Below are 54,574 nucleotides of genomic sequence, written 5' to 3' on the forward strand. Positions count from 1 at the left end.
ATGTTGGCGGGGTAAACCAGCAGCTTGTCGATCAGGCCGGCGAGGCGCACCAGCGCGAAGTCGAGCGTCACAGTGGCGTCAGGGCCCATCATGCGCTCGGCAGAAGAGTGCGAGATGTCGCGCTCGTGCCAGAGCACGACGTTTTCCAGCGCCGGCGTCACATAGGCGCGGACCATGCGCGACAGACCCGTGAGGTTCTCCGACAGCACCGGGTTGCGCTTGTGCGGCATCGCGGAGGAGCCTTTCTGGCCCTCCGAGAAGAACTCCTCGGCTTCCAGCACTTCCGTACGCTGAAGGTGGCGGATTTCCACGGCGAGGCGCTCCACGGAGGAGGCGATCACGCCGAGCGTGGCGAAATACATCGCGTGACGATCGCGCGGGATCACCTGCGTCGAGATCGGCTCCGGCACCAGTCCCATGGCTTTCGCAACATGCTCTTCGACGCGCGGATCGATCTGCGCGAAGGTGCCGACGGCGCCGGAGATTGCACAGGTCGCGACTTCCTTCCGTGCCGCGATCAGGCGCTCCTTGGCGCGCGAGAATTCGGCATAGGCAAAGGCGAGCTTGAGGCCGAACGTCACCGGCTCGGCATGGATGCCGTGGCTGCGGCCGATGGTCGGCGTCATCTTGTGCTCGAGGGCGCGCTTCTTCAGCGCTGCAAGCACCTTGTCGAGATCGGCGAGCAACAGATCGGCGGCGCGGGAGAGTTGGACGTTGAGGCAGGTATCGAGCACGTCGGAGGAGGTCATGCCCTGGTGGACGAAGCGTGCCTCGGGGCCGACGATCTCGGCGAGGTGGGTGAGGAAGGCGATGACGTCGTGCTTGGTCTCGCGTTCGATCTCGTCGATGCGAGCGACGTCGAAGGTGGCGTTGCGAGCCTTGTCCCACACCGTCTTGGCGGCTTCTTTCGGGATCGTCCCGAGCTCGGCGAGAGCGTCCGCCGCATGCGCCTCGATCTCGAACCAGATCTTGAACCGCGTCTGCGGCTCCCAGATCGAGGCCATTTCCGGGCGGGTATAACGGGGGATCATCGCTAGGCTCCAGGTGGGGCGGGCGCGCCCGAGGGCGCGGACACCGGCCAGAATGTTTTTTACGCCGCGATTTAGCAGAGCGGGCAGGGCGAAACAAACGTCCAGGTCTCCAGGTCTGGCAAACCGGGGGATAGCCGGCCCTTTTCGGACGGACTGTCAATCACGAAAAGCTGACTGACAGATATTGAAATCTGTTATCGAAAGGTGTATATCCGTTATCCGACGCTCCGATTGGGCGTCCCGCGGCTCCATCCCGGGGCCCGGGTCCGAAACAAAGGGACCTATGGGCCGTAACGAAGAGGGTGGGTCGGGACGAAGTGGAGACTTACGACAATGACGACCGAAATCATCAGTATCGCCGGGCAGATCGGGCACTGGCTCAATGTCCTGGTGGCGCGCCAGATCGCGGCGCAGGCTGCAAAACTGCCTCATTAAGGCGAGAGCTTTCCGAAACGACCGGCGAGGGGCTTCGGAAGAGGACTTTCGCCGGATAAATAAACCCAGGGCGGAAATTTGGTGCTGGCATGAACGAAGCGGTTGTCTTGACGCCGGAGCGCATCCTCGAAGTCACCGAGGACGTGCTCAGGCGCTATGGGCTTGCCAAGGCCACCGTGGTCGACGTTGCCCGCGCGCTCGATGTGAGCCATGGCAGCGTCTATCGCCATTTTCCGAGCAAGGCCTCGCTGCGCGAGGCAGTGGCCAAGCGCTGGCTCGAGCGCATGGATGCGCCGCTGCGCAAGATCGCCCAGGATACGGGGCCCGCGCCGGCGCGGCTCGAGGCCTGGCTACGGACGTTGTTCGCCGCCAAGCGCGAGCGCGTCTGCGACGATCCCGAGATGTTCCAGACTTATCTGACGCTCGCGCGCGAGGCCTGCGCGGCGGTGAAATGCCACAAGGACGGACTCGTCGAGCAGATGTCGGCGATCTTGGCCGACGGCGTGAAGCAAGGCGTGTTCGACGTAGCCGACACCAATGTCACCGCGCGCGCGATTTTTGATGCGACCAGCCGCTATCACCATCCCGCCCACGCCGACGAGTGGAAGGACGCTGATCTGCCCGCGCGCGTCGATACGCTGCTCGCACTAGTGCTGCGCGGACTGAAGTCGTAAGGGGCAACGCTCCGTCATCTCGTTCTGGCGCACCAGAGACCAATCTACCGGTGTGCCTCTCACCCTCTGGCCTTGTGGGCGAGGGGGCCGTCGTGAAGCGCAACCGGATGAACGGGCTTTTTGCGCGCGTGGATGGTGTCGGCGGTCGATGGCACAACTGGCGGGCTTTCGGGATAGGCATTGACCTCGATTTCGACGATTCCCTTTGCGCGCTTTCGAAGGCGGTAGAAAGTCAGCTCCTGTTCGAGCATGGGGCAGCGGAAGCTGACTGCAGCCGTATCCGGCAGGCGGCAGAGCTCGTCGATGAGTTCGCCTACGGTAATGATCGGGGGATGGGCTGTCTTATGATTAGCCTTGCTCATGGCGTTACTCCTCCACTGCGTTACTAACTGGAGCCGAGTGGCCTCAGTTCCGATGGAGCGACGCTCGACGATCCCTATGCGTCAGCATTGCTGCTAGATCCGCATCAGCCCGCAACTCGCCGCAAGCCGCACCAGTTGCGCATCCGTACGCGCCCCGGTCTTGGTCTTGATCAGATAGTGATAGTTCTGCACGGTCTTCACACTGAGATTGAGGTGCGAGGCGATCTGCTCGGTGGTGGCGCCGCTGACGAACTGCCGCAAGATCTCGATTTCGCGCTCGCCGAGCTGATCGAGCACTGAGCCCGTCGGTGACAGGCTCTCCTCGGCCAGAATATGGGCGATGTCGTCGCTCATGGCGCGCTCGCCGCGGGCAACCACGCGGACGGCTGCAACGACTGCGGCGGGCTCGCTGCTCTTGGTGACGAAACCGCTGGCGCCGGCATTGAAGGCAGCCTTCACCAGAACGGCCTCGTTGTGCATGGTGAAGACGAGAATGCGCGCGCGGGGATTGCGCGCGCGGATGTTGCGGATGGCTTCGAGGCCGCTCGCGCCGGGCATCGAGATATCGAGCACGGTGACATCAGGATCATGCGTCTTGAAGGCGCCGTATGCGTCCGCGGCATTGTCGGCTTCGGCGATGACATGCAGATCGCCCTGGCTTTCCAGGACGCGACGGTAGCCTTGCCGGACGATGGGATGATCGTCGACCAGCAGTACCGAGATGCCCTTTGCCGCCACCTCCGTCATGCCAGCCTCATGCGGCCAGAGGAATGGTCGCCGCCACGCTCAGCCCGCGATCGGCACGCGCGATCGACAGCGAGCCGCCGGCGGCCGCGACACGCTCGCGGATGCCGGTCAGCCCAAAGCCGGCCGACTGCACCACCCGATCTGCATCGCCGTCGCCGTCGTCCTCGACGCGGATCAGCAGCGCGTCGTCCGCGCCGGCGCGCCGCTCGACCCGCAAGTTGATCTCGCGCGCCGCGCTGTGGCGCAGCGCATTGGTCAGGCATTCCTGGGCGACGCGGTAGGCGGTGGTCGCCGCCGTGTCGCTGATGTCCGCAAGGTTGCCCTTGAGGTCGAGCTGGATCGTCGGCTGCGTCGCGCTTTGCGAGCGCCAGCTATCGACGAGATTGACGAGGCTCGCCTCGAGCCCCAGCTCCTCCGGCAAGGGATTGCGCAGCCGCTTCAGCGTGTCGCGGAGCGATGACATGATGCGATGCGTAGCCTGCGAGATCATGCGTGCATCCTGTGCCGCACCGCTCGCATTCGTCTCCTTCGCGCTCGCCGTCTCGATGGTGCTGGCGAAGGCGAGGATGGCGGACAGATTTTGTCCGAACTCGTCATGCAGCTCGCGGGCGAGCGCACGTCGCTCGTCGTCGCGGATCTCGAGCAGGCGCCTTGTCAGTGCCGCGCGTTGCTCGGTCGCTTCCTCCAGCCTCCCGCCGAGCTCGCCGACGGCCTTGCCGATCATCGCAAGCTCCACGGAGCGGAAGCGCGGCAGGGGCGTGCGGTACTGCCCGCGCGCCATCCGCTGCAAGGCGGTCACGATCGAGCGGGCCGGCGCGAGCGTATGCGCGATCGCGAGCGAGGCCAGCAGCGCAATCGCCGCCGACATCAATAGCGCGACGTCGATCACGTTGAGAATGTACTCCCAGGCGAGCGAGATCGCCGCAGCCTGATCAGGCGTCGCCACGACCGCGCCGGCCGCGGCCGCGCGCGGGCTCACCGGTCGCACCACCTCGGCATGGCTGCCGAGGAGGATGGGGACCAGGGACGCAAACCAGCGCGGTGGGGTCTGGCCGATCCCCTGGCTCTGGCCGCATAGCGGCCTCTCGAATGCGGCCGCCGGCTGGAACTGCACACAAACGCCCGGCGCAATCAGCTTCATCGTCTCCAGCGTGCGCCAGTCCGGAACCGGTACGAGATGCTCGCGCATCCTGTTGCTGCGCAGCAAGAGCTCGCGCCAGTACAGCGCCTCCAGTGCATGCGCGACCCGCTGGGCGGACGCGGCCGTGGCGCGATCGACGCTGCGATAGGCATCAAAAGTTGCCCACACCGTCGCGGCGGTCAGGCACAACGCGACAATGACGAGCAAACGGGCGACGAGCTGAAGCACGAGGCGCATGCGATCACCCCCAACGTTTGGTAAGGTCACGATAACAACGCCGCCGCACCTTGCCAATCGCGAGCGACATCCGGCGATGCCGCTCGGGAAAATTTCCCAAACCGATTTGGGCATGGCTCTTTGGACTGCGCGCGGCGGCTTTGATCTAATCGGGGGCGGGGCGCTAACAGAGCGGGGAGCGAGACAGCATGAGTTCGATCACCATCGGCAAGAGCGCGCCGCCTGCGGCCGATCCGTCGGAGCGGAGCGCGCTCCTGCTCTGGATGATCTTTACGGGCTTGTCGGTCTTCGCCGTCGTGCTGCTGTGGCGCTTTGGCCTGATCCATCTGATGGTGGTCTCGGACCGCACCTACATTTCCAGCCTGATCGCGGTGCTCTATGTCGTCACCTGCGGGCATTGCTTCTGGCGGACCCGCGCGATCGCGCGGGAAGCGGCGGCGGCGCGGCGCTGCCGTGCGGTGCTGTCGGCCAAGGACGGCAGCAAGGCGCTCGATGCTGCCGGCACGTCGCTGCCGCATGGCCTCGTCAGGAATCACATCGAGAGCCTGGTGACGAAAGCCGCGGCGCAGGACTATCGTCCGGTGGACCAGACGCTGCTGCTGCGGACGCTTGCCGACCGCCTGCGCGGCTCCAACGGGTTCGGCGCCTTCGTCTCCGACACGCTGATGAAGCTCGGCCTGCTCGGCACCATCATCGGCTTCATCATCATGCTGGCGCCGATTGCCGGGCTGGACGCGGCCGACAAGGTCGCGATGCGGTCCTCGATGGGGTTGATGAGCGACGGCATGGCGGTTGCGATGTACACGACGCTTGCGGGCCTCGTCGGCTCGATCCTGGTCCGCATCCAGTACTACATGCTCGACGCCGCGACCCAGCGGGTGTTCTCCGACGCCGTCGTGCTGACCGAGACCTACGTCACCCCGGCTCTGGAACGTAAGCGTCCGGGAACGCCGCCATGATGGACGATTTCGGGCTCTACCCGCGCGAGGAGCCGTTCGATCCGCTCGGCGTGATGCTGTTCAAGGCACTCCAGGTGGTGGCCTTCCTGTTCTTCCTCGCGCTTCTCGCTGTCTCGCCGGACGCCAAGGACGGCAAGATCGACTCCAAGGCCGAGTTCATGATTACGCTGGACTGGCCGGACAATCATCCTGATGATCTCGACCTGTTCGTGCAGGATCCCGCCGGCAACATCGCCTGGTACCGGCATCGCGAGGCTGGCTTTCTCACCCTCGACCGCGACGACCGCGGCGGCGCCAACGACTTCATCGTGGTCAACGGCAAGAAGATCGCATCCCCGATCCGCGAGGAGATCGTCACCGTGCGCGGCATCGTCGCCGGCGAATACACCGTCAACGTCTCGCATTTCCAGGCCACGACCGGCGAGCCGGTCGCGGCCAATGTGAAGGTGCAGAAGCTCAACCCGACCGCCCAGGTGATCTTCGACAACAAGCTGACGCTCAACCATACCGGCGACGAGAAGACCGCGGTGCGGTTCCGGCTCGATGCCGAAGGCAAGGTGATCAACGTCGATCAGCGGCCGAAATCGCTGCTGGAAACGTTCCGCAGCAGTTGGCGCAACGGCGCGGATATCGATCCGAAGACTGGCGTGAGGATGCGCCGTGACTAGCCTGCAACTCGTCATACTCACGATTTCGGTCGCTTACGCCGTGATCGGCGCTCTGCTCCTGGTCGTCCTGGTCTATGGACGCCTACACTGGTCGCTGAAGGCCATGGCCGTCGTTGTAACCAGTGTCTTCTACCTCGTCAGCTTCGGCGCGATGCGCGGGCTGCTCGGCTGGGCCACCACGGACCGGCTGCCCGTGTCATTCAAGCTGTTGGCGGCGCGCATCGTCGAGCCGCATTCGCTGGAGGGTGACCCCGGCTCGATCTATCTGTGGGTCGAGGAACTCGACGAGGACAACCGGCCGAGCGGTATCCCGAGGGCTTTCCGCGTTCCCTATAATGACACGCTGGCCGAGAAGACCCATGGAGCGGAGAACGAGATCGCGGCAGGGCGCCCGCAGGGCGGGCGCGCCGCGGATTTTGGCGGCGGTGACGGCACCGTCATCGACATGGTGCGGGAATATGTGACGCCGAAGGCCGTGATCGAGACGGCCGGCGGCGATTCATCGACCGGCGAATTCAGGGCCCCGCCGGCAGGTAGCGAGCAGGGCGCGGTGTTCACGCCGCTGCCGCCGCCCAGAATGCCCCCTAAGGACCAGCAGTAGGCTCCGCTACCGGCTGCGCCGCGGACGGCTGGCCAACAGGCGTGCGCTGACGCATCTTGTTGACGTCCCCCAAATTGGCTTTATCGGCATACGAACAGCGTTTGAGGGTGGAGGACGCGTGCGACTGGCCGTCTTTTCGGATATCCACGGCAACCGGCAGGCCTTTGACGTGTGCCTGAAGGCGGCGCGCGAGCGCGGCGCGGAGCGCTTCATCCTGCTCGGCGATTTCGTCGGCTATGGCGCCGATCCGGAATGGGTGGTCGACACCGCGATGGAACTGGTGGCTCACGGCGCCGTCGCTGTGCGCGGCAATCACGACCAAGCGGTCCAATCGTCTGCCGAGACCATGAACGCCGAAGCGCAGATCGCGATCGAATGGACCCGCGGTCGGCTCGATGCCGCGCAGCGGCGCTTCCTCGCGGAGCTGCCGATGTCCGTCGAGGATGAGGGCCGCCTCTATGTGCATTCGGAAGCCTCGCACCCGACGCGATGGCACTATGTCCGCTCGACGACGGACGCCGCAAAAAGCCTGATCGCGACGCCGTGCCACGTCACGTTCTGCGGCCACATCCATCGCCCGGCGCTCTATTCGATGTCGGTGACCGCGAAGATGACGAGCTTCGTACCCAAGACCGACGTTCCCGTGCAGCTCCTGCGCGGCCGGCAATGGCTCGCGGTCATGGGCTCGGTCGGTCAGCCACGCGACGGTGATCCCTCCGCCTGCTTTACGCTGTTCGAAACCGAGAGCTGTCAGATCACCTATTGCCGGGTACCCTATGACATCGAGGCGGCAGCGAGCCGAATCCGGGAGAACGGCCTGCCGCATTGGCTGGCCGACCGGCTGTCGCAGGGGCGTTGAGCGATGCCGAAATCCCTGGTCACGGTCGGAGCTGAGATCGACGGCTTCACTGTCGGTGAGTGCATGCATGCCGGCGGCATGGCGACGCTGTGGACGGTCACCCATCCCGGCATCGATGCTCCGTTACTGATGAAGGTCCCGCGGGTGTCCGAGGGCGAGGACCCCGCCGCCATCGTCTCCTTCGAGATGGAGCAGATGATCCTGCCGCGGCTCGCCGGCCCGCACGTGCCGCGCTGCTTCGGCACCGGCGATTTCGCCCGCCAGGCCTATGTCGTGATCGAGCAGCTTCCCGGCACCACACTCTACCCGCGGCTGCCCGACCTGCCGCTGCCCTATGAGGAGGCGCGCGGGCTGGTCGCGAAGATCGCGACCGCGCTGGCCGATCTGCACCGGCAGAACGTGATCCATCACGACATCAAGCCGAGCAGCATCATGTTCCGGGCGAGCGGCGAGGCGGTGCTGATCGACTTTGGCCTGTCGCACCACGACCATCTGCCGGATTTGTTGCAGGAGGAGTTCCGGCTGCCCTACGGCACCGCGCCCTATATGGCGCCGGAGCGGCTGTTGGGTGTGCGCAACGATCCGCGCAGCGATCTTTTTTCGCTGGGCGTGCTGCTCTATTTCTTCACCACGGGCGAGCGTCCATTCGGCGAAGGCGAGACGCTGCGCGCAATGCGACGCCGGCTGTGGCGCGATCCGCATCCGCCGCGCAAATTGCGTCCCGACTATCCGCCCTGGCTTCAGGAGATCGTGCTTCGGTGCCTGGAGATCGAGCCGGTCCGGCGCTATCCGACCGCCTCGCAGCTTGCGTTCGATCTTACCCATCCCGACAAGGTCAGGCTCACCACACGCTCGGAGCGGCTCAAGCGCGATCCGCTCTCGGTCGCCTGGCGACGGCGCTTCAATCAGGAGGTGACGCAGTCGCGGCCGAAATCGGATGTGGCGGCGCAGATTGCCTCGAGCCCGATCCTTGCGATCGCGCTCGACACCGCCGAGGGCGCGCCCGAATTGAACGAGGCGCTGCTCGTCACGACCGAGCGGATCCTGGCGACGCTACCCTCGGCGCGACTCGCCTGCGTCAACGTGCTGAAGCTCAACCGTCTCGTGATCGACCGGACGCTCGACGAAGACGGATCCAACAAGCATATCGACCGGATGGTCGCGCTCAGGCATTGGGCGACGCCGCTCAAGCTCGACGAGAGCCGCCTCACGGTTCATGTGCTGGAGGCGATCGATCCGGCCGCAGCGATCCTGGAATTCGCCGAGATCAACCAGGTCGACCACGTCATCATCGGCGCGCGGCAGAGCTCGTTCAAGCGTACCCTGCTGGGCAGCGTTTCATCGAAGGTCGCCTCCGAAGCAACCTGCACCGTCACCGTGGTGCGGCCGCCGAGGATGGCCGCGGATTCGGAAGAGGTGAGGGCGGACGAAGCCGCGGGCTAGCTGCGCATGATCCGGAAAAGTGTGTAGCGGTTTTCCCTCGCGACGAACGCGGAACGCGTTTGCGCGGAGATCATGCGCGAACAAAAAGGCAATGCGCAGGTCAGAGAGCGTGGGCGGCGTGAGCGTCGCGCTTGCGGCGGACTGGCAGCCAGAAGTCCGGACCGGCTTCGTTGCGGTCGTGACCGACGCCGAAGAACTGGATGATCTCGCGGCACGGCTCACAATTGAACAGATTGCCGGAGGAGGCTGCCTTCGACATCGCGTTCAGGCAGTTGGGGCAAAGCGGTTTCATCAGGCTATTCCAAAGAAAATGATTTCAGTGCTGACGCGGTGACCGGAACTGGTCCAGGTCCACAATCTCGGACCCGGTGTCGTCGTTGGCCTCGCACGCGGTACGCTCAAAGCGATCGAAGAAATAATCGAGGTCGGGATGCGGGCGCCGCGGGATGCAGCACCTGCGCTTCGGTTGACGCTTCACGATCATCACCTGCACGGGCGTTCAGCCGCGGTGGCGATTGAGATGGATGACGCGGGCGGAACGAGATGCCACCTTCACCGGCCGCGCTACGTAGACGCAACGCGCCGCAATTGCTGCATTCAAGCCAAGCCACAACGCCACGCCAGCCCAGACCAGGGTCGTTGTCATGATGTGCTCCCGTCAAAAAGGGGAGCGCTGTTGTGCATCGATTTGTACGAATCAGGGAAGCTGGGATGATTACGGGGTTGAAGGCAATCTCAAGTTTGTCGCGGCGCAACACCCGTAGAAACCCGCAATATATTTCGTGAGCGCGGATTCAAATCGCCTCACCGCGCGCGTTTGCGGCCGCGTTACGGATCGCATCGATGTTGGTCTTGTAGGCCTCCTGCGTGCCGCCGCGGAATACCGCCGTGCCGGCGACGAAGGCGTTGGCGCCGGCCGCCGCAAGGGCACCCGCGACGTCGGGCCCGACGCCGCCATCGACCTCGATGTCGATCGGCCTGCCCGCGGTCATCGCGCGGATGTCGCGGATCTTGCCGAGCGCGGAGGAAATGAAGGCCTGCCCGCCGAAACCGGGATTGACCGACATCACCAGCACGAGGTCGATCAGGTCGACGACGTATTCGATCGCGCTGATCGGCGTGCCCGGGTTGAGCGAGACGCCGGCCTTCTTGCCGAGCGCGCGGATCGCCTGGAGCGAGCGGTGCAGGTGAGGACCTGCCTCCGCATGCACGGTGATGTGGTCGCAGCCGGCCTTGGCGAAGGCCTCCAGATAGGGATCGCAGGGCGCGATCATCAGATGCGCGTCAAAGATCTTCCTGGTGTGCGGACGCATCGCCTTGATGACGTCGGGTCCATACGAGATGTTCGGAACAAAATGCCCGTCCATGACGTCGAGATGCATCCAGTCGGCGCCGGCCGCATCGACCGCGCGCACCTCTTCGCCGAGCCTGGAAAAATCCGACGCCAGGATCGACGGCGCGATCATCAGGGGGCGGAGTGCGAGGGCTTGGGTCATGGGCACTGTTTCCCGAAAAAGCCTATGGGCCATGTGACGATGGGCCTCGCCTAACATGGGCGATGCGGGGGAGCAATGCAGGGGGGCAGGCGCTTCCTGTGGGCGGAAAATTCTGCCGCAGCCGGCACGAATTGCCGGTGTTCCCCGACGGCGGAAAGCGAGGGATAGCCGGATTTGATTGAGGTTTTTGCGTTGGCACGACGCTTGCTCACTGGATCGGAGCATTGGCCGCGGCTTGCCGCATCGTCTGGAGTTGTCGAATGTTGTTCGCCCTTGGTGCCGTATCGGGTGCGCTCGACGCGTTGCAGTCGCTGACATCCTCGAAGACGTCCTCGACGCAGCAGACAGGCTCCACACAAGGGGTGACCAACCCGTTCTCGATCGACAGCAGCAGCACGACAAGCGGCGCGAGCTCGTCGGTCAACTCCGGCAACTGTCCGCAGATCTCGCCCGAGACGATGAGCGCGCTGATTGCGGCGCAAAGTCAATCATCAGCGAGCGCGAGCAGTTCCTCAAGCTCGACCGCGTCGAGCTCCTCAACGAGCTCATCGTCAACCTCGATGAGCCCGCAGGACGCCCTGAAGGATCTGTTTTCGCAGATCGACGCCGATGGCGACGGCTTGATCACCAAATCGGAATTCGAGAGCGCGCTCGGCGCCGGCGGCACCAATGTGGCGCAGGCCGATGACGTCTTCTCCAAGCTCGACACCAATGGCGACGGCAGCGTCAGCCTCGACGAGATGTCGAAGGCGCTGCAGGGTGGGCATCACGGTCACCACCATGCCGAAAGCGCCGGCAGCTCCAGCGGCTCCGGGGATGCCAGCGGCAATGGCTCGGACGGCAGCTCCGATCCCTTGACTGGGGCGACCACGACGTCCGCGACCAACAGTGACGGCTCGACCACGACCACCATCACCTATCCGGACGGCTCGAAGGTCTCGATGACGACACCGGCTGCGTCGAGCTCATCGAGCTCCGGCTCCAACTCCAGCAGCTCGAACTCGGCGACCTCGTCGTACAACTGGATCGAACAAATGATCCAGCGCGAGGCGCAGCAATTGTCGGCCACCGCGGCCTCGTCGCTGTCGGTGAGCGTCTAGGCTCGCGCCAATTCGACGGCGTCATGCCCCGGCTCGACCGGGGCATCCAGTACGCCGCGGCTTCTCCGCATTCGTCACAGTCTCTGGAATACTGGACCGCCCGGTCAAGCCGGGCGGTGACGAGAGTGCGAGGCTAGCCGAACCGGTCCCTCCATGCGGGCAGTGCGCCCGCGAACGGCAGTGCGGTCGCATGATAGACACCGCGCGCAATCGCGCGCGCCACGACGTTGGCTGCGACCATGCCGACCTCGGTGAGCTCGACGATCGGATCGATCGCCTTCTCGCAGGTCGCAGCGGCAAACAGCACGTCGCCGTCGGTCGGTGCATGCACCGGATAGATCGCGCGGGCAAAGCCGGTCTGCCCGATCATGGCAAGGCGCTTGGCTTGCGCCTTGGTCAGCGTCGCGTCGGTGACGACGAGACCGATCGTCGTGTTCTCGCGCGCGCTGGCGGCCGGCCCCCCCTTGATGCGCATCTTGAGCATGTCATCCGCGAAGGTATCCGGCAGGCCGCGTCCGCCGAACTCGCCGCCCACCTCGAACGGCGCGGCCCAGAACCAGGGGCCGTCGCCCACGGTGACGCTGCCGACCGCATTGACGGCGGCGATCGCCGCGACCTTGATGCCGTTGCTGGTCACGGCGGAGGCCGAGCCGAGCCCGCCCTTGCAGTTCGCCGTAGTGGCGCCGAGGCCGGCGCCGACGCTGCCGAGCGCGAAGTCCGCACCGGCCGAGGCTGCCGCGGCATAGCCGAGGTCGCGATAGGGCGGGAAGCGGCCCCAGGCCTTGTCGCCGCCATTGAGGAGATCGAACAGGATCGCGCCCGGCACGATCGGGATCAGCGCCTCACGGACCCGGAATCCGCGCCCCTGTTCGGCGAGCCAGGCCTGTACGCCGCCGCCGGTCTCGAGCCCGAAGGCGGAGCCGCCCGACAGCGCGATTGCATCGACGCGCTCGACCGTGTTGGCAAGATCGAGCAGCGCGTCCTCGCGCGTCCCGGGCCCGCCGCCGCGCACATCGATCGCCGCGACCGCCGGCTGGTCGAAGACGATCGCGGTCGCACCCGAGGCGAGCTTGTCGTCGTGGGCGTGCCCGACGCGGACACCGGCGATGTCGGTGAGGAGGTTTTTCAAGGCGGCACTCCCGGCGCTGCAAGCGGCAGTGCCTTCAGCGATAGCGCAGGCGCAAGCCGCGCTCAACTGGCGAGCGCGGTGCGGAGCATCCTGGCGAGCTCGGACTTGCGGTAGGGTTTTGCGAGCAGCAGCACGCCGGAGTCGAGCCGGCCGTGATGGACGATGGCGTTTTCGGTATAGCCAGATGTGAACAGCGTCTTCAGCGCTGGCCGACGCCGCGCCGCTTCGTCGGCGAGTTGGCGGCCGTTCATGGCGCCGGGCATGATCACGTCGGTGAAGAGCAGGTCGATGTCGGCATTGCCGTCGATCAGCGTCAGCGCTTCCGCTGCATTCGCCGCTTCCAACGCGTTGTAGCCGAGGCTCCTGATCTGGGTCACGACATATTGGCGTACCAGCGCGTCGTCCTCGACGATCAGGATCTTTTCGTCTCCGCCCTCGATCGGCACGTTTCGCATCGCCTCGAACGCGGTCTCCTGCACGCCGGTCGAGCGCGGCAAATAGATCTTCACGCTCGTGCCGTGACCTTCCTCGCTGTAGATCTTGACGTGTCCGCCGGACTGCTTGACGAAGCCGAACACCATGCTCAGCCCCAATCCGGTACCCTTGCCGACCTCTTTCGTCGTGAAGAAGGGGTCGAACACCCGCTCGATCAGCGCAGCCGGAATGCCGATGCCGGTGTCACTCACCGCGATCATCACGTAATTGCCGGCGACGATGTCGGGGTTCATGCTCGCATAGCCTTCGTCGAGGAAGACGTTGCGGGTCTCCAAGACCAGCGTGCCGCCGTCGGGCATGGCGTCGCGCGCGTTCAGGGCGAGGTTCAGGATCGCGGTGGTGAGCTGGCTCGGATCGACCAGCGCCGGCCAGGCGTCCTCGGTCAGGTGCGGCGTGATGGTGACCTGCTCGCCGAGCGTCGGACGCAGCAGCTTGGCGGCTTCCACGACCAGCGCATTGGGGTCGACCTCGCGGGGTTGCAGCGGCTGCTTGCGGGCAAAGGCGAGCAGATGCCTGGTCAATTGCGCGCCGCGTTCGGCCGCATCGTCGATCAGCCCGGTGATCGCCGCAAGGTCAGGCCGGTCGCCGACGGCATCGGACAGGATCCCGATCGTGCCCGTGATGACCGTGAGCAAGTTGTTGAAATCATGCGCGACGCCACCGGTGAGCTGGCCGATGGCGTCCATTTTCTGCGCCTGCCGGAACTGCGCCTCAGCCGCCTGCTTTTCGGTGAGGTCGCGTCCGATGAAGAAATGGCGCTTGACCGGCTCCGACCAGGTGCCCATCCAGTTCAGCGTGACGTCGTGCCCTTCACGGTGGGGGTAACGCGCCTCGAAGCTGCGCTTGGTGAGGCCGCGCCGAGCGGCGCGCATTTCATCGCGCGTCTTCTCGAGATCATCGGGATGGATGAATTCCGTCGCGTTGTGTCCGATCATGTCCTCCGGGCTGAAGCCGAGGATGTCCCTCACGCTCGGGCTGACCTGGACGAAATTGCCGTAACCGTCGGTGACCAGGATCAGGTCCTGCGACGTCTCGAAGATGCGCTCGCGCTCCTCGACCTCGCGATTGAGCGCCGCCTGCGTTCGCTTCCGTTCGGTGATGTCGCGGGCGACCTTGGAGGCGCCGATGATCTTGCCGTCTGCCGACCGCAGTGGGAACAGGCTGAGCATGACGTCGAGGAGCTGCCCGTTCTTGTTCATCCGCACGGTTTCGAGCTGCTCGATCACCTCGCCGTTGCGAGTGCGGGCGAGGATCTCCTCGATCTCCTCGCGACGACCTTGCGGCATGATGATGTCGATCGGCCGGCCGACGGCCTCCGCTGCGGAGAAGCCGAATACGCGCTCGGCGGCTCGGTTCCAGGCGGTGATGGTGCCGTCGAGCGTCTTGGTGATGATGGCGTCGTTGGAGGATTCCACGACCGCGCTGAACAGCCGCTCGCGCTCACCAAAATGACTGCGATCCGAGGCCGACTGCCGCTGCAGCGCTCCAACCATTCCAGCCGTCTGCGCCTGCAGGCGGACATTCTCGATCAAGAGCACCGCAAGGACGAAGCTTGCAGCGCAAAGACCGTAGATCCGTCCCGCGTAGAAGCCGAGATCGAAGCGGGCGCCATTGAGGATTCCCGACAGGGCGATATCGAATAGCCAGGCGCACATGACGACCATGAGCCAGACGTCGATCACCGTATGCGGCCGCCGAAACCACAGCGTGACCAGGGCGGCGGCGCTCAAGGACCATACGAACGAGATCACACCGATCTGCGTGGGTGTGAAGTGGCCGTCGCGCAAGAGGTCCGGCAGCAGGTCGTGCTTGGCCGTGACGATCCAAACGAAGGCGATGACCACCACGGCCGGCCCCAGTATGCCGCAGAGGATCGCGCGGCGCACCGTGCCCCTAATTTTGACGCCGCCGCCAGCGTCCTTGAGCCAGGCATAGGCGAGCACGGACAGCGGAAAGCCGCCATGCCAGATCATATAGAGCCAGGCGGTGGTTTGCGGGCCCGCGCCCAAGAGTCCCGTTGGCGCAAACAGCTCGGGGAAGGTCAGTGCATGGGCAATCGCCGCGGCCGCTGTGAAAAGATAGCCGGTCGAGAGCATCAACAGCGCGCGGGTCCGCAAGACCGCAAACTGCGACAACAGCAGCACCGCTGTGACGATGTCGATGACGGCAAGCGCAGACTGGTAACTCGCGACGAAGGCCGGAACGCGCGCAAGCGGCACGCGGGCGAAGGGAACGGCCAGCGCAAACAGAATCGACGAGACACCAACGATCGCCAATGCTGCAGTGCGATCGCTCCGAGCGGCAGGCAAGGTCGATAGAAAGGTGCTTCGGTCGTTCGGTGCCAGCACGTTCACCTCTTCCGGACCACCATTGAAGCTTTCAGTAAGACACTTCCTCGGGAGCATCTTAGCCCGCTACCTCTCTGCGCGGTAGCGGGGTCTGGGCACGCGCTCTGATGGGAAGACACGCGACTCAACCGAAGGTTAGAGCTTACTTAATTTTTCTCCGAACGAGGAGCCGAGACCGGGTAAGCTGGTCTTTACTGACCGGGGAAATAATACGTCTACCGCTGTGGCGGGATCCCGTTCCGGGAGGCAGATTTCTTGACCGACACCAATTTTGTGACGACGGGAGTTGTTCCATGCCCCGTATCCTCGTGATCGACGACCAGAAGGAGGTCCGGGCGATGGTATCCATCGTGCTCCGGGTCAATCGTTTCGAGGTCGTGGAGGCGGAGAGCGGCGCGGCTGGCCTGAGGGCGTTTGGCGAAGCGGCGTTCGATGCAGCGATCGTGGACATTTTCCTGGCCGACACCAGCGGCCTCGAGGTCATGACGGCGATCCGCGAGATGTCCCCGAACTTCCCGATCGTCGCCGTCTCCGGCATGACCGCCCTCGACTTCATGGAGGAGGCGCCGGGCCTTGCCAACGTCGTCTGCGTGAAGAAGCCGTTCCGGCCCAACGATCTCCTCCAGGCGCTCAAGACGGCGCAGTCGGGCAAGCTCCAGGCCGCGGTCTGACCGCCGGATGCGAAAACGCCCCGGCGTGCCGGGGCGTTTGTAAGGATGGCCGCAACGCCGAGGCGTTGGGAGCCGTTGTTAAGAGCGCTCTTTAGGAGCCCTTGGCGCCGAGTTCGGCGTAGTTGCCCTTGGCGTCCCACTTATAGACGACATAGTCGATCTGCTTGATGTCACCCTTGGCGTCATACTCGATCGGGCCGAGCACGGTGTCCCACTTGCCGGCCTTGATGGTTTCCATCACCTTCTTCGGATCGGTCGTGCCAGCCTTCTTCACGGCTTGCGACCAGACCTGCATCGCGGCGTAGGTGTAGAGCGTGTAGCCCTCCGGATCGATGCCCTTGGCCTTGAAGGCTTCGACGATCTTCTTCGCGCTCGGCTTGTTGCGCGGATCGGGGCCGAAGGTGAACAGCGTGCCTTCGCCCGCCGGGCCGGTAATGGAGGCATACTCCTTGTCGGCCAGCGCGTCGCCCGACATCAGCACCGTCTTCAGGCCCTGGTCGCGCATCTGACGCAGGATCAGGCCGGCTTCCTGATGGTAGCCGCCGATATAGACGAGGTCGATGTTGTCCTTCTTCAGGCGCGAGACGATCGCGTTGAAGTCCTTGTCGCCCTTGTTATAGGACTCATAGAGCTTCTCGGTAATGCCGGCCTTGTTGAGGGCCTTCTTCGTCTCGTCCGCAAGACCCTTGCCGTAGGTGGTCTTGTCGTTGAGGATCGCGATGTTCTTGCCCTTGAAGTTCTTGCCGATGTATTGCGCGGCAATCAGGCCCTGCTGGTCGTCACGGCCGCAGACGCGCGCCACGTTCCACAGCTTGCGCTCGGTGAAGAGCGGGTTGGTCGAAGCCGGAGTGATTTGCAGGACGTTGCCGTCAGCATAGGCTTCCGAGGCCGGGATCGAGGACGACGAGCAGAAATGCCCGGCGACGAACGGGATCTTGGCGCCGGCGATCTTTTCCGCCACCGAGCGGGCCTGCTTCGGATCGCAGGCGTCGTCTTCGGCATCGAGCGCGAGCTTCTTGCCGTTGACGCCGCCGGCGGCGTTGATGTCCGCCACCGCCAGGTCGGCGCCGTTCTTCATCTGCCGGCCGAATGCGGACTCGGTGCCAGTCATCGGGCCCGCAACTGCGATGGTGATATCCTGCGCGAACGCTGCCGTCGACAGCGCTACGGACGCGCCAAATGCCAGACCGATGAGCTTCAGTGATTTCATGAGATACCTCGCGGGTGGTCGTTTGTTGGGAGTTGCCGGGTTGACCCGGTTCTAACCGCCGCCATTCTTGAATGAATTTACGGAGAAGTCACCGGCAAAATACGGGCATAGGCAAAGATATCTAGCCGCTTCCTCGCGCAGGACGGGGCCGGTCAGGCGTGCCGGCCACCTTCCAGATAGGCGGCGCGGATTTCAGGGCGCTGCAGCAATTCGGCGCCGCTGCCCGCGAGCGTGATCAGGCCGTTGACCATGACGTAGCCGCGATGGGCGAGCTTCAGGGCATGGTTGGCGTTCTGCTCGACGATCAGCACGGTCAGGCCGTCCTGCCGGTTCAGGGTGCGGATCGCGTCGAAGATCTGCCGCGCGATGAGCGGGGCGAGCCCCAGCGAGGGTTCATCGAGCAGGAGCAGGCGAGGGCGGCTCATCAAGGCGCGCCCGATCGCCAGCATCTGCTGCTCGCCACCGGACAGGGTTCCGCCGCGCTGGGCGAAACGTTCCTTCAGGCGGGGAAACAGGGCGAATACGCGCTCGAGCGTGCCCTCCCGTTCCGCTGGCGTGCTGTCGGTGACGTCGGCCCCCATCTGGAGGTTCTCGGCGACGCTCATCCGCGGGAAGATGCGGCGGCCTTCCGGCGATTGCGCGATGCGCAAATGGGCGATCTCGTGAGTCGGGACGGCGGTGATGTCCTTACCCTCGTACAGGATCTGCCCGGCGCGGGCGCGCGGCTTGCCGAAGATCGTCATCATCAGCGTCGACTTGCCGGCGCCGTTGGCGCCGATCAGCGCGACGATCTCGCCGGAATTGATCTCGACGTCGACGCCCTTCAGCGCCTCGATCTTGCCGTAGGCCGCGCGCAGGCCCCGGATCGCGAGCAGGGGGGATGCTGCCGTCACGATCCGCTCTCCATGACGGCCATCGCCTCTTCCTCGTCGGCGCCGAGATAGGCGGCGATCACCTTGGGATCGTCGCGCACCTCGCGCGGCGTGCCCTGCGCAATCTTCACGCCGTGGTCCATCACCACGATGTGGTCGGAGATCTCCATCACGACTGACATGTCGTGCTCGATCAGGAGGATCGAAGTTCCCAGGTCGTTGCGGATCGAAAGCAGGAGCTCGCTCAAGGCCGCGCTCTCGCGCGCGTTGAGGCCGGCAGCCGGTTCGTCGAGGCACAGGAGCGCAGGCTCGGTGCACATCGCGCGCGCGATCTCGAGGCGGCGCTGGTCGCCATAGGCGAGGTTGCCGGCCGCATCGTCGGCACGATCCAGGAGGCTGACCCGCTTCAGCCAATCGGTGGCGAGAGCGATCGCCTGCGCTTCCGCACTGCGGTAGTTCGGCGCCCCAATCAGGCCGAGGAAGGTGAAACCGGAGGCGCGCATCAACATGTTGTGCTGCGCCACCATCAGGTTTTCCAGCACGGTCATCCCGGGAAACAGGCGGATGTTCTGGAAGGTCCGAGCGACCTTGGCATGCTTGGCGATGCGGAAGTCGTTGAGCCGCTCGAGCGCGATTTCCTTTCCGTCATCGTGGGTGAGGCGAATGGTGCCGCCGGTCGGCTTGTAGAAGCCGGTGATGCAGTTGAACACCGTGGTCTTGCCGGCGCCGTTCGGTCCGATCAGCGCCGTAATCTTGCGCCGGTTCGCCGAGAACGACAGATCCTGCACGGCGACGATTCCGCCGAAGCGCATGGTGAGCTGATCGACGTTGAGGATACGCTCGCCGCTCATCCGTGGCCTTCCTTGACGAGGTCGGAGGAGATGGCCTTTGCCTTCTTCAGATATACGGTCGGCGCGCGATGGCCGATCAGGCCGCGCGGTCGCCAGATCATGATCAGCACCATCGCCCAGCCGAAAACCAACATGCGGAAGATCTCGAGGCCCCGGAACAGCTCGAACCCGCCGATCATGGCGAGAGCGGCGAGCGCTACGCCAAGCTGCGAGCCCATACCGCCGAGCACCACGATCGCAAGCACCAGTGCGGATTCCTGGAAGGTGAAGGATTCCGGGCTGATGAAACCCTGGCGCGTGGCGAAGAAGGCGCCGGCGAAGCCGCCGAACAGCGCGCCCGTCGCGAATGCCGTCAGTTTCGTGGTCGTGGTGTTGATGCCAAGCGCCCGGCAGGCGACCTCGTCCTCGCGCAATGCTTCCCAGGCGCGGCCGATCGGCAGGCGCCGCAGGCGAATCGTCACCCAGTTGGTGAGCAGAGCCAGCGCCAGGATCAGGTAGAACAGGAAGACGATGCGGTGGGTCGGCGAATACTCGATGCCGAGCTTTGCGGCCAGCCCGTCGTCGCTGTTGTCGAGCGGGATGCCGAACAGGGTGGGGCGCGGAATGCCGGTGACGCCGTTGGGCCCGCCGGTCAGACTCTGCCAGTTGATGATGACGAGCCGGATGATCTCGCCGAAAGCGAGCGTGACGATCGCGAGATAGTCGCCGCGCAGCCGTAGCACCGGGAAGCCGAGCATAACGCCCCACATGGCTGCGAGGATCCCGGCGAGCGGCAGGCAGATCCAGAACGACAAGCCGAAATTGGTGGCGAGCAGCGCGTAGGAATAGGCCCCGACCGCGTAGAAAGCGACGTAGCCTAGATCGAGCAGGCCGGCGAGCCCGACCACGACGTTCAAGCCCCATCCCAGCATTACATAGGTGAGCACGAGGATCGCGAGGTCGAGGATGTAGCGCTGATTATAGAAGATGACCGGCACGAGGAGGGTGAAGATCAGCAGCGCCGGCGCCAGATAGTGGCCCACGATCGACATGCCGCGATGCACGGCGGGTGGCACCAGCTTCTCGGCGCCGACAGGGCCGATCCATTGCCGCAGCAATTCGATGAGGATCGATCCTCCGAACACGATGCCGACGATGGAGGCGAGTTCGCCGAACCGCGTCCAGTAGGTCAGTTGCCCATCGGGACCGGCCTCGGTGCGGATGCCGATCATCAGCGAAAACAGCACCAGCGCGACGAGAGCGCTCAGGAAGGCCTTTTTCAGGATGAAGGGGATACCCGCTGCGGTGCGGGTTGCGGATACCGTTTCTTGCGAAAGAGCTGTCACGCGGGCGACCCGTCAGACTTTTTCGACTTCGGGACGGCCGAGCAGGCCGGTCGGCATGAAGATTAGCACGATGATCAGGATCGAGAACGCGGCGACGTCCTTGTACTCGACCGAGAAATAGGCTGACCAGAAGGTCTCGATCAGGCCGATCGCAAGCCCGCCCAGCACCGCGCCCGGCAGTGAGCCGATGCCGCCGAGCACGGCCGCGGTGAACGCCTTGATGCCGGCGACGAAGCCCATGTTGAAATCGACCTGGCCATAGTAGAGCAGGTACATCAGGCCCGCCACTGCCGCGAGCGCCGCGCCGATCACGAAGGTCATGGAGATGGTGCGGTCGACATTGACGCCGAGCAGCGCCGCCATGGTCTGGTCCTGCTCGCAGGCGCGCATGTCGCGCCCGAGCCGCGTGCGCAATACAAGGCGGTTGAAGATCAGCAGCAGCACGATCGTGGTGACGACCACCAGGATCTGGATGTTGGAGAGCTGGATCACGAAACCGTCCGCGCTCTCATGCAACGTGTAGCCGCCGGTGATCAACGGCGGGATCGGCTTGACCCGGGCGCCCTGCGCCACCTGCGAGTAGTTGGTCAGCACGAAGGACATGCCGATAGCCGAGAGCATCGGGGCGAGGCGGAAGGAGTGGCGCAGCGGCCGGTAGGCGATGCGCTCGACGGTCCAGCCATAGAGCGCGGTGATTGCCATCGAGACCAGGAGCACGACCAGCAGGATGATCGGAACCGCGGTCAGGCCGAACGAGACCAGGATCAGGAAAGTGATCAGGGCGATGAAGCCGCCGATCATGAAGATGTCGCCATGGGCGAAATTGATCATGCCGACGATGCCGTAGACCATCGTGTAGCCGATGGCGATCAGGCCGTAGATCGAACCGAGGACGAGGCCGTTGATGAGCTGCTGGGCGAAATAATCCATGGGCTGCCGTTATCTCAACTTGACGCCGCTCAAAGGGAGCTCTTGAGAGAGAGAGTTCTTGGGCCCCGGCAGCCCTTGAGCAATCCGATCGTTGTAACAGGAGGGAACTGGCGGCCGCAACTGGGCTGGCCTCCGCATAAAGGCTTGTACAGAGTTCATTTTGCAGTCTGGTTCCGATACCGGCGGGTGGAACCCGGTTCCCGGGCAACCAAGTTCCCGGGCAACCAAAATGGATGCGGGCCGTTATCTCTTCTTGTGACGTCCAACAAGGGAGTTTCCCGCGATGACGAAGCAGCAGAACCAGAATCCGGGCCAGCAGAATCAGAAGCCCGGCCAGCGCCCCGATCAGCAGCAGCAGGGCGGCGGCCAGAAACCCGGACAGCAGCAGCAGGATCCGATGCGCCAGGGCGAGAAGCCGGGCCAGCATGGTCAGGACCAGCGTTGATCCATAAACACGTTGGAGTTGTGCAAGCACCTTGGAGTTGTAGCCGTGAAGTTGTAAAAGTCCCGCCGAAAGGCGGGACTTTTTCCTTTTGCTCGGCTGAGGCTTGTCCACAGCAGTTAAGGTAAACAAAGGGTTTAAATTGCCGCCTCAAGTCGAGGGGAGTTAGCTACCGCAAAAGGCCCGACCGGCTCGGGCCCAACGGAAATCATGCGGGAAGCGGCAATGCTGAAGAACTGGCGGATCGGCTCAATCAATGGCGTGGTACTGGCCGCCTATTTCATCCCGGCCTGGACGCTGGTTGCCTTCAACATCATGGTCGCCCCCGTGCACGGGCTCTACGAGCGGCCGAGCGTCGCGGTGGCGCTGTTCATCAGCGACCAGCTCCAGATGTCGGGCATGAGCACGGTCCGCGCGGCGTGGCTGCTGGCGCTCGGGCGCCTCACCGTGGTGGCGTTCTTTGCCATTTTCCTGGCGCTGCTCTCGATCCCCCGCGTCCGCAAGGCCGGCGGCTCGGACGAGGCACTGGCCATTGCGCTTCTCATCGGTAGCCTGATGTCGTTTGCGAGCATGGTGATGGCCTCGAAGGTCGGCGAGATGGCCGCCCTCAGGCTGCATGCGACCGAGCTCTTGCTGCTGCTCGGCGCGACAATCGTGCTGGTGATCGAGCGGCCGGTCCGGCCGCGCGTCGAAACCACGGCACCGCTAGGGCTTGAGCAGGCCGAGCTCCTGCACAATCGCTGACGCTTCCTTGACGGCGTGGTTGGCCGCCGGCACGCCGCAATAGATCGCCTGCTGAAGAAGGATTTCCTTGATATCGTCGGGGGTGAAGCCGCCCTCGGCGAGCGCTGCGCGCACGTGCAGGCGGAATTCGTCCCATTGCCCGAGCGCGACCATGGTGCCGATGACGAGCACGCGCCGCGTCCGTTCGTCGAAATGCGGCCGCGTCCAGATCTCGCCCCACGCGTAGCGGGTGATGAGGTCCTGGAAATCGGTGTTGAACGCATTGCGGTTGGCGATCGACTTGTCGACCCAGGCGTTGCCGAGGATCTTGCGGCGCACCTTCATGCCGGCATCGCGGCGCTTTTCGTCGTCCATATGTTTTCTCCAGAGTGAGTCATTCCGGGGCGCCTCGGAGAGGCGAACCCGGAATCTCGATGTCGTGATGATGATCGAGATTCCGGGTTCGATGCTTCGCATCGCCCCGGAATGACGGTGATAGCGGCTAGCGTTGCGTCAAGAAGCCGACCACCGCGTCGGTGAAGGCGTGCGGCTGCTCGACATTGGAGATGTGCGCGGCATCGATGATGGTCATGCTGGCGCCCGGAATTTGGCTGCGGATCAATTCGCCTGCCGAGATCGGCGTTGCCATGTCGTGGCGGCCGGCGATCACCAGCGTCGGGCTCTTGATCTTCGGCAGCAGCGCGCGCTGGTCGAGCGTCGACAGTGCCTCGCAGCAGGCGAGATAGCCTTCGACCGGCGAGGCCACCAGCATCGCCTTCATCTTCGCGGCGATCTGCGGCTCGCGCTCGCGGAAATCGGCCGTCAACCAGCCGGCGATCACAGTATCAGCCACCGCTGCGATGCCGCCGTCCTTCACTGCCTTGATGCGGTTCAGCCAGTTGGTCGGATCGGGGTAGTAGCAGCTCGTATTGGCGAGGATGATCTTGCCGAACCGCTCCGGCGCGTTGGCGCCCAGCCACTGCCCGACCATGCCGCCCATCGACAGGCCGCACCAATGCACCTTCTCGATGTTGAGGTCGTCGAGGATCGCGAGCACGTCGCGGCCGAAGCGCTCCATCGAATAGGGGCCGGGAGCCACGGTAGACTTGCCATGGCCGCGGCGGTCGTAGCGGATGACGCGGAACACCTGCGTCAGCGCCTTCATCTGCGGCTCCCACATCTGCAGCGTGCAGCCGAGCGAGTTGGAGAGCATCAGCGTTGGCCCGCCGTCGCGGCCCTCGACGGAGACGTTGAGCAGGCACCCGTCGGCATCGATCATGGGCATGGCGGGGTCTCCGTTCTATTCGCGGTCGAGGCTGTCGAGCAGCCGGTCGATCAGGGCCTGGGAAGCGCCTTGATAGGCCATCGGCTCGAACAATGCCGCAATTTTCTCCGGCGCAAGATGCGCGGTGACATTCGAATCGGCCGTGAGCACGTCGCGCAAATGCTTTCTCTCGGCAACCGCCTTCTTGCTGGCAGCCTCGACCAGATGATGCGCGTCGCTCTTGCCGATCGTCTCGGCGAGCGCGAAGGTGACGGCTTCCGCCATGATCAGGCCATGCGTCGCGTCGAGATTGGCGCGCATGCGCGCCGCGTCGACGTCGAGGCCTTCGGCGATATCGACGATGGCCGCAAGCGCACCGGAGGTGACCAGCATCAATTGCGGCAGCGTCGGCCATTCCGCGTGCCACGGGCCGGCGCTGCGCTCGTGATCCTGGACCTGGGCCGCGAAGATCGTCGCGGCCAATTGCGGCGCCATCGTAGCGGCCCCAAGCGCACTTGCCGCTGCGACCGGATTGCGCTTGTGCGGCATGGTCGAGGAGCCACCACGGCCTTCGCCGGCAGGCTCAAAAGCTTCGGCGACGTCGGTCTGCATCATCAGCGAGACGTCGCGGGCGATCTTGCCGCAACTGCCGGCAAGAATCGCAAGGCTTGATGCCGCCTCGGCGATTCGGTCGCGATGGGTGTGCCAGGGCGCTTCGGGCAATTGCAGGTTCAACTCCTGTGCAAGCCGCTCGGCGACGACGAGCCCCTTGTCGCCGAGTGCTGCCAGCGTGCCGGCGGCGCCGCCGAATTGCAGCGCGAGGCCTTCGCGGCGCAGCCGCCGCAGCCGGCAGCGTGCGCGGGCAAGGCTTGCGGCATATTCGGCGGCCTTCAATCCGAACGGCATCGGCAGCGCGTGCTGCAGCCAGGTGCGCGCGACCATGGCGGTGTTGCGGTGGGCGCGCGCCAGTGCGGCGAGCCCTTTGATGGCGCGGCTGAGGTCGGCGTCCAGCGCATCGATCCCGGCGCGAAGCATCAGCATGGTCGCAGTGTCGATGACGTCCTGGCTGGTCGCGCCCCAATGCACGTAGCGCGCCGCCTCCGCATCGGCCTTGGCGACGCTCGCGGTCAGCGCCTTGACGAGGGGGATCGCCAGGTTGCCCGACCTGGTCGCGGCGTCCGCAAGCGCGGCAAGGTCGAACGCGGCTGCATTGCAGGCGGCTTCGATTGGGCCAGCCGCGCTCGCGGGAATTACGCCGGTCGCAGCTTCGGAGCGGGCCAGCGCTGCCTCAAATTCGAGCATGTATTGCAGGTAAGCCCGGTCATCGCAGACCGCGCGCATGGCCGCGCTCGACAGCATCGGCGCAAGCAGGGGGGAGAGGGATGTGCTCATGTTGCGCCGGACCTAATCACCATGGGCGGCGTCTGCCAATCCCAAACCGCTGGCGCAAACTTGTTGCAGTTGCGAATATGCATTGCATGTGATCGTCGGCCGCCCTTTCCTTTGCGGCGGCCCTGCGTTACTTGAGCAGCATTGCGTCAATGATCCCGGGAGGCTGCCCATGGCCATGACAATGAACGGCGAAGTTCAGCTTGCGGCGTCGCGCGAATCCGTATGGGCCAAGCTCAACGATCCCGAGGTGCTGAAGGCCTGCATCCCCGGCTGCGAGGAACTGGAGAAGACCGACGACGGCGGTTTTCGTGCGGTCGCCAAGATGAAGGTCGGCCCGGTGTCGGCGCGCTTCAAGGGCAAGGTGATGCTCAGTGATCTCGACCCGCCGAACGGCTACAAGATAACGGGTGAAGGCGAGGGCGGCGTGGCCGGCTTCGCCAAGGGCGGCGCGGCGGTGAAGCTGTCGGAGAAGGATGGCGGCACGCTGCTTTCCTATGATGTCGAGGCGCAGATCGGCGGCAAGTTGGCGCAGCTCGGCCAGCGCCTGATCAACGGCGCCGCCAAAAAGCTCGCCGACGAATTTTTTGCGAATTTCGCCAAGGCGGTACAGGGTTAGCCCTACGCCTTAAGGCATAACTGCCTGCATTTCGGGCGATGTTGCCCGAAGGTGCAATGGCCCATATGATGGGTTGGAATAACTATAAGAACCGCTTCGCCGGGACCCGGCGGGGCGCTGACCAGAGAGTCCTGATGGCCAAAATCTCCCTTATCGTGAACGGCAATCCCGTCAACGCCAATGTCGACCCCCGCACCCTGCTGGTGCAGTTCCTGCGCGAGCATCTGCGGCTGACCGGGACCCATGTCGGCTGCGACACCTCGCAGTGTGGCGCCTGCGTCGTGCATCTCGACGGCAAGGCCGTGAAGTCCTGCACCACGCTTGCGGTGATGGCCGACGGCCACGAGGTCAAGACCATCGAAGGGCTGGCCGCCGACGGCGCGCCGCTGCATCCGATGCAGGAGGCCTTCCGCGAGCATCACGGCTTGCAGTGCGGCTTCTGCACGCCCGGCATGATCATGACCGCGATCGACATCGTCCATCGCAAAGGTCACGAGCTCGACGACCACACGATTCGCGAAGAGCTCGAAGGCAATCTCTGCCGCTGCACCGGCTATCAGAACATCGTCGCCTCGATCGCCGCCGGCGCGAAGGCGATGGCGAAATCCGATCTCGCGTAAACCGACACTCGCGCGCATCTCGCGATCAGGAAGTCCATTATGTACGAATTCAAGTATCATCGCCCTGGGACCGTGCGCCAGGCAGCCAATCTCCTGGTGAAGAACGAGGACGCCAAGGTGATCGCCGGCGGCCACACACTGATTCCCGTGATGAAGCAGCGCCTCGCAAGCCCGCCGCATCTCGTCGATCTCTCCCATATCGAAGGTCTTGACATCATCGAGATGAAGGGCCGTTCGCTGGTGATCGGCGCCACGGCGAAGCACGCCGATGTCGCGACGTCGGCCATCGTCGGCGAAGCGATCCCGGCGCTCGCGAGCCTTGCCGGCGGAATCGGCGATCCCGCGGTTCGTCACAAGGGCACGATCGGCGGCTCGCTCGCCAACAACGACCCGACCGCGGACTATCCGGCGGCGGTGCTCGCGCTCGGCGCCACCATCGTCACCAACAAGCGCCGCCTGAAGGCGGAAGAGTATTTCCAGGGCCTGTTCTCGACCGCGCTCGAGGCCGACGAGATCATCACCAAGGTGATGTTCCCGCTGCCGAAGAAGGCGGCCTACGTCAAATTCCGCAACCAGGCCTCGCGCTATGCGCTGGTCGGCGTGTTCGTGGCGCGGCGTCCCTCGGATGTGCGCGTCGCCGTCACCGGCGCCGGCTCGGACGGCGTCTTCCGCGTTACTGCGTTCGAGGAAGCCTTGAAGAAGCGCTTCTCCTCGAAGGTGTTCGACGGCATCGACGTGCCGGCCGAAGGCCTCAACAGCGATATCCACGGCAGCGCGGAGTATCGTGCGCACCTGATCGGGGTGCTGACGCGGCGCGCCGTCGACGCTGCCAACGCCAAAGAGTGATGGGCCCGGATCGGGCGTAGCGAGACTGGCTCTTTCATGACTGCAGCGGCACTGCCGGCATCGGTCGATGCGATGCTCGAACTCCTCACTTCGCGCGGCTATCTCGCGGAGCGGTCGCTGGCGACGGTGACGTATCTGTCGCTGCGCATGGGGCGGCCGCTATTCCTGGAAGGCGAGGCCGGCGTCGGCAAGACCGAGATCGCAAAAGTGCTGTCGGCGGCGCTGGGACGGAAACTGATCCGCCTGCAATGCTATGAGGGCCTCGACGTCTCCTCGGCGGTCTATGAATGGAACAGCGCCGCGCAGATGATCGCGATCCGGATGGCGGAGGCCGCCGGCGATACCGATCGCGAGCAACTCTCCTCCGACATCTTCGCCGATCGTTATCTGATCAAGCGGCCGCTGCTGCAGGCGCTGGAGCCGGACGTTGCCGGCCCGCCGGTGCTCTTGATCGACGAGCTCGATCGCGCCGACGAGGCGTTCGAGGCGTATCTGCTCGAAATCCTCAGCGACTTCCAGGTGACCATCCCCGAATTCGGCACCGTGAGGGCGCCGCATCCGCCGATCGTCATCATCACCTCCAACCGCACCCGCGAGATCCACGACGCGTTGAAGCGGCGCTGTCTCTATCACTGGGTCGACTATCCCTCCGCCGAGCGCGAGCTCGCCATCGTCAAGACGCGCGTGCCCGGCATCTCGGCGAAGCTGTCGCAGCAGGTCGTGCGCTTCGTGCAGGCGCTGCGCAACCAGGATTTCTACAAGTCGCCGGGCGTCGCCGAGACCATCGATTGGGCCACCGCGCTGTCCGAGCTCGACGCCCGCTCGCTGACGGCGCAGGTCGTCGGCGACACGCTGGGCGCGCTGCTCAAGTATCAGGACGACATCGTCCGCATGCAGGGCGATGCCTTGCAGAAGGTGCTGAAAGACGCGACGAGCGAGAATTGAACGTCGTCGTTCCTGGGCGATGCGAAGCATCGAACCCGGAACCTCGAGATTCCGGTTTACGCTTCGCGTGCCCCGGAATGACGGCAGAGGCAGCAGACCATGGCGATCAATCACCTTGCGCCTGACAAGACCGAGCAGTTTGCCGACAACATCGTCGGCTTCGCCCGCGCGCTTCGTGCCGCCGGTCTTCCCGTCGGCCCCGGCTCGGTGATCGACGCCGTCAACGCGCTCCAGGTGATCGACATCGGCAGCCGCTCCGACGTCTTCACCACGCTGGAGGCGATCTTCGTCAAGCGCCACGAGCATGCGCTGATCTTCAAGCAGGCCTTCAACCTGTTCTTCCGGCCTTCCGAAGAGTGGAAGCACATGCTGGATTCGGTGCCGCTGCCCGATCATGCCAAGAAGAAGCCGCCGCCGGCCTCGCGCCGCGTCCAGGAGGCGCTGTCGCAGCCGCAGATGACGGAGACGCCGCAGCACCAGGAGCAGGATCTGCGCCTGTCGGTCTCCGACAAGGAAATCCTTCAGAAGAAGGACTTTGCGCAGATGAGCGCGGCCGAGATCAGCGAAGCGCTGCGCGCGATCGAGAAGATGAGGCTGCCGCAGGCCGAGCTTCTGACGCGGCGGCACCGGCCCGATCGGCGCGGGCTGCGCCTCGACCTGCGCCGTACCTTGCGCGCCTCGCTGCACACCGGCGGCGACATCATCGACATCCACCGCCTCGGTCGGATCGAGAAGCCGGCGCCGATCGTGGCGCTCTTGGATATCTCGGGATCGATGAGCGAATACACCCGCCTGTTCCTGCACTTCCTCCACGCCATCACGGACGCCCGCAAGCGCGTCTCCGTGTTCCTGTTCGGCACCCGCCTCACCAACGTCACCCGTGCGCTGCGCCAGCGCGATCCGGACGAGGCGCTGGCAAGCTGCTCGGCGGCGGTGGAGGATTGGGCCGGAGGCACGCGCATTGCGACCTCGCTGCACAACTTCAACAAATTGTGGGCACGCCGCGTGCTGAGCCAGGGCGCGATCGTGCTGCTGATCTCCGACGGGCTGGAGCGGGAGGCCGATTCCAAGCTCGCCTTCGAGATGGACCGTCTGCACCGCTCCTGCCGTCGCCTGATCTGGCTGAACCCGCTGCTCAGGTTCGGCGGCTTCGAGGCCAAGGCGCAGGGCATCAAAATGATGCTGCCCCACGTTGACGAATTCCGCCCCGTACATAATTTGAGTTCGATCCAGGAGCTGATCAAGACGCTCTCCCAGCCGCTGCCGCCGCATCACCGCAGCCTGATCCGTTCCGCAGCTTGAGAGGTAGGCCATGCTCGATCGCGACGAGGATATCCTGAAGGCGGCGGAGGACTGGCAGAAGGCCGGCCATGGCGTTGCCCTCGCAACGGTGGTGGAGACCTGGGGCTCGGCGCCGCGGCCAGCGGGCTCGAGCCTCGTGATCAACGACGACGGCACATTTCTGGGCTCCGTCTCGGGCGGCTGTGTCGAAGGTGCGGTGGTCACCGAGGCCATGGACGTGATCGAGTCGGGCAAGCCAAAAATGCTGGAGTTCGGCGTGGCCGATGAGACCGCCTGGAACGTCGGGCTGTCCTGCGGCGGCACCATCCGCGTATTCGTCGAGAAGGTCGGCTAGCCGTGAAGCTGGAAACCCTGCACGAACTCAATGCCGAGCGCGCCGCGCGACGACCGGTCATTCTCGTCACCGATACCGAGAGCGGCGAGCAGCGGCTGGTGAAGGCCAGGGATTTTGCCAAGGATCCGCTGCGTGCCGAGCTCGAGAAACAGCTCCGCACGGGCAAGAGCGGCAATGTCGAGGCCAATGGCAAGAAGCTCTTCCTCAACGTCTATGCGCCGACCGCGAAGATGGTTGTCGTTGGCGCCGTCCATATCAGCCAGGCGCTGGCGCCGATGGCGCGCTCGCTCGGCTATGACGTGACGGTCGTCGATCCCCGCACGGCCTTTGCGAGCCCCGAGCGTTTTCCGGACGTGCCACTGATCGCAGAATGGCCCGACGTCGCGCTGCCGCCGCTCAACATCGACCACTACACCGCCTTCGTCGCGCTGACCCACGATCCCAAGATCGACGATCCAGCGCTGCTGCACGCCTTCGAGCGCGACTGCTTCTATATCGGTGCGCTCGGCTCGCGGAAGACGCACGCCAAGCGCGGCGACCGGCTGCGGGCGCAGGGCGCGAAGGATAGCGACATCGCGCGCATCCATGCGCCGATTGGCCTTGCAATCGGCGCGGTCTCGCCGTCCGAGATCGCGGTGTCGATCATGGCCGAGATCACGTCGGTGCTTCGCCTGCCTCCGAAAGAAAGAGAAGAAGCGGCATGAAGTTCGGCCCGGCGAGCCCGAAGGATGCGATCGGCGGGGTGACCGTCCACACCCTGCGCCAGGGTCCGCTGGTGCTGAAGAAAGGCACGACGATCGGCCCTGCCGAAGTCGAGGCGCTGACGCGTGCCGGCATCAAGGACATCGTCGTGGTGCGCATGGAGCAGGGCGACGTCTCCGAGGACGTCGCGGCCGCCAGCATTGCGGAGGCGGTCGGAGGCGAGGGCATCCATGTCGAGCGCGCCTTCACCGGTCGCGCGAATTTGTTCGCGGCGCGCCCGGGCGTTCTGGTGATCGACCGCGCTGCAGTCGATCGTATCAACAATGTCGACGAAGCCATTACCTTTGCGACGCTCTCTGCCTTCAAGCCGGTGGTCGAGGGCGAGATGGTCGGCACGGTCAAGATCATTCCGTTCGGCGTCGAAGGGAGTTTGCGCGATGCCGCCGTGAAGGCCGCGGGCCGCGACGTGCTGCAGGTTGCGCCCTACGTGATCAAGCGCGTCGGCGTCGTCTCGACGCTGTTGCCGGGCATGTCCTCCAAGGTGGTCGACAAGACCTTGCGCGTCACTGCCGAGAGGCTCGCGCCCGCGGGTGCGACCATCATCGCCGAGCGGCGGGTGCCGCATGAGGAGACGGCGCTGTCGGCTGCGATCAAGGAGTTGCTGGGACTCGGCGCCGAGCTCGTCATCGTGTTCGGGGCCTCCGCGATCGCCGACCGCCGTGACGTGATCCCGGCGGCGATCACCGAGATCGGCGGCGCCATCGAGCATTTCGGCATGCCCGTTGATCCCGGCAATCTGCTGCTGATCGGCCGCGCGGGCCAGGTGCCCGTGCTGGGCGCGCCAGGCTGTGCGCGATCGCCGGTCGAGAACGGTTTTGACTGGGTGTTGATGCGGCTCCTCGCGGGCATCAAGGTGACGCGCGCCGAGCTGATGGGCATGGGCGTCGGCGGCCTCCTGATGGAGATCGTCACGCGGCCGCAGCCGCGTGCAAAGCCCGAGACCGAAGGCAACAGCCAGGTCGCGGCGATCGTGCTCGCCGCGGGGCGCTCGACCCGGATGGGCGGGCCCAACAAGCTGCTCGCCGAGCTCGAGGGCAAGAAGCTGGTGCGGATCGCGACCGAACAGGTGCTGGCTTCGAAGGCGTCCGAGGTGATCGTCGTCACCGGCCATCAGGCTGAGCTCGTCGAGCAGGCGCTCAAAGGCCTGAAGGTGAAATTCGTTCGCAATTCGGATTTTGCCGGCGGCATCGCAAGTTCGGTCAAGGCCGGCATCGCGGCCGTGCCGGACGGCAGCGACGGCGCGCTGGTCTGCCTCGGCGACATGCCGCTGATCGATGCCGGCCTGATCGACCGCCTGATCGACAGTTTTGCCCCCGACCGCGGCAATCTGATCGCCGTGCCCGTGAGCGAGGGCCGCCGCGGCAATCCCGTGCTGTGGTCGCGCCGTTTCTTCAGCGAATTGATGACGCTCGACGGCGACATCGGCGCGCGGCATCTGATCGCCAAGCATGCGGAAGTCGTGGCCGAAGTGCCCGTCGATGGCGAGAGTGCCTTCCTCGACATCGATACGCCGCAGGCGCTGGAAGCGGCGAGACGAGGATGACGGTGCCGTAGGGTGGGCAATGGCGCATAGCGCCGTGCCCACCATTTTTCCGCGCGTCGACTGAAGCGGTGGGCACGCTTCGCTTTGCCCACCCTACGAAGTGGCGATTTCAACCACTCGTTCACCATCTGGAAACGACCGATCCTTACAGTCTCCTCCGCCTGCCTCGGGGGAGGGGAATTTCCATGGCTTCGAACGTCGTCGCGCGCCGTTGCGCGATGTTTTTCTTTGGGCTGAGCATTGTTGTGGCGGGGGCCCGCTACGTCACGGACGCGCATGCCGCGGGCGCCTTCGCAGTTGGCAAGTGCGGGGCCTATGGCCATGCCTATGACTTCGCCGGCGAAGCCGCGGCGCGCGCCGCCGCACAAAAGCAGTGCAAGGGCGAGTGCACGACCGTGACCATGAAGCGCGCCTGTGCCGCGATGTCGGTCGATCTCGCCAACCCCTGCGGCGCCTATGGCTATGCCGTGAAGCCGAATATCTCGACGACGCTCAATGCCGCCACGCGCGAATGCTACAAATATGGCGGCAAGGAATGCGTGATCCGCGCCTGGGCGTGTGACGCGAAGGGCTGAAATTGCATAGCTCGCGGGAGTGGCTTGCCGAGGTGCGGCCGATCAGGCCTCGGCTTCGATCGACCAGGGCACCTTCGCCTTGACGAAATCCGACCACACCTTCTTCAGGCGCGGTTCGGTGCCGACCATCGCGTGTGCCTGCCAGCCTGCGATCGCCGCTGCAGCAGTATTGCCGCTTGCGGATTCCATGCCGATATCCGCGAGCAGCGAGGCCGTTGTCGCCATGTCGTTGAAGAGGCCGAGCTCATGCTGCAAAGCGGCCAGCCGGTCGGAGAAGCGTCTTGCGGACTTGCGCTGTCCGTAGAGCGGCAACAGGAAATCAGCGACATAGCGCAGCTTCTTCACGGCAAGCCGCAGGCAGTGCAGCTCTTCAGCCGTGAGCGACTTGAAGCGGCGGCCGCGCTTCAGCACCTTCGCATACTGGGTGGACAGGATGCGCCGCGCGAAGTTCGTGGCGGGCTCGGCCAGTTGCGCCAGATGTTCGGGCGCGACGTCGCTGCGCCAGCCGCGCGACTCGATCCAGCCGCCAAGCCCGATAACGAAAGACGCAGCGCGGCGGTCGCCCAGCGCCAGGCGCGCCTTGTCGTATGAATCGGTGCGGCGCTGCTCTGCGGCCCCCTCCAGCGCGTCGAAGCCGGCGATCGAGGGGCAGCCTTGCGCGACGGTGCGCAGTGTCTCGCGCTGGAAGACATCCCATTCGCGAGCGGCGGACAGATTCTGCGCCAGCCACTTGGCCTCTGCGCGCAGCAGGTCGAGCTTGCTCACGGATACGACCGATTGCATCAGGTGCAGGGCTGATCGCAGGCGCCGCAGCGCGACGCGAAGCTGATGAATTCCCTCAGGATCACGACCGTCCTCGGCAGCCGGGAGCGATTGAAGAAGATGGAGAAGACAGGCGCGCAGGATCACGGCAAGGGTCTCGTCGAGCGAGGCCGATGGATCCAGGCGCAGCCTGCGCGGCCTTCTTGCGGCTGGCGGCACGTCGGCCGCGAGGTCAAATCCGCGTGCCGATTTGCTGCGGATGGATGGTCTCACCGGCCCATGCTCGGCAAGCCGCAGCGCAAGCTCGTAGATCGCCGACGCGCTGCCGGACTTGAGCTCGAGCTCGATCTCGCTGACCGGCATCGATCGATCGCCGGATTTCAGGAATCCCTGGTCGAATGCGACCTCGACCGTGCCGGATGGCAGATCGATGATGCGCTGATGCCGGTGGATGTCGGTGGTGAAGACCGCCTCGAGCGGACGACGATCGAAATCGGCGCGCAGCTTCTCCGGGATGAACGGCAGCGCCAGCGCGACATCCGGAGCAGTGGAGGGGACATTCGCTTCCCATTCGCCACGTCGGAGCGGATCGTTCGCGGCCTCGGCCTTCACGGTCTGCGTGTATCGCGCGCCGCTCTGGCGAACCCTGAAGCTCAAGCCGTTGCGTTGAAGCGCATGCTTGGCTGTATCGTAGTAGATGGCCTTGAGATGCTTTCGCGTGCCCTTGTTGCGCGCGTTCGCCGCGATGATCGGTGCATTGCCGAAATCCGCCAGACGATCGGGCGCGACGAGCAGCTTGAGCTCGATCTCTGTGGTGCGTGGCGCACCTTCGCGAGACGGCGCAAGGTCTGGTGTTGGCTTCTCACTGAGCTGGGCCTCATCAACGCGAAGGTCTTCAGCGTGAGGGAGGTCGTTGTGCGCGAGCATATCGTCAACGCGCTCTTGCGAGCCAAGCTCTTGCTCGGTGGTGGAAACCACGGAGTTCCTGGTTTTCTTCCTGTCCTCTCTGGTCTTCTTCCGGTCCTCCGGGACAAGATGGCCATTGGGCCGAGGTAAACTATGCACGGTTTCGAAGGCCGGCTTGATGGTGCCAGATTCGGACATGAGACTTGTATGACGGTTTGATGACGGTGCAATGATGTATAGCCGACTCAATTCGAGCCGTGAAGCGGTCCCCGGTTACATCGAGTTTGAAATTTTCACGCTGTGAATAAATAGGTCAATCTGGGTTACATTCATCCTCAGACAACGCTCGCGCGAAGAATTTTCTTTCTCTGTGTGCGGTGCGCGTGGGATAAATCATGCAGTTTGATACAAAAATCGCCGTGGTGATCCGCACGGATCTTCAGGCCTGGCAGAAACTCAACGTGGCGTCCTTCCTCGCGGGCGGAATCGCTGCCGCCTTTCCGGGATGCATCGGCGAGCCTTACGAGGACGCGTCAGGCACGAAATATCTCTCCCTGATCGGCCAGCCGATCCTGATCTACGGCGCTGATGGTCCCGCATTGTCCCGTGCGCTCGATCGCGCGCTATCTCGCAACGTGACGCCGGCGGTCTATACCGAGGACATGTTCGCGACCACGCATGATGTTGCCAATCGCGAGGCGGTACGAGCGGTGAGCCGCGCCGATCTCAATCTCGTCGGCATTGCGATGCGCGCCGAGCGCAAGGTGATCGATAAAATTATCGATGGTTTGAAGTTCCACAGCTGACGCCGGCTGCTGCGTGAAAGGACGCGTCACCGACCAGATGAGGGCCGGCAAGATCGACGGCCGCATGGTGCTCGATTTTACCTAGTGCCGGCACCTCACGCCGGCGGCATGGTCTCGAACTTCGGCAGGCTCGGATCGAGGTGATCCCAGCCCTGTCCGCGCGCGGCGTAAGTTATCACCTGCGGCTGGTAGCGGGCCGGCTCGTCGAGGCTCGCGGCGCGAACGGTGAAGATGTCGGGCTGTGCTGCGAAGGTCATGTAGACCGGCAACCCGCACACGGGGCAGAAGGCGCGCGTCTTCACGTTGCCGCTGTCGCCGACCATGTCCCATTGCTTGGCCTCGCCCGTTACCGTGACGCCGGGGCGCGCGAAGGTGAGGTACGAGCCGTGGCCAGTGCCGCTTTCACGTTGACAGTCCCGGCACTGGCAGTGGTTGGCGAAGAGGGGTTCACTGGTGATCGAATAGCGGATCGCGCCGCACGCGCAGCCGCCGGTATAGGGCTTGTTCATCGCGATATCTCCTGCTCACTGTTCGCCGCTGATCGCGTCAAGCTGCCGGACGACCTTCTTCCAGCCGCCGCTCATGATGGTGTAGGCGGAATCGTTCCTGGGCATGACGAAGCCCGCATGAACCAGGCGGATCCGCGTGCCGGCTTCGACCGGGGTGAGGGACCAGGTCACGACCGTGTCGAGCGGCGCGCCGTAGCCGGTGTTGCGCTCATCGCCACCCCTCCAGGCATAGGCAAGACGCCGGTTCGGCACGACCTCCAGAACCCGGCAATGAATGACGCCATCCCAGGCGCCGCCGGGGGTGGTTTGGAAGGTGAAGGCTTTGCCTTCGATCGCCTCGAAGCCGGTCGGCGGCATCAGCCAGCGCGCGATCAACTGCGCGCTGGTCAGCGCCTTCCAGATCGTCTCGGTCGCGTGAGGGAAGATCTCGTCGATGACGATGTCCTGGGTTTGAACATTGGACGCAACGGCACTCACGGATCGATCTCCTTCAACAGGCTACGCAGGTTTTGGAAGCGCTCGCGCCAGAAGACGCCGTAATGATCCATCCACTCGACCAGAGGCTCGAGCCCCTGCGGCGCGGCGCGGTAGTAGACGTTACGGCCCTCCGCGCGCTCGGCGACGAGACCGGCCTGCTTGAGGGATTTCAGGTGCTGCGAGATCGCGCCCTGGGTCACGCCGCTGCCGCGCGTCAGCTCCGCCACGCTGATCTCCTTGCTCTCGAAGACACGCTCGAACACGGCGCGGCGGGTCGGATCGGCGAGAGCGCGCATGACGGTAGTGACGGGGTTTGGGACGGCTTCGAGCATGTTAATTCAATTAGCAATGGCTAATTCATTAGTCAAGGCTAATCTGTCTGGACATCTTGTGAGCGACTGAGTAATTGACTTTGACTGACCGGTCAGTCATAAATTGCGAATGACAAAGAAGCCGACCAACCCTGCCGTGCCATCGGCAGTCCGCGCCAAGGGCCATGCTCTCGAAGCCAGCGAAGGTGCCGCTCGCGGATCAAACCGCGCCGTGCGCGCAGCGGAGCGGCGTGCGGCGATCGTGGAGGCAGCTCTGGAAGAGTTCATTGCGCGCGGCTTTGCGGCGACGCGGCTCGACGACATCGCCAAGCGCGCGGGTGTGGCGAAGGGCACGATCTACCTGCACTTCAAGGACAAGGAATCGATGTTCGAGGAGCTGGTGCGCATCGTCATCGTGCCGGTGGTCGAGCGCCTCACCACACTGCCGCCGCCGACCGGCTCGGTGCGCGACCTCGTCGAGGCCTTTGCGACCAATTTCCTGAAGGAGGTTGCAAACACCAGGCGCGGCGATCTCGTGCGCCTGATCGTGGCGGAGGGGCCGCGCTTTCCGGCCGTGGCCGACTTCTACTACCGCGAGGTGGTGTCGCGCGGGATGGCCGGCATGCGCGCGTTGATCGAGCTCGGGATCGCCCGCGGTGAGATTCAGCAAAAGAACCTCGCGCGCTTTCCCCAAATCCTGGTCGCACCCGCGCTGATCGCGGTGATCTGGCAGAGCCTGTTTGCGCGGCATCACCCGCTCGATGCGCAGGAGATGCTGCGCGTCCATCTCGATTTGATTTTTGGCGAACGGAGGACGACATGAGGTCGTCGCAAACCATTTCTCACCTCATCCTGAGGAGCGCGGAGCGCGCGTCTCGAAGGATGAAGGCCCGACTGTTGCCTCTCGCCCTTCGAGACGCCGCTTCGCGGCTCCTCAGGGTGAGGGTTCGACCGTGGTATCTGCCGCCCCAAGCGTTTCAGTTTTCGGTGCGTCTCGCGCGAGCTTGTGCGATCGCGGCCCTGGTACTCGCAACCGGCCTCGCCGCCTGCAAGGAACAGCGCGATCCCGGCTTCCAGGGCTGGGTCGAGGCAGACATGATCTTCGTCAGCCCCGACGAGGCAGGACGTGTGATCAAGCTGAATGTCCGCGAGGGCGACGAGGTGAAGGTCGGCGACGCCCTTTACTCGGTCGACGATGATCTCCAGCTTGCCGATCTCAATCAGAACAAGGCGACGCTGGCGAACGCGCAGCAGACCTATGATCGCGCGGCTTCGCTCAGCAAGACGGGGTCGGGCACGCAGGCCAATCTCGATTCCGCGGTCTCCGCCTTGCGGGTCGCCGAGGCGCGGGTTGCGACCTCGGAGACGCGGCTGGCGCGGCGCAGGGGTTTTGCGCCGGTCGCTGGCACGATCCAGCAGATCTATTTCCGTGAGGGCGAGATGGTGGCCGCGCAGCGACCGGTGCTGTCGATCATGCCGCCCGGCAACATGAAGCTGCGCTTCTTCGTGCCGGAGACCGAGCTGCCGAAGCTTGCGATCGGCGATCAGGTGCGGGTGGTCTGCGACAATTGCGCTGATGATCTCACCGCGAAGATCTATTTCATCGCGACCACGGCCGAATACACCCCGCCGGTGATCTACAGTCTCGATGAGCGCAACAAGCTCGTCTATTTGATTCAGGCGCGGCCCTCGCGGCCCGATGCGCTGCGCGTGGGCCAGCCGATCAGCGTCTATCTCAATCCCAAGACTTCTGAAACAAAGACCCCGGTAGCGGACCAGCGATGAACGGGACAGTCGGCAACGGTATCGCGATCGACGTCAAAGGGCTGACGAAGTCCTTTGGCGGCCGCGAGGTCGTGCACGATCTGTCGATGCAGGTAAAGCGCGGCTCGATCTACGGCTTTCTCGGGCCCAACGGCTCCGGCAAGACCACGACCATCCGCATGCTCTGCGGGCTTCTGACGCCCGACAGCGGCGAGGGCACCTGCCTCGGCTACGACATCAGGCGCGACGCCGAGCGCATCAAGCGCCAGGTCGGCTACATGACCCAGCGCTTCAGCCTGTATCAGGATCTCTCGGTGCGCGAGAATCTGGAATTCGTCGCACGGCTGTACGGCATGCGCGATGCGCGCGGCGCCGCAGGCGAGATGATCAAGCGGCTCGGCCTTTCCGGCCGCGAGGAGCAGCTTGCGGGCGAGCTCTCCGGCGGCTGGAAGCAGCGGCTGGCACTGGGCGCCTGCACGCTGCCCAATCCGCAACTCCTGCTGCTGGACGAGCCGACTGCCGGCGTCGATCCCAAGGCGCGGCGCGATTTCTGGAACGAGATCCATGCGCTCGCCGCCGAAGGCCTCACCGTGCTGGTCTCCACCCACTACATGGACGAGGCCGAGCGCTGCCACGAGATCGCTTACATCGCCTACGGCCATCTCCTCACCCACGGCACGGTGGACGAGGTGATCGCGAAATCCGCGCTCACGACCTACACCGTCACCGGAGATGATTTGAACGGCCTCGCCGTCGAGCTCACCGGCAAGCCGGGCGTCGACATGGTCGCGCCGTTCGGCACCTCGCTGCACGTCTCGGGCCGCGATGTCACCGCGCTCGAGGCCAGCATCGCGCCGTGGCGCGACAAAGGCGGCACGCACTGGCAGAAATCGCATCCCTCGCTCGAAGACGTCTTCATCGAACTCATGAACCGCTCCAGGGATAATTTCCAATAAGGACAATTTCCAATGAGCGTCACAGACGTATCAGATCACGGCCACGAAATTCGCGAGCGCTTCGGCTTCTGGCGGCGCTCCTATGCGATGGTGGTGAAGGAGTTCATCCAGCTCCGCCGCGACCGCGTCTCCTTCGCCATGATCGTGATGATCCCGGTGATGCAGCTGCTGCTGTTCGGCTATGCCATCAATACCACGCCGCACAATCTGCCGAGCGCCGTCCTGCTCCAGGAGGATAGCGATCTCGCACGCTCCGTGCTGAAGGCTCTGGAGAACACCGCTTATTTCCGTTTCATCCGCGAGGTGCACGACGTCGACGAGTTCGACAACCTGCTGAAGTCCGGCAAGGTGCTGTTCGGCGTCGAGATCCCCCGCGGCTTCGAGCGTGCGGTCCGGCGCGGCGACAAGCCGGCGCTGCTGGTCGCCGCCGATGCGACCGATCCGGTCGCGGCAAGCGCCGCGCTCGCCTCGCTCGGCATGATCGTGCAGACCGCGCTCCAGCACGATCTCTACATCGGCGATCCCCCGGAGATGCCGTTCGAGATCCGTGCGCACGCCCGCTACAATCCAGCCGCGTCCTCGCGGCTGAACATCGTGCCGGGCCTGGTCGGCACCATCCTGACCATGACCATGCTGATCTTCACCGCGCTGTCGGTCACGCGCGAGGTCGAGCGTGGCACCATGGAAAGTCTGCTCTCGATGCCGATCCGGCCAGTCGAGGTGATGTTCGGCAAGATCATCCCTTACGTGCTGGTCGGCTTCATCCAGGCTTTCCTGATCCTCTCGATCGGCGTGTTGCTGTTCGGCGTGCCCGTGCTGGGCAGCCTCACCTTGCTGGCGCTGCTTTCGACGCTGTTCATCACCACCAATCTCGCGATCGGCTACACTTTCTCGACCATCGTGCAGAACCAGCTCCAGGCCATGCAGATGTCGATGATGTTCTTCCTGCCGAGCATTTTGCTGTCCGGCTTCATGTTCCCCTTCGCGGGCATGCCGGTCTGGGCGCAATATCTCGGCGAGGTGCTGCCGCTGACGCATTATGTGCGTATCGTCCGTGCCATCATGCTCAAGGGCGCGACGGTCCAGAACCTGCAATACGACGCGTTGGCGCTGGCAGCCCTCATGCTGGTCGCCATGGTCATTGCCGTGACGCGCTTCCGCCGCACGCTCGATTGAGGCAAAATGCCCCGCAACGACAGGGGGCGAGATGGTCAGTTTTGCAAGCAGGGTCGCCGGGCAGCAAGCCGCGATATCGGCGGAATTCGAGCACGAGCTGGCACGCGAGGTGCTGCGGACCGAGCTGTTGCGCGTCAAGGCGCTGATCGTGACGGGATGCGTCATGATCCTGTTCATCACTGCGATGTACCTGATCGCCCCGAGCGTCGTGGACCGGGTCTGGCACGGAGCGTCCGGACTAATCGAGGTCTTCGGCCTGCTGATCGGGTTTGTGCTGTTCGAGGTCTGGGTTCAGTCCCAGATCAGGCGAAATCTCAGGCTCGATCGGGACGTGCCGGTGGTCAGGCGGTACATCGGGACGCTGATCGAGACCTCGCTGCCGACCGTCATCCTGGTCCTGGAGATCCGGAGCATGGGGGCGATCCCGGCGCTTGGCTTTGCCGTGCCTCTCGTCTATTTCATCTTCATCATTCTCTCGACGCTCCGCCTCGATTTCTGGTTGTCGGCCTTCACCGGTTTCGTGGCGGCGGCCCAGCTCCTCGCCGTCGCACTCTATTTTGATCCCGTCAGTGGCGCCGGCGAGCCTCAGGCCTATTTCCATGCGGTACGCAGCTGCATCATCCTGGTCTGCGGCGTGCTCGCAGGCGCCGTCGGCGCGCAGCTTCGCCGGCAGTTCGCGGCAAGCATCACGGCAGCCACCGCGCGCGACCGCGTCACAAACCTGTTCGGCCAGCACGTCTCGCCGCAGGTCGTCGAGCGGCTGATGGCGGAGGGGACCAGCGCCGGCGGCGACATCAGGCGCGTCGCGGTGATGTTCGTCGACTTCCGCGGCTTCACCGCGGGTGCACGCTCGCGATCGCCGCAGGATGTGGTCGACCGGCTCGATGGCGCCTTCGCCGTGCTGGTCGACATCCTCGATCGCCATGGCGGCATCGTGAACAAGTTCTTGGGCGATGGCTTTCTCGCGCTGTTCGGCGCGCCGCTCGCCGCGTCCGACGCCGCGCACCGGGCAGTGGCCGCCGGCCGCGAGATGCTCACCGCGATGGACCACATCAACGCACAATCGAGCTGGCCGCTGCGGATCGGCATCGGGATCCACTTCGGCGAGGTGGTCGCTGGCAATATCGGCTCGCCCCGGCGTAAGGAATACACCGTGATCGGCGACACCGTGAATTTTGCTTCAAGGCTGGAGGCGCTGAACAAGGATTTCGGCTCGCAACTTCTGATCTCGTCCGCGGTGCGCGACGTCCTCGGCGATGATGGCGACGATGCGGTCGCGCTTGGAGAGGTCGAGGTGCGCGGCTACGAGCGGCCGATGGCGGTGTTTCAGTTGGGATAGGACCAGCCTTCAGAAAGCGGGACTTGAGGTACTATAGTAGCGCTTGACTCATGTCCCATCTAGTCATCTATATGACTATATGAATTCGGCTCCGCTCGACGACCGCCTGCCACGCTATCAGCGCTTGCGCGATGATCTCGCCGCGCGGATCAACCGCAATGAATGGCGGCCGGGCGAGCCGATCCCGTCCGAAGCTGAGCTCGCCGCGCATTACGGCGTCGCGATCGGCACCGTGCGCAAGGCGATTGATCAGCTGGTCAGCGATGCCGTGCTTGAGCGCCAGCAGGGCCGGGGGACCTTCGTCCGCCGCGCGCGCTTCAACTCTTCGCTGTTCCGCTTCTTCCGCTTCCAGTCCGAGAGCGGCGAGCGCCGCGTGCCGCAGAGCCGCATCCTCAGGCGGAAATGCGTGCCGGCGACCTCCGCCGTCGCATCCGCGCTGCGCATTCCCGTCGGCGAGCCCGTGATCAGCCTGTCGCGCCTGCGCCTGATCGACGACGTGCCGCTGCTTGCCGAAGAGATCTGGCTGCAACGATCGCGCTTCGCAGCGATTCTCGACATCGACCCGTCCGAGTTCGGCGACCTGCTTTATCCGCTCTACGAGGAACGCTGCGGCGAGGTCGTGGTGTCGGCCGAGGAAATCCTGACCGTCGAGACTGCGAGCGAGATGCAGGCCCGCCTGTTGCGCCTCGAAGCCCACGCACCGCTGATCGTCATCGAGCGTCTCGCGCTCGATCTCGAGCGCCGTCCGATCGAATGGCGCCGCTCGCGCGGGCCGGCCAACCGCTTCCGCTACCACGCCGAGATCCGGTGAGCGCAGGCGACAACGATACCAAGCAATAACCAATTTTCGGGGAGAGACGATGGCAAACTGGTACAGCGAAAGCTCGCCGCTGGAGCGGCGCACCTTCTGGGCAAGCTTCGGCGGCTGGGCGCTCGATGCGCTCGACGTCCAGATGTTCGGCCTTGCGATCCCCGCGCTGATCGCGGCCTTCGGCATCAGCAAGGCCGATGCCGGCCTGCTCGGCTCGATCACGCTGTTCTTCGGCGCCTTCGGCGGCTGGATCGGTGGTGCGCTCGGCGACCGCTTCGGCCGCGTGAAGGCGCTTCAGATTACGGTCGCGACCTTCGCGCTGGCGACTTTCGCTTGCGCCTTCGCAATGAGCTTCACGCAGCTCCTGGTGCTCAAGGCGATTCAGGGACTCGGCTTTGGAGCCGAATGGGCGTGCGGCGCGGTGCTGATGGCCGAGATCATCCGGCCTGAGCATCGCGGCAAGGCGCTCGGCTCGGTGCAGAGCGCCTGGGCCGTGGGGTGGGGCGCAGCGGTGCTGCTGTCGGCGCTGGTCTTCACCTATGCGCCGGCGGATATCGCCTGGCGGATCCTGTTCGCGGTCGGACTGTTGCCCGCGCTCCTGATCATCTTCATCCGCCGCGGCCTGAAGGAGCCGCAGCGCGCTGCATCGAGCGAGCCGGAGGCGCCGTTCTTCGCCACGCTTGCCGGCATCTTTCATCCCGACGTGCTGCGCTCGACGCTGGTCGGCGGTCTGTTCGGCATCGGCGCGCATGGCGGCTACGCCGCGCTGACGACGTTCCTGCCGACCTATCTTCGCGAGGTGCGGCATCTGTCGGTGCTTGGCTCGAGCGGGTATCTCGCCGTCATCATCATCGCCTTCTTCTGCGGTTGCGTGACGAGCGGCATCGTCAGCGACCGCATTGGCCGCAGAGCCAACGTCGCGTTCTTCGCCACCGCCTGTATCGTCACCGTGCTCATCTACATCTTCGCGCCGCTGACCAATTCGCAGATGCTGGTGCTGGGTTTTCCCCTTGGTTTCTTCTCCGCAGGTATTCCGGCGAGCATGGCTGCGCTGTTCAGCGAGCTCTATCCGGCAGGCGTGCGCGGCACCGGCGTCGGCTTCTGCTATAATTTCGGCCGCGTCGTCTCCGCCGCGTTCCCGTTCCTCGTCGGCTATCTCAGCGACCATATCGGCCTCGGGCCGGCGATCGGCATCGACGCTGCCTTTGCCTATTCGCTGGTGCTGATCGCGGTGCTGCTGCTTCCCGAAACCCGCGGCAAGGTCTTCGAGCAGGCCATAGCCGGCACGCGTGCCTGACCTGCGAATGTGGAGGAACGACCATGATGACAAGCGAACGCGGCCTGACGCGCCGTCAATTCGGCGCGGGCGCTGTTGCCCTTGCCTCGGTGATCGCCAGTGGGGGCAAGGCGGTGAGTGAGGTGACGATGCCGGCGATCGATACCCACGCCCACGTCTTTCACCGCGGCCTCAAGCTTGCGCCCGGCCGGCGTTACGCGCCGGACTACGACGCACCGCTCGATCTCTATCTTGAGCAGCTCGATCGCAATGGCATGACCAACGGCGTGCTGGTGCAGCCGAGCTTTCTCGGCACCGACAATTCCTATCTCGTCGAATGCCTGAAGGCCACCGGCGGCCGGCTGCGCGGCATCGCCGTCGTCGATCCCGCAGTTCCTGCCGAGGAGCTTGCCGCGCTCGACCGCGCCGGCGTCGTCGGCATCCGTCTCAATCTCGTCGGACAGCCCTTGCCGGATCTCACTGCGCCCGAATGGAAGGCGCTGCTCGCGTCGGTCAAATCGCTGGGCTGGCAGGTCGAGATCCAGCGCAATGCCTCCGATCTCGCGACGCTCGCGCCGCAGCTCCTCGACCGCGGCATCACCGTCGTGCTCGATCACTTCGCGCTGCCCGATCCAAAGCTCGGCGTCGCTGATCCCGGGTTTCAGGCGGTGCTGAAGCTCGGGGTGACCAGAAACGTCTGGGTCAAGATCTCCGCGCCGTATCGCAACGGCGCCGCCGGCGAGAATTTTGCGAAGCAAGCCTATCCGTTGTTGCGTGCTGCCTACGGTCTCGATCGCCTGTTGTGGGGCAGTGACTGGCCGCACACGCAGTTCGAGGCGACGCAGACTTACGAGAAGAACCGTCGCTTCCTCGACGAACTCGTCACGGACAAGGACGAGCGCGCGCAAGTGCTGGCCTCGCCGCGACCACTCTTCCGCTTCTAGAGCATGATCCGGAAAAGTGTGAAGCGGTTTTCCGAAGAGATCATGCTCAAACAAGAATCTTGCGCGATTGCACCGAGTGCTCCGAGTTTTGGGGCATGACGGCTGCTGGCGTCGGCCTGTAACATGCAGGCCGATGCAGCCGGTCGAGGTTGCCATTCGCGTGAGGGAAGAAAGATGCAACGCCGCTACATCACCGTCGACGTGTTCACCAACCGCGCCTTCGGCGGCAACCAGCTCGCCGTCGTGCTCGATGCCGGCGGGCTGTCGACGCAGCAGATGCAGGCGATCGCGACCGAGTTCAACTATTCCGAGACGACGTTCGTGCTGCCGCCGCGCGACAAGGCGAACGATGCCGAGGTGCGCATCTTCACGCCCGTCAGAGAGCTTCCCTTTGCGGGACATCCCAATGTCGGCACCGCGTTCGTGCTCGCGACGATCGCTAAGGAGCCGAAGCCGCGTCTGCTGTTCGAGGAGAAGGCTGGCCTCGTGCCGGTGGACATTCAGCGGGAGCAGGGCAGGGTAGTCAACGCCGAGCTCACGGCGCCGCAGCCGCTGAGCCGCCTCGCGCAGCTTTCTGCAAACGACGTTGCAGCCTGTCTGTCGCTGAGTGCGGAAGACATCAGGCTGGATCGGCATGCGCCGCAGGTTGTGGGTGTCGGAACGCCGTTCGTGGTTGCGGAAGTGCGTTCGCGCGATGCGGTGAAGCGGGCGAAGCCCGACGCTGCGGCGTTCGGCCGGCTGTTCCCCCTCGATGGCGCCTTCGCTGTCTATTTCTATACGCGCGACGTGCCTGCGGCAGAAAAACCCTGCGATCTCCAGGCGCGGATGTTCTTCCCCGGCGCCAGTGGCCTGATCGAGGATCCCGCAACCGGCAGCGCCACGGTCGCAGCCGCCGCCCTGTTCGCCGATCTCGATCCCCGGCGCGACGGTGAGTTGAAGCTCACCATCGGCCAGGGATTTGACATGGGCAGGCCGAGCATCCTGCTGACGCGCGTGGTGAAGCAGAACGGCGCGCTTCTGTCCTCCCACGTCGGCGGCAGTTGCGTGCAGATGATGGAAGGAACCTTCCGGCTCGCGGGGGAGGGCTAAGCTCTCCCCACTCGTCATTCCGGGGAGCGCGGAGCGCGAGCCCGGAATCCATTCATCCAGCGACTCTGAGGTCCGATGGATTCTCAGATGCGCAATTGCGCATCATAGCTCGCGACTTCGTCGCGCCCCGGAATGACGGCGGTTAAATCTGTCGCCCGACCAAATTCTCCACCTTCACCCCATCGCGCTCCTCGATGATCTCGGCGATCATCTGGCGGTGGCAGTGGGTGTGGTCGCGCTCGTAGCAGAGCAGGCAGACAGGACCCGCCCTCTTCACCAGCGCCGACAATTCGTCGAGCTCTTCCTTGGCCTGCGGCGTCTTCAGGTGCTTTGAGTAGATCTTCTCGAGCACCGAATACTCGCCGCTGCGCGCGGCGAGCCGTCCTTCCTTGGGTGTGCCGAGTGCTGCGAGATGGACGTAGGCGATGCCGCGTTCATCTAGTCCCGCCGCGAGCTGCTTCTTGGAGAAGCCCGGGCGGCGCGACGACGTCACCGCGCGCACGTCGACGAGGAGCTTCACGCCGGCCTGTTCGAGCTCGTCGAGCACCGCTTTTGGCGGCGTCTGTTCATAGCCGATGGTGAAGAGCTTTTTCGCTTTGGCCATGGCAAACCTCAGGCGATCCGGGCGATCAGCTCCATGGCGCCGGCCGGCGCGCGGACCTTGCCTTCATGGATGACATAGGCGAACACGTCGCGCGGCGCCTTCTTGGGCTTTGCCTCGTCAACCTTCGGCAGGTCATCCGGTTCACTGCCCGAGGCCCAGGCCTGAAACCGCTTGCCCCAGGCATCGAGATCCCTGGGCGGATAGCAGGTCTTCAACTCGTCATTGCCCTTCTGAAGCCGCGCATAGACGAAATCGCCGACCACGTCGGCGATCGCCGGATATTTGCCGTGTTCGGCAAACACGACCGGCGTCTCGAACTCGCGCAGCAGCGCGACGAAGTCGGGCGTGCAGAAGCTGTCGTGACGAACCTCGACCACATGACGTAGCGCGCGGCCATCGAGCTTGCGCGGCAAAAGTTCGAGGAACTTGCCGAAATCGGCGCCGTCGAACTTCTTGGTTGGCGCGAACTGCCAGAGAACGGGGCCAAGGCGGTCGCGCAGCTCCAGCACGCCGGAATCGTAGAACCGCTTGATGGAATCTCCGGCTTCCGCCAGCACCCTCCGGTTGGTGGCAAAGCGCGGCCCCTTGACCGAGAAGACGAAGCCGTCGGGCACCTCGGAGGCCCATTTGCGAAAGCTTTCCGGCTTCTGCGAGCCGTAATAGGTGCCGTTGATCTCGATCGAGGTCAGCTTCGATGCGGCATAGGACAGCTCCTTCGCCTGCGTGAGCTTCTCCGGATAGAACACGCCGCGCCAGGGCTCGAAAGTCCAGCCGCCGATGCCGATGAAGATGTTGCCCGATTTTTGCGACGCGGTTTTTGCTTTGGCCACCGGAGGATCTCGCGCGGATGAGGGGAGGGGGTGCATCCTAAAGCATGATCCGGAAAAGTGTGAAGCGGTTTTCCGAAAAGGTCATGCTCAAGCAATAACCTAAAGCGCGATCTCATCGCGCCTTAGTCATGAGATGTGATTGGCCAGTTGCGGACTCCCGTCTAAGCTCATCCTCGGGATCTGCGATAACAGGAGAACAAGATGCGGATGCTGATCGCGCTGGCGCTGGTCATGATGACGTCTGCTGCCATTGCCGATGATGACGATGCGGGAGGGGCGCACAAGCTGGCAATCCAGGGCCGCGACGACTATTGGCATTGCCTGGCGCGGGAATATTCGCGCGACAGCAATCAGGGCCTCTCGGAACAGGATTTTTCGCGCTCGGTCGCCGGCGCCTGTCCTTCCGAGCGGCAGTATTATCGGGTCGCGTTGCTCGACTATCTGACGACGCAATATCCCAACATCGATGCCGGCGCTCATCTCGCGACCGCGAACAGGGCGGTGGAATCGGCGCAGAAGGACATCGTGACGGCCTTCGCGAAGCACAGGGCGCCTCAGCGTTAGCTGTTCGTGCATTAACCGTCGGAACCCGGCCCCCTTCCGGCGGCTGGCGCATCCATGATATTGTTTCAATACATTGCATCGGGAATGGGCAGGCATGACATCTGAGTCGATCGGAGGCATTCTTGGCGCGATCGTCGCGGCTATCGTGCTGGCGGTTGCCGTCGTGTTCGGGCCGATCGGCCAATATGGCAAGCCGCCGAAACCGAAGGCGGCGGCCCAGCCTGCGGCCGCAGCACCCGCGGCTCCGGCCGCGCCTGCCCCACGCGGACCTGTCATCCGCGAAGTGCCGAACCAATAGGTCGGCCCCCTTGCGGAGGGCCAATGTCGTTCCTATCTAGGTGATAACGGCGACGTTGCAGCTTACCGCTCCGGCGCCGGAACGACCTTGGAATAGCTTGGCCGCGCCGGATGTACGCGCGGTTCGTTATTCTGGGGTCGTTGGCATTTTTGTACCCCCTTTTGGGGGCTTTCCCCTTAAAACCCCGGCTTGGCATCGCAGGACGCGGCGGATATACGCTGCCCGTCATGAATGAAGCTATCAGACCGGCCCGTGAGACCCCGCCGCACGCCCCGCAATCGGGGCCGCGGTCGCCAGAGCTTTCCGTCGTTGTCCCCACCTTCAACGAGCGCGACAATGTCACGGTCCTGTACCGGCGGCTGGAGGCGACTCTGGCTGGGATCGCCTGGGAGGTCGTGTTCGTCGACGACAATTCACCCGACGGAACCTGGGACGTGGTGCGCGGGCTCGCCCGGCGCGACAGCCGCGTTCGTTGCATCCGCCGCATCGGCCGCCGCGGCCTGTCGGGCGCCTGCATCGAAGGCATTTTGGCCTCGAGCGCTCCCTATGCGGCCGTGATCGACGCCGATCTCCAGCATGACGAGACGCAACTGCCGAAGATGCTCTCGCTGCTCGCGAGCGGAGAGGCCGAGCTCGTCGTCGGCAGCCGCTATATCGAGGGCTACAAGAGCGAAGGCTTCAACAAGCAGCGCGCTGGCGCCAGCGCGCTGGCGACCGAAGTTGCCAAGCAGGTGCTGCAGGTCGAGATCGCCGACCCCATGAGCGGCTTCTTCATGATTCGTACCGACCGGTTCGAGCAACTGGCGCCAAAACTCTCGGTGCACGGCTTCAAGATCCTCCTCGATATCGTCGCGACCGCGCAAGGCAGCTTGCGCGCCGTCGAAATTCCCTACACCTTTGGCGCGCGCCAGCATGGCGAGAGCAAGCTCGATTCCATGGTCGCGCTCGACTTCCTGGGCCTGGTGCTGGCGAAGCTCACCAACGATGCGGTGTCGCTGCGCTTCCTCCTGTTCGCGATGGTCGGCGGCATCGGTCTCGTCGTGCATCTCACGACGCTGTTCATCGGGCTCGAGATCTTCAAGGCGCCGTTCGCGGAGGCGCAGGCCGCAGGCGCTCTCGTCGCCATGACCAGCAACTTCATCCTCAACAATTTCCTCACCTATCGCGACCAGCGGCTGAAGGGCTTGGCGATCCTGCGCGGCCTGATCGCCTTCTACATCGTCTGTAGCGTCGGCCTGTTCGCCAATGTCGGCGTCGCCTTCTCGGTCTACGACCAGGAGCCGATCTGGTGGCTTGCCGGCATGGCCGGTGCGCTGATGGGCGTGGTGTGGAACTACGCGATGTCCGGACTGTTCGTCTGGCGCAAGAAATAGCTCATCATGGGCGGAGCTGACGCGCGGATCGTCCGCAACACCGCGCTCATCATCGTTGCGCTCGTCGTGCTGCGGCTGGTCGCCGCCGCCTTCACGCCGATCACCTTCGACGAAGCCTATTACTGGATGTGGTCGAAGAATCTGGCGGGCGGCTATTACGACCACCCGCCGATGGTTGCCTACGTCATCCGCGCCGGCACGATGATCGCAGGCGACACCGAGCTCGGCGTGCGGCTGGTCTCGATCCTGCTCGCGCTGCCCATGAGCTTTGCGGTGTATCGCGCCGCCGCGATCCTGTTCGGCGGCGTGCGCGTTGCCGCAACCAGCGCGATCCTGCTCAATGCGACGCTGATGGCCGCGGTCGGTACCCTGATCGTCACGCCCGATGCGCCGCTCCTGGTCGCCTCCAGCTTCGTGCTGTTCTTCCTCGCAAAGGTGCTGGAGACCGGCCGCGGCGTATGGTGGCTGGCGGTGGGCGCTGCGGTCGGCGCCGCGTTGCTGTCGAAATACACCGCATTGTTCTTCGGTGTCGCGATCCTGATCTGGCTCGCCGCGGTGCCGAAGCTGCGGCGCTGGTTCATCTCGCCCTGGCCCTATCTCGGCGGCATCGTGGCGTTTGCGATCTTCTCGCCCGTAGTGCTCTGGAATGCCGATCACCAATGGGTGTCGTTCCTCAAGCAGTTCGGCCGCGCGCGGATCGAGGATTTCCGCCCCGTCTTCATCGCCGAGCTCATCCCGACCCAGTTCGCGTTCGCTACTCCGCTTGTCTTCATCCTCGGTGGGATGGGTCTTCACGTGCTGACCTGGCGGCGGATTGGCGCGTCTGCCTCGCGCATCCTGGTCGAGACGATGTTCTGGACCATCGTCGTCTATTTCGTCTGGCATTCGCTGCACGCCCGCGTCGAGGCCAACTGGTTCGCGCCGGTCTATCCCGCCTTCGCGGTCGCGGCCGCGGTCGCCGCCCACATCGCGCAATGGAAGCCGCGGCAGCAGGAGCTCGTCGCCTTCTGCCTGAAATGGGCGGCGCCCGCCGGCATCGCGATGTTTGCGGCCCTGATCGTGCAGGCCAACACCGGCTGGCTGTCCGGCTATCGCCGCGACGCCACCGTGCGCAGCGTCGGCGTCGGCTGGCGCACGCTCGCATCCGAAATCGAGGCGGTCCGCGCCAAGACCGGCGCGACCTGCGTCCTGGCGCCGGACTACGGCACCACGGCCTGGCTCGCCTTCTATCTGCCGCGCGGCACCTGCGTAGTCCAGCGGGATCAGCGCATCCGCTGGGTCAATATGGGCGAGCCCGATCCGAAACTCCTGGCCGGCAAGCTGCTCTATGTCGACGAGCTGCGCGCCGACGGTCACCCCTTCCTCAAAGACATCTTCTCGCAGGTGACGCGCGTTGCTGAATTGCAGCGCAAGCGGGGACCGCTCGTCGTCGAGACCTACGGGATCGATTTGCTGGAAGGCGCCAAGGGCGAGGTTCTCGATCGTTCGCCGCCGCCGGAAGCCCGGTAACGGGTTTCAAGCTCTCAGCCCGCGACGTCGGCTTCAGTCGCGGCCTGTCCAGGCAGCCGCTCTTCGTGCCAGAACCAGACGGTGACCGCACTGGTGCGGCCGCGAACCTGCGTCTGCAACGGTCCCGTCAGAATGCCACGGGGATCGCCGTGGAAGTCGGCCGCATCCAGCAGGGTATCGCTGAACGCGAGCCGCGCATCGTGCTGGGCGGCAACCTCCATCAACCGGTTCGCCACGTTGACGTTGTCGCCCGTCGCGGTGATGTGCTGGTGGCTTCCGCCGAGACGCGAGGCGACGATCGGGCCGAAATGCGCGCCGATCTTGAAGCCGAGCTGATTCCTGTATGGTGCTGGCAGCGATGCCATCCAGCTGGCCACGACGCGGTGCAGGTCGATCGAGCATTTCACGGCACGGGCGGCATCGTCGGGCGCAGCGCGGGGCAGGCCGAACAGGATCATGGCGCCGTCGCCGAGGAATCCGGTGATCGTTCCGCCGGACGAGACCGCCGTCTTGTCGACCAGCGCATGAAACGCCTTGAGCAGGTCGCGGAGCGTGTCCGGATCGAGTCGCTCGCTGAGCGCGGTGAAGCCGGAGAGGTCGATGAAGACGACGGCGGCATTCTGGTGGACCGGCTCGCTGAGGAAATCGGGATCGCGCGCCAGCCACTCCTGCACGGCGGGTGCCTGGAATTGCGCCAGCGATCGGCTCCTTGCCGTCAGGTACTGCGTCCTGCGGCCTCCCGCCCACAATTGCACGCCGGCAAAGATCGCAACCGGCGGCACCGCGGCTGCGAGCGTGGTTGCGGCGTTGAGCCAGATGCCATGTGTGAAGGCGAACAGGTTGAGAGCGGCCCATGCCATCACCACCACGGTCGCCGCAATGAGTCCGATCGCGCTTCGCCGCCAGGCAAGCAGGCCCACCAGGATCATTGGCAGCAGGATCGCCGCGAATGCGTCGGCGATATGAACCTTGCGGTTGCGCACGATGCCGTCGCCGGCGACGAGATGCGTGATCGCGGTCGAGACGACCTCGACGCCGGGCATCAGGGTATCGAACGGCGTCGGAAAGAAATCGCCGCCGCCGGCGACCGATGCGCCGATCACGATGATCCGGTTCTCGATTGTTCCGCGATCGAGCGTGCCGTCGAACACGTTCTGCGCGCTGAGCGTGCGGATCGTGCGGCGCGGGCCGTAGTAGGTGATCGGTAGCGAAAAGTCGGTGTCGGTCGAGACCGTACGATCGCCGAGCATGAGATGATCAGGCGCAATCGTCAGCGGCTGGCCGAGCGCCTGGCTCGCCACGCGCAGCGGAAACGACAGCTCCACCTTGTCGTTCGTCCGGAACAGCATCGGGACCGAGAGCGGGGAGCCGGACTGCCCCGTCGCAACATTGACGATGCCGACCTCGGCGTGATCGGCGAAGGCCGGCAGTGGCAGCAGGAAACGTTCGGCCCGGGGCAGGGCGGCGAGCGGCTCTTCGCTGCTGGTTGCCACGGTATCGCTGGCGGTTGGAAAGATCGCCGCGGCAGCCAAGACCGTGGAAGCGGCGGCCAGCGAACGCGCCAGCATGGCATCGCCGAGCCTGGCGCCGGGATCGACCAGCAGCAGGTCGACGGCAATCACCTTCGGCTTGAATTGTGCGATGGCATCGACGACGCGCGCGAGGTCGGCGCGGGGAAGCGGATAGTGGCCGCCGCGCTTCACGACGGTGTCGTCGACCGCAATGATGGTGACGAGATCGGGGGGAGGCTGCGGGCCGCGCGCCAGCGTTCGCAAGTCCGTCAGCGTTGCCTCGAGACGATCGAGAAACCGCAGATGGCCGTTCGCGTGAGCGACGTAAATGGCACAGCCCCACAGCGCGGTGAGGATGAGCGCAAGGATGGTCTGAACGCGTCGGCTACTCATACCGAGCCTCTATTGTCCGAGTCTTGCCATCAAGGCGTCGATGCGCGGCTGGCCCCAGCGCTTGACCTCCGTCATGCTGTTCGCATCGACGTCGACGCCGTCGCCCGGTCCGAGCACGACGGCCCGACCGCGCGCCCTGCGGCTGACGCCGACACGTCCGTCGGCGACGAACACGGACGTCTTGCTGCCGTCGGCGGCATCGACGGCCCATCTCGTGCCGCGCACTGCGGCGATCGCCTGCGGCGTCAGCACCTTGAAGGGATTGCCGCCGGGCTTCTTGCGAACCTCGATCAGCAGCGCCTTGCTGCTCAACTCGACCGAGTCGATACGTCCGTCGCGGTTGGCGTCCTTAAGTTCAAATCTGGCGCCATTTTCCGCAACGATCGTGATGCCGTTGTCGCAGCGCCAGGTCTGTGTACTAGCGGTCTGCGTTCCCGCGGCCGACGGCGACGACGTGCAACCCACGCCGGCAGGCTGCGCGACCGTCTCTCCGATCAACAAGACCGACGACACCAGAGCCAAAAATCCGGCGTGCGCGACCCTTCTCATGCCAGCCTCCATCGGCGTGCTCGGCACATTTCAAGGCGATGTTGATACGGTACCGTATCATTCGCGGAGGCTGCTGAAAAGTGCCGAGGTTGGAGCTATTTTGCCGCGGGGCTCTTTTCCAGACGTGGTGTGATCAACTCTCGGTCAGCGCGCCGTGTCGGATGAGCGCCCGGCGCGCGATGGGCGTCGGCGTGTCCCGTCGGAGTGGAATCCACCAGCCTCGCGCAACGCCCCGTTGCTACGATCCGGCGGCGTTGAAGATCACGAAAAGGCCGTGGTTGGATGCGTGATGAGGGCGGCCGGAGGGGGCAGGTCATCGCGCCAAACCGGTCGAGAAACATGGTTAATGATTTCGGCTAAGTCCGTAATTCTGCGGACTTTTTCCCGAAACGGGACAGCCTTCGCGGGTTGCCCCACATCCGCCCGAACTTAATCTGCATTTAACTAAAAGTCGCCTTAATGACGCTCCGACCCTCTGCGAGATGCAGTTCTAGGACCGTGACCAGCAGCGGCACTTCGAAGGGGGACTGAGTGACACCGTCCTGGACGCAAGGCGAATGAGTACGAGTATCGCTGCGCAAAGTAACGCAGCACGGAAGTCCAAAAAATCTTCTTGGAAATCTTCTCGGAAGTCTTCCCGGAAAGTGACCACCCAGACCGTCGTCGGCGCCGCCGCGATCGGCTGCCTCGTGCTGGGCGCCGGCTGGACCGTCTACAACAACGTCTTCGGCGCGAACGTCTATCCGACCGTTGGTACCGCCGGCTACGACGAGCCCGTGATCAAGCGCGCGCCGAAGGTCGCACTCCGCGAGGCCGGCGAAGCGGTGAAGGAAGTCTTCGCGATGCTGCCCGATCGCGGACAGATGGTC

The 54,574-nt window shown here is 64.6% G+C and carries 60 protein-coding genes (2 of these 60 only partly in view); 34 read left to right on the forward strand and 26 right to left on the reverse strand.

The features are described from left to right. Positions 1-1,031: the 5' portion of an adenylosuccinate lyase gene (gene purB, locus Q3C01_RS20795; RefSeq protein WP_458147173.1), read on the reverse strand. Its footprint begins 277 nt before the window's first position; only the first 1,031 of its 1,308 coding nucleotides appear in the window; it begins with the start codon at positions 1,029-1,031; its stop codon lies off the left edge, out of view. A gap of 524 nt (positions 1,032-1,555) precedes the next feature. On the opposite strand from purB, the gene Q3C01_RS20800 reads away from it, so the two are divergent. Further along, a complete protein-coding gene (locus tag Q3C01_RS20800; protein ID WP_458147174.1) occupies positions 1,556-2,140 on the forward strand; it encodes a TetR/AcrR family transcriptional regulator in 585 nt (194 codons plus the stop codon). Between the two features lie 59 nt (positions 2,141-2,199). Here Q3C01_RS20800 and Q3C01_RS20805 read toward each other — a convergent pair whose 3' ends face one another. The 3 genes from Q3C01_RS20805 to Q3C01_RS20815 form a co-directional block, all read right to left on the reverse strand. Next, a complete protein-coding gene (locus Q3C01_RS20805) occupies positions 2,200-2,502 on the reverse strand; it encodes a hypothetical protein (RefSeq protein ID WP_458147175.1) in 303 nt (100 codons plus the stop codon). 93 nt (positions 2,503-2,595) lie between these two features. Further along, positions 2,596-3,249: a response regulator gene (locus tag Q3C01_RS20810; protein WP_458147176.1), complete on the reverse strand. Its 654-nt coding sequence runs from the start codon at positions 3,247-3,249 to the stop codon at positions 2,596-2,598. A gap of 7 nt (positions 3,250-3,256) precedes the next feature. Next, positions 3,257-4,627 carry a HAMP domain-containing sensor histidine kinase gene (locus Q3C01_RS20815; RefSeq protein WP_458147177.1) on the reverse strand — a complete coding sequence of 457 codons (1,371 nt, stop codon included), beginning with the start codon at positions 4,625-4,627 and terminating at the stop codon, positions 3,257-3,259. Between the two features lie 188 nt (positions 4,628-4,815). Between Q3C01_RS20815 and Q3C01_RS20820 the strand changes: the two genes are divergently transcribed. The 5 genes from Q3C01_RS20820 to Q3C01_RS20840 all read left to right on the forward strand — a co-directional run bounded on the left by Q3C01_RS20820 (position 4,816) and on the right by Q3C01_RS20840 (position 9,157). Beyond that, positions 4,816-5,586, forward strand: coding sequence for a MotA/TolQ/ExbB proton channel family protein (locus tag Q3C01_RS20820; RefSeq protein WP_458147178.1), 771 nt, complete (start codon positions 4,816-4,818; stop codon positions 5,584-5,586). Beyond that, positions 5,583-6,254: a hypothetical protein gene (locus Q3C01_RS20825; protein WP_458147179.1), complete on the forward strand. Its 672-nt coding sequence runs from the start codon at positions 5,583-5,585 to the stop codon at positions 6,252-6,254. Before Q3C01_RS20820 ends, Q3C01_RS20825 begins: the two co-directional genes overlap by 4 nt. Then, positions 6,247-6,855, forward strand: a complete 609-nt coding sequence (locus tag Q3C01_RS20830; protein WP_458147180.1) for a hypothetical protein — start codon at positions 6,247-6,249, stop codon at positions 6,853-6,855. The genes Q3C01_RS20825 and Q3C01_RS20830 overlap by 8 nt, the downstream gene beginning before the upstream one ends. Before the next feature lie 118 nt (positions 6,856-6,973). Beyond that, positions 6,974-7,714, forward strand: coding sequence for a metallophosphoesterase family protein (locus Q3C01_RS20835; RefSeq protein WP_458147181.1), 741 nt, complete (start codon positions 6,974-6,976; stop codon positions 7,712-7,714). Positions 7,715-7,717: 3 nt separating this feature from the next. Further along, on the forward strand, positions 7,718-9,157 hold the full coding sequence (locus tag Q3C01_RS20840) for a protein kinase domain-containing protein (protein WP_458147182.1): 1,440 nt from the start codon (positions 7,718-7,720) through the stop codon (positions 9,155-9,157). 100 nt (positions 9,158-9,257) lie between these two features. On the opposite strand, the gene Q3C01_RS20845 is transcribed toward Q3C01_RS20840, so the two are convergent. The 4 genes from Q3C01_RS20845 to rpe all read right to left on the reverse strand — a co-directional run bounded on the left by Q3C01_RS20845 (position 9,258) and on the right by rpe (position 10,653). After that, on the reverse strand, positions 9,258-9,449 hold the full coding sequence (locus Q3C01_RS20845) for a hypothetical protein (protein WP_458147183.1): 192 nt from the start codon (positions 9,447-9,449) through the stop codon (positions 9,258-9,260). A 24-nt stretch (positions 9,450-9,473) separates the two neighbouring features. Further along, positions 9,474-9,650 carry a hypothetical protein gene (locus Q3C01_RS20850; RefSeq protein ID WP_458147235.1) on the reverse strand — a complete coding sequence of 59 codons (177 nt, stop codon included), beginning with the start codon at positions 9,648-9,650 and terminating at the stop codon, positions 9,474-9,476. Between the two features lie 6 nt (positions 9,651-9,656). Next, positions 9,657-9,803 carry a hypothetical protein gene (locus tag Q3C01_RS20855; protein ID WP_458147184.1) on the reverse strand — a complete coding sequence of 49 codons (147 nt, stop codon included), beginning with the start codon at positions 9,801-9,803 and terminating at the stop codon, positions 9,657-9,659. 148 nt (positions 9,804-9,951) lie between these two features. Beyond that, complete coding sequence (gene rpe / locus Q3C01_RS20860) at positions 9,952-10,653, reverse strand: ribulose-phosphate 3-epimerase (RefSeq protein WP_458147185.1); 702 nt, start codon at positions 10,651-10,653, stop codon at positions 9,952-9,954. Positions 10,654-10,913: 260 nt separating this feature from the next. Between rpe and Q3C01_RS20865 the strand changes: the two genes are divergently transcribed. Beyond that, positions 10,914-11,753 carry an EF-hand domain-containing protein gene (locus Q3C01_RS20865; protein ID WP_458147186.1) on the forward strand — a complete coding sequence of 280 codons (840 nt, stop codon included), beginning with the start codon at positions 10,914-10,916 and terminating at the stop codon, positions 11,751-11,753. Between the two features lie 133 nt (positions 11,754-11,886). Here the strand turns inward: Q3C01_RS20865 and Q3C01_RS20870 are convergent, their stop codons facing one another. Together Q3C01_RS20870 and Q3C01_RS20875 are read right to left on the reverse strand one after the other, a co-directional pair. Next, positions 11,887-12,882 (reverse strand): P1 family peptidase, encoded by a 996-nt coding sequence (locus Q3C01_RS20870; protein WP_458147187.1) that lies wholly within the window; start codon positions 12,880-12,882, stop codon positions 11,887-11,889. Between the two features lie 62 nt (positions 12,883-12,944). After that, a complete protein-coding gene (locus tag Q3C01_RS20875) occupies positions 12,945-15,782 on the reverse strand; it encodes a PAS domain S-box protein (protein ID WP_458147188.1) in 2,838 nt (945 codons plus the stop codon). 236 nt (positions 15,783-16,018) lie between these two features. Between Q3C01_RS20875 and Q3C01_RS20880 the strand changes: the two genes are divergently transcribed. Then, positions 16,019-16,396 carry a response regulator gene (locus Q3C01_RS20880; RefSeq protein ID WP_458147189.1) on the forward strand — a complete coding sequence of 126 codons (378 nt, stop codon included), beginning with the start codon at positions 16,019-16,021 and terminating at the stop codon, positions 16,394-16,396. A 91-nt stretch (positions 16,397-16,487) separates the two neighbouring features. On the opposite strand, the gene Q3C01_RS20885 is transcribed toward Q3C01_RS20880, so the two are convergent. The 5 genes from Q3C01_RS20885 to Q3C01_RS20905 all read right to left on the reverse strand — a co-directional run bounded on the left by Q3C01_RS20885 (position 16,488) and on the right by Q3C01_RS20905 (position 21,584). Continuing rightward, positions 16,488-17,606: a branched-chain amino acid ABC transporter substrate-binding protein gene (locus Q3C01_RS20885; protein WP_458147190.1), complete on the reverse strand. Its 1,119-nt coding sequence runs from the start codon at positions 17,604-17,606 to the stop codon at positions 16,488-16,490. A 152-nt stretch (positions 17,607-17,758) separates the two neighbouring features. Then, on the reverse strand, positions 17,759-18,499 hold the full coding sequence (locus Q3C01_RS20890; protein WP_458147191.1) for an ABC transporter ATP-binding protein: 741 nt from the start codon (positions 18,497-18,499) through the stop codon (positions 17,759-17,761). Next, complete coding sequence (locus Q3C01_RS20895; RefSeq protein WP_458147192.1) at positions 18,496-19,329, reverse strand: ABC transporter ATP-binding protein; 834 nt, start codon at positions 19,327-19,329, stop codon at positions 18,496-18,498. The genes Q3C01_RS20890 and Q3C01_RS20895 overlap by 4 nt, the downstream gene beginning before the upstream one ends. Then, a complete protein-coding gene (gene livM / locus Q3C01_RS20900; RefSeq protein ID WP_458147193.1) occupies positions 19,326-20,654 on the reverse strand; it encodes a high-affinity branched-chain amino acid ABC transporter permease LivM in 1,329 nt (442 codons plus the stop codon). Before livM ends, Q3C01_RS20895 begins: the two co-directional genes overlap by 4 nt. Positions 20,655-20,666: 12 nt before the next feature. Then, on the reverse strand, positions 20,667-21,584 hold the full coding sequence (locus tag Q3C01_RS20905; protein ID WP_458147194.1) for an ABC transporter permease subunit: 918 nt from the start codon (positions 21,582-21,584) through the stop codon (positions 20,667-20,669). Positions 21,585-21,867: 283 nt separating this feature from the next. Here Q3C01_RS20905 and Q3C01_RS20910 point away from each other — a divergent pair, with 283 nt between their 5' ends. After that, positions 21,868-22,029: a hypothetical protein gene (locus tag Q3C01_RS20910; protein ID WP_458147195.1), complete on the forward strand. Its 162-nt coding sequence runs from the start codon at positions 21,868-21,870 to the stop codon at positions 22,027-22,029. A gap of 222 nt (positions 22,030-22,251) precedes the next feature. Then, positions 22,252-22,770 carry a hypothetical protein gene (locus Q3C01_RS20915; RefSeq protein WP_458147196.1) on the forward strand — a complete coding sequence of 173 codons (519 nt, stop codon included), beginning with the start codon at positions 22,252-22,254 and terminating at the stop codon, positions 22,768-22,770. On the opposite strand, the gene Q3C01_RS20920 is transcribed toward Q3C01_RS20915, so the two are convergent. The 3 genes from Q3C01_RS20920 to Q3C01_RS20930 all read right to left on the reverse strand — a co-directional run bounded on the left by Q3C01_RS20920 (position 22,732) and on the right by Q3C01_RS20930 (position 25,405). Next, positions 22,732-23,124 carry a carboxymuconolactone decarboxylase family protein gene (locus tag Q3C01_RS20920; protein ID WP_458147197.1) on the reverse strand — a complete coding sequence of 131 codons (393 nt, stop codon included), beginning with the start codon at positions 23,122-23,124 and terminating at the stop codon, positions 22,732-22,734. The genes Q3C01_RS20915 and Q3C01_RS20920 overlap by 39 nt on opposite strands. A gap of 127 nt (positions 23,125-23,251) precedes the next feature. Then, positions 23,252-24,034, reverse strand: coding sequence for a 3-oxoadipate enol-lactonase (gene pcaD, locus Q3C01_RS20925; RefSeq protein ID WP_458147198.1), 783 nt, complete (start codon positions 24,032-24,034; stop codon positions 23,252-23,254). 15 nt (positions 24,035-24,049) lie between these two features. Beyond that, a complete protein-coding gene (locus Q3C01_RS20930; RefSeq protein ID WP_458147199.1) occupies positions 24,050-25,405 on the reverse strand; it encodes a 3-carboxy-cis,cis-muconate cycloisomerase in 1,356 nt (451 codons plus the stop codon). Positions 25,406-25,574: 169 nt separating this feature from the next. Here Q3C01_RS20930 and Q3C01_RS20935 point away from each other — a divergent pair, with 169 nt between their 5' ends. The 9 genes from Q3C01_RS20935 (at position 25,575) to Q3C01_RS20975 (ending at position 32,948) form a co-directional block, all read left to right on the forward strand. Next, positions 25,575-26,021: an SRPBCC family protein gene (locus Q3C01_RS20935; RefSeq protein ID WP_458147200.1), complete on the forward strand. Its 447-nt coding sequence runs from the start codon at positions 25,575-25,577 to the stop codon at positions 26,019-26,021. Between the two features lie 134 nt (positions 26,022-26,155). Further along, on the forward strand, positions 26,156-26,641 hold the full coding sequence (locus tag Q3C01_RS20940) for a (2Fe-2S)-binding protein (protein WP_027525325.1): 486 nt from the start codon (positions 26,156-26,158) through the stop codon (positions 26,639-26,641). A gap of 39 nt (positions 26,642-26,680) precedes the next feature. Further along, on the forward strand, positions 26,681-27,487 hold the full coding sequence (locus Q3C01_RS20945) for an FAD binding domain-containing protein (RefSeq protein WP_458147201.1): 807 nt from the start codon (positions 26,681-26,683) through the stop codon (positions 27,485-27,487). 36 nt (positions 27,488-27,523) lie between these two features. Beyond that, positions 27,524-28,432, forward strand: coding sequence for an AAA family ATPase (locus tag Q3C01_RS20950; RefSeq protein ID WP_458147202.1), 909 nt, complete (start codon positions 27,524-27,526; stop codon positions 28,430-28,432). Between the two features lie 99 nt (positions 28,433-28,531). After that, a complete protein-coding gene (locus Q3C01_RS20955) occupies positions 28,532-29,734 on the forward strand; it encodes a vWA domain-containing protein (protein WP_458147203.1) in 1,203 nt (400 codons plus the stop codon). 10 nt (positions 29,735-29,744) lie between these two features. Continuing rightward, positions 29,745-30,068, forward strand: coding sequence for an XdhC family protein (locus tag Q3C01_RS20960; RefSeq protein ID WP_283041710.1), 324 nt, complete (start codon positions 29,745-29,747; stop codon positions 30,066-30,068). A gap of 2 nt (positions 30,069-30,070) precedes the next feature. After that, a complete protein-coding gene (locus Q3C01_RS20965; RefSeq protein WP_458147204.1) occupies positions 30,071-30,772 on the forward strand; it encodes an XdhC family protein in 702 nt (233 codons plus the stop codon). Further along, positions 30,769-32,373, forward strand: a complete 1,605-nt coding sequence (locus Q3C01_RS20970; RefSeq protein WP_458147205.1) for an NTP transferase domain-containing protein — start codon at positions 30,769-30,771, stop codon at positions 32,371-32,373. The genes Q3C01_RS20965 and Q3C01_RS20970 overlap by 4 nt, the downstream gene beginning before the upstream one ends. A 185-nt stretch (positions 32,374-32,558) precedes the next feature. After that, positions 32,559-32,948: a DUF4189 domain-containing protein gene (locus Q3C01_RS20975; RefSeq protein ID WP_458147206.1), complete on the forward strand. Its 390-nt coding sequence runs from the start codon at positions 32,559-32,561 to the stop codon at positions 32,946-32,948. 42 nt (positions 32,949-32,990) lie between these two features. Here the strand turns inward: Q3C01_RS20975 and Q3C01_RS20980 are convergent, their stop codons facing one another. Next, the gene (locus tag Q3C01_RS20980) at positions 32,991-34,814 is read right to left on the reverse strand and encodes a CYTH and CHAD domain-containing protein (RefSeq protein WP_458147207.1); all 1,824 of its coding nucleotides are present in this window, start codon (positions 34,812-34,814) and stop codon (positions 32,991-32,993) included. 197 nt (positions 34,815-35,011) lie between these two features. On the opposite strand from Q3C01_RS20980, the gene Q3C01_RS20985 reads away from it, so the two are divergent. After that, positions 35,012-35,422, forward strand: coding sequence for a DUF2000 family protein (locus Q3C01_RS20985; protein WP_458147208.1), 411 nt, complete (start codon positions 35,012-35,014; stop codon positions 35,420-35,422). A 95-nt stretch (positions 35,423-35,517) separates the two neighbouring features. Here the strand turns inward: Q3C01_RS20985 and Q3C01_RS20990 are convergent, their stop codons facing one another. The 3 genes from Q3C01_RS20990 to Q3C01_RS21000 are packed head-to-tail and all read right to left on the reverse strand — an operon-like array spanning position 35,518 to position 36,740. Then, the gene (locus Q3C01_RS20990; RefSeq protein ID WP_458147209.1) at positions 35,518-35,931 is read right to left on the reverse strand and encodes a GFA family protein; all 414 of its coding nucleotides are present in this window, start codon (positions 35,929-35,931) and stop codon (positions 35,518-35,520) included. A gap of 15 nt (positions 35,932-35,946) precedes the next feature. Further along, the gene (locus tag Q3C01_RS20995; protein WP_458147210.1) at positions 35,947-36,408 is read right to left on the reverse strand and encodes an SRPBCC family protein; all 462 of its coding nucleotides are present in this window, start codon (positions 36,406-36,408) and stop codon (positions 35,947-35,949) included. Next, positions 36,405-36,740, reverse strand: coding sequence for an ArsR/SmtB family transcription factor (locus tag Q3C01_RS21000; RefSeq protein ID WP_458147211.1), 336 nt, complete (start codon positions 36,738-36,740; stop codon positions 36,405-36,407). Before Q3C01_RS21000 ends, Q3C01_RS20995 begins: the two co-directional genes overlap by 4 nt. Before the next feature lie 109 nt (positions 36,741-36,849). On the opposite strand from Q3C01_RS21000, the gene Q3C01_RS21005 reads away from it, so the two are divergent. The 9 genes from Q3C01_RS21005 (at position 36,850) to Q3C01_RS21045 (ending at position 46,074) form a co-directional block, all read left to right on the forward strand. Beyond that, positions 36,850-37,542 (forward strand): TetR/AcrR family transcriptional regulator, encoded by a 693-nt coding sequence (locus tag Q3C01_RS21005; protein WP_458147212.1) that lies wholly within the window; start codon positions 36,850-36,852, stop codon positions 37,540-37,542. After that, positions 37,539-38,504 (forward strand): HlyD family secretion protein, encoded by a 966-nt coding sequence (locus tag Q3C01_RS21010; RefSeq protein ID WP_458147213.1) that lies wholly within the window; start codon positions 37,539-37,541, stop codon positions 38,502-38,504. Before Q3C01_RS21005 ends, Q3C01_RS21010 begins: the two co-directional genes overlap by 4 nt. Then, on the forward strand, positions 38,501-39,439 hold the full coding sequence (locus Q3C01_RS21015; protein ID WP_458147214.1) for an ABC transporter ATP-binding protein: 939 nt from the start codon (positions 38,501-38,503) through the stop codon (positions 39,437-39,439). Before Q3C01_RS21010 ends, Q3C01_RS21015 begins: the two co-directional genes overlap by 4 nt. A gap of 12 nt (positions 39,440-39,451) precedes the next feature. Then, positions 39,452-40,615 (forward strand): ABC transporter permease, encoded by a 1,164-nt coding sequence (locus Q3C01_RS21020; protein WP_458147215.1) that lies wholly within the window; start codon positions 39,452-39,454, stop codon positions 40,613-40,615. A gap of 31 nt (positions 40,616-40,646) precedes the next feature. After that, on the forward strand, positions 40,647-41,954 hold the full coding sequence (locus Q3C01_RS21025; protein ID WP_458147216.1) for an adenylate/guanylate cyclase domain-containing protein: 1,308 nt from the start codon (positions 40,647-40,649) through the stop codon (positions 41,952-41,954). Positions 41,955-42,033: 79 nt separating this feature from the next. Beyond that, positions 42,034-42,765, forward strand: coding sequence for a GntR family transcriptional regulator (locus Q3C01_RS21030; protein WP_458147217.1), 732 nt, complete (start codon positions 42,034-42,036; stop codon positions 42,763-42,765). Between the two features lie 49 nt (positions 42,766-42,814). Continuing rightward, a complete protein-coding gene (locus Q3C01_RS21035; RefSeq protein WP_458147218.1) occupies positions 42,815-44,062 on the forward strand; it encodes an MFS transporter in 1,248 nt (415 codons plus the stop codon). A 23-nt stretch (positions 44,063-44,085) separates the two neighbouring features. Further along, the gene (locus tag Q3C01_RS21040) at positions 44,086-44,985 is read left to right on the forward strand and encodes an amidohydrolase family protein (protein WP_458147219.1); all 900 of its coding nucleotides are present in this window, start codon (positions 44,086-44,088) and stop codon (positions 44,983-44,985) included. Between the two features lie 174 nt (positions 44,986-45,159). After that, on the forward strand, positions 45,160-46,074 hold the full coding sequence (locus Q3C01_RS21045) for a PhzF family phenazine biosynthesis protein (protein ID WP_458147220.1): 915 nt from the start codon (positions 45,160-45,162) through the stop codon (positions 46,072-46,074). A 142-nt stretch (positions 46,075-46,216) separates the two neighbouring features. Here the strand turns inward: Q3C01_RS21045 and Q3C01_RS21050 are convergent, their stop codons facing one another. Together Q3C01_RS21050 and Q3C01_RS21055 are read right to left on the reverse strand one after the other, a co-directional pair. Further along, positions 46,217-46,678, reverse strand: a complete 462-nt coding sequence (locus tag Q3C01_RS21050; RefSeq protein WP_458147221.1) for a DUF488 domain-containing protein — start codon at positions 46,676-46,678, stop codon at positions 46,217-46,219. 8 nt (positions 46,679-46,686) lie between these two features. After that, positions 46,687-47,544 carry a DUF72 domain-containing protein gene (locus Q3C01_RS21055; RefSeq protein ID WP_458147222.1) on the reverse strand — a complete coding sequence of 286 codons (858 nt, stop codon included), beginning with the start codon at positions 47,542-47,544 and terminating at the stop codon, positions 46,687-46,689. Between the two features lie 165 nt (positions 47,545-47,709). On the opposite strand from Q3C01_RS21055, the gene Q3C01_RS21060 reads away from it, so the two are divergent. The 4 genes from Q3C01_RS21060 (at position 47,710) to Q3C01_RS21075 (ending at position 51,252) form a co-directional block, all read left to right on the forward strand. Continuing rightward, the gene (locus tag Q3C01_RS21060; RefSeq protein WP_449377233.1) at positions 47,710-48,072 is read left to right on the forward strand and encodes a hypothetical protein; all 363 of its coding nucleotides are present in this window, start codon (positions 47,710-47,712) and stop codon (positions 48,070-48,072) included. A 94-nt stretch (positions 48,073-48,166) separates the two neighbouring features. Further along, on the forward strand, positions 48,167-48,370 hold the full coding sequence (locus Q3C01_RS21065; RefSeq protein WP_458147223.1) for a hypothetical protein: 204 nt from the start codon (positions 48,167-48,169) through the stop codon (positions 48,368-48,370). A gap of 227 nt (positions 48,371-48,597) precedes the next feature. Next, the gene (locus Q3C01_RS21070; protein WP_458147224.1) at positions 48,598-49,743 is read left to right on the forward strand and encodes a glycosyltransferase family 2 protein; all 1,146 of its coding nucleotides are present in this window, start codon (positions 48,598-48,600) and stop codon (positions 49,741-49,743) included. Between the two features lie 6 nt (positions 49,744-49,749). Continuing rightward, positions 49,750-51,252: a glycosyltransferase family 39 protein gene (locus Q3C01_RS21075; RefSeq protein WP_458147225.1), complete on the forward strand. Its 1,503-nt coding sequence runs from the start codon at positions 49,750-49,752 to the stop codon at positions 51,250-51,252. Between the two features lie 14 nt (positions 51,253-51,266). On the opposite strand, the gene Q3C01_RS21080 is transcribed toward Q3C01_RS21075, so the two are convergent. Together Q3C01_RS21080 and Q3C01_RS21085 are read right to left on the reverse strand one after the other, a co-directional pair. Continuing rightward, complete coding sequence (locus Q3C01_RS21080) at positions 51,267-53,156, reverse strand: CHASE2 domain-containing protein (protein WP_458147226.1); 1,890 nt, start codon at positions 53,154-53,156, stop codon at positions 51,267-51,269. Between the two features lie 9 nt (positions 53,157-53,165). After that, a complete protein-coding gene (locus tag Q3C01_RS21085; protein WP_458147227.1) occupies positions 53,166-53,705 on the reverse strand; it encodes a FecR domain-containing protein in 540 nt (179 codons plus the stop codon). A 644-nt stretch (positions 53,706-54,349) separates the two neighbouring features. Between Q3C01_RS21085 and Q3C01_RS21090 the strand changes: the two genes are divergently transcribed. Beyond that, positions 54,350-54,574, forward strand: partial view of a DUF2778 domain-containing protein gene (locus Q3C01_RS21090; protein WP_458147228.1) — the start only. It continues 864 nt past the right edge of the window; the window shows 225 of its 1,089 coding nt (coding positions 1-225); its start codon is at positions 54,350-54,352; its stop codon lies beyond the right edge, outside the window.

The sequence above is a fragment of the Bradyrhizobium sp. UFLA05-109 genome (assembly GCF_054185165.1).

Coding starts and splice junctions, on each gene's coding strand:
- Q3C01_RS20800 (WP_458147174.1), top strand. CDS start 1,556: ATGAACGAAGCGGTTGTCTTGACGCCGGAGCGCATCCTCGAAGTCACC.
- Q3C01_RS20805 (WP_458147175.1), bottom strand. CDS start 2,502: ATGAGCAAGGCTAATCATAAGACAGCCCATCCCCCGATCATTACCGTA.
- Q3C01_RS20810 (WP_458147176.1), bottom strand. CDS start 3,249: ATGACGGAGGTGGCGGCAAAGGGCATCTCGGTACTGCTGGTCGACGAT.
- Q3C01_RS20815 (WP_458147177.1), bottom strand. CDS start 4,627: ATGCGCCTCGTGCTTCAGCTCGTCGCCCGTTTGCTCGTCATTGTCGCG.
- Q3C01_RS20820 (WP_458147178.1), top strand. CDS start 4,816: ATGAGTTCGATCACCATCGGCAAGAGCGCGCCGCCTGCGGCCGATCCG.
- Q3C01_RS20825 (WP_458147179.1), top strand. CDS start 5,583: ATGATGGACGATTTCGGGCTCTACCCGCGCGAGGAGCCGTTCGATCCG.
- Q3C01_RS20840 (WP_458147182.1), top strand. CDS start 7,718: ATGCCGAAATCCCTGGTCACGGTCGGAGCTGAGATCGACGGCTTCACT.
- Q3C01_RS20845 (WP_458147183.1), bottom strand. CDS start 9,449: ATGAAACCGCTTTGCCCCAACTGCCTGAACGCGATGTCGAAGGCAGCC.
- Q3C01_RS20855 (WP_458147184.1), bottom strand. CDS start 9,803: ATGACAACGACCCTGGTCTGGGCTGGCGTGGCGTTGTGGCTTGGCTTG.
- rpe (WP_458147185.1), bottom strand. CDS start 10,653: ATGACCCAAGCCCTCGCACTCCGCCCCCTGATGATCGCGCCGTCGATC.
- Q3C01_RS20865 (WP_458147186.1), top strand. CDS start 10,914: ATGTTGTTCGCCCTTGGTGCCGTATCGGGTGCGCTCGACGCGTTGCAG.
- Q3C01_RS20875 (WP_458147188.1), bottom strand. CDS start 15,782: ATGCTCCCGAGGAAGTGTCTTACTGAAAGCTTCAATGGTGGTCCGGAA.
- Q3C01_RS20880 (WP_458147189.1), top strand. CDS start 16,019: ATGCCCCGTATCCTCGTGATCGACGACCAGAAGGAGGTCCGGGCGATG.
- Q3C01_RS20885 (WP_458147190.1), bottom strand. CDS start 17,606: ATGAAATCACTGAAGCTCATCGGTCTGGCATTTGGCGCGTCCGTAGCG.
- Q3C01_RS20895 (WP_458147192.1), bottom strand. CDS start 19,329: ATGAGCGGCGAGCGTATCCTCAACGTCGATCAGCTCACCATGCGCTTC.
- Q3C01_RS20905 (WP_458147194.1), bottom strand. CDS start 21,584: ATGGATTATTTCGCCCAGCAGCTCATCAACGGCCTCGTCCTCGGTTCG.
- Q3C01_RS20910 (WP_458147195.1), top strand. CDS start 21,868: ATGACGAAGCAGCAGAACCAGAATCCGGGCCAGCAGAATCAGAAGCCC.
- Q3C01_RS20915 (WP_458147196.1), top strand. CDS start 22,252: ATGCTGAAGAACTGGCGGATCGGCTCAATCAATGGCGTGGTACTGGCC.
- Q3C01_RS20920 (WP_458147197.1), bottom strand. CDS start 23,124: ATGGACGACGAAAAGCGCCGCGATGCCGGCATGAAGGTGCGCCGCAAG.
- pcaD (WP_458147198.1), bottom strand. CDS start 24,034: ATGCCCATGATCGATGCCGACGGGTGCCTGCTCAACGTCTCCGTCGAG.
- Q3C01_RS20930 (WP_458147199.1), bottom strand. CDS start 25,405: ATGAGCACATCCCTCTCCCCCCTGCTTGCGCCGATGCTGTCGAGCGCG.
- Q3C01_RS20935 (WP_458147200.1), top strand. CDS start 25,575: ATGGCCATGACAATGAACGGCGAAGTTCAGCTTGCGGCGTCGCGCGAA.
- Q3C01_RS20940 (WP_027525325.1), top strand. CDS start 26,156: ATGGCCAAAATCTCCCTTATCGTGAACGGCAATCCCGTCAACGCCAAT.
- Q3C01_RS20945 (WP_458147201.1), top strand. CDS start 26,681: ATGTACGAATTCAAGTATCATCGCCCTGGGACCGTGCGCCAGGCAGCC.
- Q3C01_RS20950 (WP_458147202.1), top strand. CDS start 27,524: ATGACTGCAGCGGCACTGCCGGCATCGGTCGATGCGATGCTCGAACTC.
- Q3C01_RS20955 (WP_458147203.1), top strand. CDS start 28,532: ATGGCGATCAATCACCTTGCGCCTGACAAGACCGAGCAGTTTGCCGAC.
- Q3C01_RS20960 (WP_283041710.1), top strand. CDS start 29,745: ATGCTCGATCGCGACGAGGATATCCTGAAGGCGGCGGAGGACTGGCAG.
- Q3C01_RS20970 (WP_458147205.1), top strand. CDS start 30,769: ATGAAGTTCGGCCCGGCGAGCCCGAAGGATGCGATCGGCGGGGTGACC.
- Q3C01_RS20975 (WP_458147206.1), top strand. CDS start 32,559: ATGGCTTCGAACGTCGTCGCGCGCCGTTGCGCGATGTTTTTCTTTGGG.
- Q3C01_RS20980 (WP_458147207.1), bottom strand. CDS start 34,814: ATGTCCGAATCTGGCACCATCAAGCCGGCCTTCGAAACCGTGCATAGT.
- Q3C01_RS20985 (WP_458147208.1), top strand. CDS start 35,012: ATGCAGTTTGATACAAAAATCGCCGTGGTGATCCGCACGGATCTTCAG.
- Q3C01_RS20990 (WP_458147209.1), bottom strand. CDS start 35,931: ATGAACAAGCCCTATACCGGCGGCTGCGCGTGCGGCGCGATCCGCTAT.
- Q3C01_RS21000 (WP_458147211.1), bottom strand. CDS start 36,740: ATGCTCGAAGCCGTCCCAAACCCCGTCACTACCGTCATGCGCGCTCTC.
- Q3C01_RS21005 (WP_458147212.1), top strand. CDS start 36,850: ATGACAAAGAAGCCGACCAACCCTGCCGTGCCATCGGCAGTCCGCGCC.
- Q3C01_RS21010 (WP_458147213.1), top strand. CDS start 37,539: ATGAGGTCGTCGCAAACCATTTCTCACCTCATCCTGAGGAGCGCGGAG.
- Q3C01_RS21015 (WP_458147214.1), top strand. CDS start 38,501: ATGAACGGGACAGTCGGCAACGGTATCGCGATCGACGTCAAAGGGCTG.
- Q3C01_RS21020 (WP_458147215.1), top strand. CDS start 39,452: ATGAGCGTCACAGACGTATCAGATCACGGCCACGAAATTCGCGAGCGC.
- Q3C01_RS21025 (WP_458147216.1), top strand. CDS start 40,647: ATGGTCAGTTTTGCAAGCAGGGTCGCCGGGCAGCAAGCCGCGATATCG.
- Q3C01_RS21030 (WP_458147217.1), top strand. CDS start 42,034: ATGAATTCGGCTCCGCTCGACGACCGCCTGCCACGCTATCAGCGCTTG.
- Q3C01_RS21035 (WP_458147218.1), top strand. CDS start 42,815: ATGGCAAACTGGTACAGCGAAAGCTCGCCGCTGGAGCGGCGCACCTTC.
- Q3C01_RS21040 (WP_458147219.1), top strand. CDS start 44,086: ATGATGACAAGCGAACGCGGCCTGACGCGCCGTCAATTCGGCGCGGGC.
- Q3C01_RS21045 (WP_458147220.1), top strand. CDS start 45,160: ATGCAACGCCGCTACATCACCGTCGACGTGTTCACCAACCGCGCCTTC.
- Q3C01_RS21050 (WP_458147221.1), bottom strand. CDS start 46,678: ATGGCCAAAGCGAAAAAGCTCTTCACCATCGGCTATGAACAGACGCCG.
- Q3C01_RS21055 (WP_458147222.1), bottom strand. CDS start 47,544: ATGCACCCCCTCCCCTCATCCGCGCGAGATCCTCCGGTGGCCAAAGCA.
- Q3C01_RS21060 (WP_449377233.1), top strand. CDS start 47,710: ATGCGGATGCTGATCGCGCTGGCGCTGGTCATGATGACGTCTGCTGCC.
- Q3C01_RS21065 (WP_458147223.1), top strand. CDS start 48,167: ATGACATCTGAGTCGATCGGAGGCATTCTTGGCGCGATCGTCGCGGCT.
- Q3C01_RS21070 (WP_458147224.1), top strand. CDS start 48,598: ATGAATGAAGCTATCAGACCGGCCCGTGAGACCCCGCCGCACGCCCCG.
- Q3C01_RS21075 (WP_458147225.1), top strand. CDS start 49,750: ATGGGCGGAGCTGACGCGCGGATCGTCCGCAACACCGCGCTCATCATC.
- Q3C01_RS21080 (WP_458147226.1), bottom strand. CDS start 53,156: ATGAGTAGCCGACGCGTTCAGACCATCCTTGCGCTCATCCTCACCGCG.
- Q3C01_RS21085 (WP_458147227.1), bottom strand. CDS start 53,705: ATGAGAAGGGTCGCGCACGCCGGATTTTTGGCTCTGGTGTCGTCGGTC.